This is a genomic window from Paenibacillus ottowii (assembly GCF_050516475.1).
Taxonomy (GTDB): Bacteria; Bacillota; Bacilli; order Paenibacillales; family Paenibacillaceae; genus Paenibacillus; species Paenibacillus ottowii.
This window is the reverse complement of record NZ_CP191577.1, coordinates 3,328,224-3,384,319: the sequence shown is the minus strand read 5'-3', so window position 1 is coordinate 3,384,319 and position 56,096 is coordinate 3,328,224. Positions and strand designations below refer to the sequence as shown.

General features: G+C 47.6%; 60 protein-coding genes and 2 pseudogenes (2 of these 62 cut by a window edge). 45 read left to right on the top strand and 17 right to left on the bottom strand.

Annotated elements, in window-relative coordinates; genetic code table 11:
- The 21 genes from ACQQ6X_RS15770 to ACQQ6X_RS15670 form a co-directional block, all read left to right on the top strand.
- Positions 1 to 251, top strand: the 3' portion of a protein-coding gene (locus ACQQ6X_RS15770; protein ID WP_013373896.1) for a MazG-like family protein. It extends 52 nt beyond the left edge of the window; the window shows 251 of its 303 coding nt (coding positions 53–303); its start codon lies beyond the left edge, outside the window; the stop codon is at positions 249 to 251.
- 5 nt (positions 252 to 256) lie between these two features.
- Positions 257 to 1,174, top strand: coding sequence for a DUF2232 domain-containing protein (locus tag ACQQ6X_RS15765; protein ID WP_305166107.1), 918 nt, complete (start codon positions 257 to 259; stop codon positions 1,172 to 1,174).
- 11 nt (positions 1,175 to 1,185) lie between these two features.
- On the top strand, positions 1,186 to 3,174 hold the full coding sequence (locus tag ACQQ6X_RS15760) for a DHH family phosphoesterase (RefSeq protein WP_305166106.1): 1,989 nt from the start codon (positions 1,186 to 1,188) through the stop codon (positions 3,172 to 3,174).
- Positions 3,171 to 3,614 (top strand): 50S ribosomal protein L9, encoded by a 444-nt coding sequence (gene rplI, locus ACQQ6X_RS15755; protein WP_016822463.1) that lies wholly within the window; start codon positions 3,171 to 3,173, stop codon positions 3,612 to 3,614. The genes ACQQ6X_RS15760 and rplI overlap by 4 nt, the downstream gene beginning before the upstream one ends.
- A 2-nt stretch (positions 3,615 to 3,616) precedes the next feature.
- A complete protein-coding gene (gene dnaB, locus ACQQ6X_RS15750; RefSeq protein ID WP_063211707.1) occupies positions 3,617 to 4,975 on the top strand; it encodes a replicative DNA helicase in 1,359 nt (452 codons plus the stop codon).
- Positions 4,976 to 5,352: 377 nt separating this feature from the next.
- Positions 5,353 to 6,639: an adenylosuccinate synthase gene (locus ACQQ6X_RS15745; RefSeq protein WP_305166105.1), complete on the top strand. Its 1,287-nt coding sequence runs from the start codon at positions 5,353 to 5,355 to the stop codon at positions 6,637 to 6,639.
- A 194-nt stretch (positions 6,640 to 6,833) separates the two neighbouring features.
- Entirely contained in the window at positions 6,834 to 7,658 is an 825-nt protein-coding gene (locus ACQQ6X_RS15740) for an ABC transporter permease (protein ID WP_068505271.1), read from the top strand.
- 28 nt (positions 7,659 to 7,686) lie between these two features.
- Positions 7,687 to 8,718, top strand: coding sequence for an ABC transporter ATP-binding protein (locus ACQQ6X_RS15735; RefSeq protein ID WP_305166104.1), 1,032 nt, complete (start codon positions 7,687 to 7,689; stop codon positions 8,716 to 8,718).
- A 103-nt stretch (positions 8,719 to 8,821) separates the two neighbouring features.
- Complete coding sequence (locus ACQQ6X_RS15730) at positions 8,822 to 9,991, top strand: extracellular solute-binding protein (RefSeq protein WP_305166103.1); 1,170 nt, start codon at positions 8,822 to 8,824, stop codon at positions 9,989 to 9,991.
- Between the two features lie 2 nt (positions 9,992 to 9,993).
- Complete coding sequence (locus ACQQ6X_RS15725) at positions 9,994 to 10,836, top strand: ABC transporter permease (RefSeq protein ID WP_305166102.1); 843 nt, start codon at positions 9,994 to 9,996, stop codon at positions 10,834 to 10,836.
- A gap of 31 nt (positions 10,837 to 10,867) precedes the next feature.
- Positions 10,868 to 12,355, top strand: coding sequence for a hypothetical protein (locus tag ACQQ6X_RS15720; protein WP_305166101.1), 1,488 nt, complete (start codon positions 10,868 to 10,870; stop codon positions 12,353 to 12,355).
- The gene (locus ACQQ6X_RS15715; protein ID WP_305166100.1) at positions 12,352 to 12,819 is read left to right on the top strand and encodes a hypothetical protein; all 468 of its coding nucleotides are present in this window, start codon (positions 12,352 to 12,354) and stop codon (positions 12,817 to 12,819) included. Before ACQQ6X_RS15720 ends, ACQQ6X_RS15715 begins: the two co-directional genes overlap by 4 nt.
- Positions 12,812 to 13,822: a CehA/McbA family metallohydrolase gene (locus ACQQ6X_RS15710; RefSeq protein WP_305166099.1), complete on the top strand. Its 1,011-nt coding sequence runs from the start codon at positions 12,812 to 12,814 to the stop codon at positions 13,820 to 13,822. Before ACQQ6X_RS15715 ends, ACQQ6X_RS15710 begins: the two co-directional genes overlap by 8 nt.
- A gap of 39 nt (positions 13,823 to 13,861) precedes the next feature.
- Positions 13,862 to 14,578, top strand: a complete 717-nt coding sequence (locus tag ACQQ6X_RS15705; RefSeq protein WP_305166098.1) for a GntR family transcriptional regulator — start codon at positions 13,862 to 13,864, stop codon at positions 14,576 to 14,578.
- A 145-nt stretch (positions 14,579 to 14,723) separates the two neighbouring features.
- Positions 14,724 to 15,380 (top strand): hypothetical protein, encoded by a 657-nt coding sequence (locus ACQQ6X_RS15700; RefSeq protein ID WP_305166097.1) that lies wholly within the window; start codon positions 14,724 to 14,726, stop codon positions 15,378 to 15,380.
- 309 nt (positions 15,381 to 15,689) lie between these two features.
- A complete protein-coding gene (locus ACQQ6X_RS15695; RefSeq protein WP_305166096.1) occupies positions 15,690 to 17,213 on the top strand; it encodes a M23 family metallopeptidase in 1,524 nt (507 codons plus the stop codon).
- Between the two features lie 238 nt (positions 17,214 to 17,451).
- On the top strand, positions 17,452 to 18,183 hold the full coding sequence (yycF, locus tag ACQQ6X_RS15690) for a response regulator YycF (protein ID WP_142612719.1): 732 nt from the start codon (positions 17,452 to 17,454) through the stop codon (positions 18,181 to 18,183).
- Positions 18,180 to 20,009 carry a cell wall metabolism sensor histidine kinase WalK gene (walK, locus tag ACQQ6X_RS15685; protein ID WP_305166095.1) on the top strand — a complete coding sequence of 610 codons (1,830 nt, stop codon included), beginning with the start codon at positions 18,180 to 18,182 and terminating at the stop codon, positions 20,007 to 20,009. Before yycF ends, walK begins: the two co-directional genes overlap by 4 nt.
- Complete coding sequence (locus tag ACQQ6X_RS15680; protein ID WP_305166094.1) at positions 20,006 to 21,346, top strand: YycH family regulatory protein; 1,341 nt, start codon at positions 20,006 to 20,008, stop codon at positions 21,344 to 21,346. Before walK ends, ACQQ6X_RS15680 begins: the two co-directional genes overlap by 4 nt.
- An 18-nt stretch (positions 21,347 to 21,364) precedes the next feature.
- Entirely contained in the window at positions 21,365 to 22,129 is a 765-nt protein-coding gene (gene yycI, locus ACQQ6X_RS15675) for a two-component system regulatory protein YycI (RefSeq protein ID WP_149034864.1), read from the top strand.
- Between the two features lie 6 nt (positions 22,130 to 22,135).
- Positions 22,136 to 22,942 (top strand): MBL fold metallo-hydrolase, encoded by an 807-nt coding sequence (locus tag ACQQ6X_RS15670; protein WP_063211725.1) that lies wholly within the window; start codon positions 22,136 to 22,138, stop codon positions 22,940 to 22,942.
- Here the strand turns inward: ACQQ6X_RS15670 and ACQQ6X_RS15665 are convergent.
- Complete coding sequence (locus ACQQ6X_RS15665) at positions 22,911 to 23,117, bottom strand: hypothetical protein (RefSeq protein ID WP_013373883.1); 207 nt, start codon at positions 23,115 to 23,117, stop codon at positions 22,911 to 22,913. The genes ACQQ6X_RS15670 and ACQQ6X_RS15665 overlap by 32 nt on opposite strands.
- 503 nt (positions 23,118 to 23,620) lie before the next feature.
- On the opposite strand from ACQQ6X_RS15665, the gene ACQQ6X_RS15660 reads away from it, so the two are divergent.
- Entirely contained in the window at positions 23,621 to 24,856 is a 1,236-nt protein-coding gene (locus ACQQ6X_RS15660) for a S1C family serine protease (protein WP_149034862.1), read from the top strand.
- Positions 24,857 to 24,942: 86 nt separating this feature from the next.
- Here ACQQ6X_RS15660 and ACQQ6X_RS15655 read toward each other — a convergent pair whose 3' ends face one another.
- On the bottom strand, positions 24,943 to 26,664 hold the full coding sequence (locus ACQQ6X_RS15655) for a cellulase family glycosylhydrolase (protein ID WP_305166093.1): 1,722 nt from the start codon (positions 26,662 to 26,664) through the stop codon (positions 24,943 to 24,945).
- A 281-nt stretch (positions 26,665 to 26,945) separates the two neighbouring features.
- Between ACQQ6X_RS15655 and ACQQ6X_RS15650 the strand changes: the two genes are divergently transcribed.
- The 3 genes from ACQQ6X_RS15650 to ACQQ6X_RS15640 all read left to right on the top strand — a co-directional run bounded on the left by ACQQ6X_RS15650 (position 26,946) and on the right by ACQQ6X_RS15640 (position 28,652).
- Entirely contained in the window at positions 26,946 to 27,113 is a 168-nt protein-coding gene (locus ACQQ6X_RS15650; protein WP_007433184.1) for a CxxH/CxxC protein, read from the top strand.
- 81 nt (positions 27,114 to 27,194) lie between these two features.
- Positions 27,195 to 28,136 (top strand): AraC family transcriptional regulator, encoded by a 942-nt coding sequence (locus ACQQ6X_RS15645; RefSeq protein WP_305166092.1) that lies wholly within the window; start codon positions 27,195 to 27,197, stop codon positions 28,134 to 28,136.
- Between the two features lie 27 nt (positions 28,137 to 28,163).
- The gene (locus tag ACQQ6X_RS15640; protein WP_305166091.1) at positions 28,164 to 28,652 is read left to right on the top strand and encodes a DinB family protein; all 489 of its coding nucleotides are present in this window, start codon (positions 28,164 to 28,166) and stop codon (positions 28,650 to 28,652) included.
- Between the two features lie 78 nt (positions 28,653 to 28,730).
- Here the strand turns inward: ACQQ6X_RS15640 and ACQQ6X_RS15635 are convergent, their stop codons facing one another.
- Positions 28,731 to 29,075 carry a helix-turn-helix domain-containing protein gene (locus ACQQ6X_RS15635; RefSeq protein ID WP_064797521.1) on the bottom strand — a complete coding sequence of 115 codons (345 nt, stop codon included), beginning with the start codon at positions 29,073 to 29,075 and terminating at the stop codon, positions 28,731 to 28,733.
- Between the two features lie 193 nt (positions 29,076 to 29,268).
- Here ACQQ6X_RS15635 and ACQQ6X_RS15630 point away from each other — a divergent pair, with 193 nt between their 5' ends.
- Both ACQQ6X_RS15630 and rlmH read left to right on the top strand, forming a co-directional pair.
- The gene (locus ACQQ6X_RS15630; protein WP_305166090.1) at positions 29,269 to 30,102 is read left to right on the top strand and encodes a DNA-binding protein; all 834 of its coding nucleotides are present in this window, start codon (positions 29,269 to 29,271) and stop codon (positions 30,100 to 30,102) included.
- A 177-nt stretch (positions 30,103 to 30,279) separates the two neighbouring features.
- Positions 30,280 to 30,759, top strand: a complete 480-nt coding sequence (gene rlmH / locus ACQQ6X_RS15625; RefSeq protein ID WP_305166089.1) for a 23S rRNA (pseudouridine(1915)-N(3))-methyltransferase RlmH — start codon at positions 30,280 to 30,282, stop codon at positions 30,757 to 30,759.
- Between the two features lie 291 nt (positions 30,760 to 31,050).
- On the opposite strand, the gene ACQQ6X_RS15620 is transcribed toward rlmH, so the two are convergent.
- From ACQQ6X_RS15620 to ACQQ6X_RS15605, 4 genes are all read right to left on the bottom strand, one after another.
- Positions 31,051 to 32,235, bottom strand: coding sequence for an MFS transporter (locus ACQQ6X_RS15620; protein WP_305166088.1), 1,185 nt, complete (start codon positions 32,233 to 32,235; stop codon positions 31,051 to 31,053).
- Positions 32,236 to 32,323: 88 nt separating this feature from the next.
- A complete protein-coding gene (locus ACQQ6X_RS15615) occupies positions 32,324 to 33,373 on the bottom strand; it encodes an LLM class flavin-dependent oxidoreductase (RefSeq protein WP_430493603.1) in 1,050 nt (349 codons plus the stop codon).
- A gap of 59 nt (positions 33,374 to 33,432) precedes the next feature.
- On the bottom strand, positions 33,433 to 33,714 hold the full coding sequence (locus ACQQ6X_RS15610; protein ID WP_305166086.1) for an ArsR/SmtB family transcription factor: 282 nt from the start codon (positions 33,712 to 33,714) through the stop codon (positions 33,433 to 33,435).
- A 275-nt stretch (positions 33,715 to 33,989) separates the two neighbouring features.
- The gene (locus ACQQ6X_RS15605; protein WP_305166085.1) at positions 33,990 to 34,139 is read right to left on the bottom strand and encodes a hypothetical protein; all 150 of its coding nucleotides are present in this window, start codon (positions 34,137 to 34,139) and stop codon (positions 33,990 to 33,992) included.
- Positions 34,140 to 34,203: 64 nt separating this feature from the next.
- Between ACQQ6X_RS15605 and ACQQ6X_RS15600 the strand changes: the two genes are divergently transcribed.
- The 8 genes and pseudogenes from ACQQ6X_RS15600 to csaA all read left to right on the top strand — a co-directional run bounded on the left by ACQQ6X_RS15600 (position 34,204) and on the right by csaA (position 39,781).
- Positions 34,204 to 34,590 carry a MerR family transcriptional regulator gene (locus ACQQ6X_RS15600; RefSeq protein ID WP_305166084.1) on the top strand — a complete coding sequence of 129 codons (387 nt, stop codon included), beginning with the start codon at positions 34,204 to 34,206 and terminating at the stop codon, positions 34,588 to 34,590.
- 59 nt (positions 34,591 to 34,649) lie between these two features.
- Positions 34,650 to 35,474 (top strand): NAD(P)-dependent oxidoreductase, encoded by an 825-nt coding sequence (locus ACQQ6X_RS15595; protein WP_305166083.1) that lies wholly within the window; start codon positions 34,650 to 34,652, stop codon positions 35,472 to 35,474.
- Between the two features lie 530 nt (positions 35,475 to 36,004).
- Entirely contained in the window at positions 36,005 to 36,580 is a 576-nt protein-coding gene (locus ACQQ6X_RS15590) for a TetR/AcrR family transcriptional regulator (protein ID WP_305166082.1), read from the top strand.
- Between the two features lie 336 nt (positions 36,581 to 36,916).
- Entirely contained in the window at positions 36,917 to 37,768 is an 852-nt protein-coding gene (locus ACQQ6X_RS15585) for an SDR family NAD(P)-dependent oxidoreductase (protein WP_305166081.1), read from the top strand.
- A gap of 53 nt (positions 37,769 to 37,821) precedes the next feature.
- On the top strand, positions 37,822 to 38,175 hold the full coding sequence (locus ACQQ6X_RS15580; protein WP_305166080.1) for an NAD(P)-binding protein: 354 nt from the start codon (positions 37,822 to 37,824) through the stop codon (positions 38,173 to 38,175).
- Positions 38,147 to 38,914, top strand: coding sequence for an FAD-dependent monooxygenase (locus ACQQ6X_RS15575; protein WP_305166079.1), 768 nt, complete (start codon positions 38,147 to 38,149; stop codon positions 38,912 to 38,914). The genes ACQQ6X_RS15580 and ACQQ6X_RS15575 overlap by 29 nt, the downstream gene beginning before the upstream one ends.
- A gap of 117 nt (positions 38,915 to 39,031) precedes the next feature.
- Positions 39,032 to 39,355, top strand: a complete 324-nt coding sequence (locus ACQQ6X_RS15570) for a putative quinol monooxygenase (protein WP_305166078.1) — start codon at positions 39,032 to 39,034, stop codon at positions 39,353 to 39,355.
- A gap of 94 nt (positions 39,356 to 39,449) precedes the next feature.
- A pseudogene (gene csaA / locus ACQQ6X_RS15565) lies at positions 39,450 to 39,781 on the top strand (chaperone CsaA).
- Between the two features lie 10 nt (positions 39,782 to 39,791).
- On the opposite strand, the gene ACQQ6X_RS15560 reads toward csaA, so the two are convergent.
- From ACQQ6X_RS15560 to ACQQ6X_RS15545, 4 genes are all read right to left on the bottom strand, one after another.
- Complete coding sequence (locus tag ACQQ6X_RS15560; RefSeq protein ID WP_326401391.1) at positions 39,792 to 40,103, bottom strand: hypothetical protein; 312 nt, start codon at positions 40,101 to 40,103, stop codon at positions 39,792 to 39,794.
- On the bottom strand, positions 40,100 to 40,576 hold the full coding sequence (locus tag ACQQ6X_RS15555) for a hypothetical protein (RefSeq protein ID WP_305166077.1): 477 nt from the start codon (positions 40,574 to 40,576) through the stop codon (positions 40,100 to 40,102). The genes ACQQ6X_RS15560 and ACQQ6X_RS15555 overlap by 4 nt, the downstream gene beginning before the upstream one ends.
- 207 nt (positions 40,577 to 40,783) lie before the next feature.
- Positions 40,784 to 41,092 (bottom strand): MarR family winged helix-turn-helix transcriptional regulator, encoded by a 309-nt coding sequence (locus ACQQ6X_RS15550; protein ID WP_305166076.1) that lies wholly within the window; start codon positions 41,090 to 41,092, stop codon positions 40,784 to 40,786.
- A 606-nt stretch (positions 41,093 to 41,698) separates the two neighbouring features.
- Positions 41,699 to 42,586: an NAD(P)H-binding protein gene (locus ACQQ6X_RS15545; protein ID WP_305166075.1), complete on the bottom strand. Its 888-nt coding sequence runs from the start codon at positions 42,584 to 42,586 to the stop codon at positions 41,699 to 41,701.
- 148 nt (positions 42,587 to 42,734) lie between these two features.
- Here ACQQ6X_RS15545 and ACQQ6X_RS15540 point away from each other — a divergent pair, with 148 nt between their 5' ends.
- Complete coding sequence (locus ACQQ6X_RS15540; RefSeq protein ID WP_064797525.1) at positions 42,735 to 43,280, top strand: TetR/AcrR family transcriptional regulator; 546 nt, start codon at positions 42,735 to 42,737, stop codon at positions 43,278 to 43,280.
- A 352-nt stretch (positions 43,281 to 43,632) separates the two neighbouring features.
- Here the strand turns inward: ACQQ6X_RS15540 and ACQQ6X_RS15535 are convergent, their stop codons facing one another.
- On the bottom strand, positions 43,633 to 44,235 hold the full coding sequence (locus ACQQ6X_RS15535) for an isochorismatase family protein (protein ID WP_305166074.1): 603 nt from the start codon (positions 44,233 to 44,235) through the stop codon (positions 43,633 to 43,635).
- Positions 44,236 to 44,377: 142 nt separating this feature from the next.
- Between ACQQ6X_RS15535 and ACQQ6X_RS15530 the strand changes: the two genes are divergently transcribed.
- Positions 44,378 to 45,220, top strand: a complete 843-nt coding sequence (locus ACQQ6X_RS15530) for a helix-turn-helix transcriptional regulator (RefSeq protein ID WP_025679345.1) — start codon at positions 44,378 to 44,380, stop codon at positions 45,218 to 45,220.
- A gap of 547 nt (positions 45,221 to 45,767) precedes the next feature.
- A complete protein-coding gene (locus ACQQ6X_RS15525) occupies positions 45,768 to 46,211 on the top strand; it encodes a cell wall hydrolase (RefSeq protein WP_305166073.1) in 444 nt (147 codons plus the stop codon).
- A 453-nt stretch (positions 46,212 to 46,664) separates the two neighbouring features.
- Here the strand turns inward: ACQQ6X_RS15525 and ACQQ6X_RS15520 are convergent, their stop codons facing one another.
- On the bottom strand, positions 46,665 to 47,087 hold the full coding sequence (locus ACQQ6X_RS15520; protein WP_305166072.1) for a tetratricopeptide repeat protein: 423 nt from the start codon (positions 47,085 to 47,087) through the stop codon (positions 46,665 to 46,667).
- Between the two features lie 72 nt (positions 47,088 to 47,159).
- Positions 47,160 to 47,291, bottom strand: a complete 132-nt coding sequence (locus ACQQ6X_RS15515) for a hypothetical protein (RefSeq protein WP_326401382.1) — start codon at positions 47,289 to 47,291, stop codon at positions 47,160 to 47,162.
- A gap of 137 nt (positions 47,292 to 47,428) precedes the next feature.
- On the opposite strand from ACQQ6X_RS15515, the gene ACQQ6X_RS15510 reads away from it, so the two are divergent.
- The 4 genes and pseudogenes from ACQQ6X_RS15510 to ACQQ6X_RS15495 all read left to right on the top strand — a co-directional run bounded on the left by ACQQ6X_RS15510 (position 47,429) and on the right by ACQQ6X_RS15495 (position 52,211).
- Positions 47,429 to 47,773, top strand: a complete 345-nt coding sequence (locus ACQQ6X_RS15510; RefSeq protein WP_305166071.1) for a hypothetical protein — start codon at positions 47,429 to 47,431, stop codon at positions 47,771 to 47,773.
- A gap of 155 nt (positions 47,774 to 47,928) precedes the next feature.
- Entirely contained in the window at positions 47,929 to 49,893 is a 1,965-nt protein-coding gene (locus ACQQ6X_RS15505) for an elongation factor G (protein ID WP_305166070.1), read from the top strand.
- 171 nt (positions 49,894 to 50,064) lie between these two features.
- Positions 50,065 to 51,444, top strand: a pseudogene (locus ACQQ6X_RS15500) (FAD-binding oxidoreductase).
- Between the two features lie 173 nt (positions 51,445 to 51,617).
- A complete protein-coding gene (locus ACQQ6X_RS15495) occupies positions 51,618 to 52,211 on the top strand; it encodes a uracil-DNA glycosylase (RefSeq protein ID WP_305166069.1) in 594 nt (197 codons plus the stop codon).
- 43 nt (positions 52,212 to 52,254) lie between these two features.
- On the opposite strand, the gene ACQQ6X_RS15490 is transcribed toward ACQQ6X_RS15495, so the two are convergent.
- Entirely contained in the window at positions 52,255 to 52,821 is a 567-nt protein-coding gene (locus tag ACQQ6X_RS15490; RefSeq protein ID WP_305166068.1) for a DUF4062 domain-containing protein, read from the bottom strand.
- Between the two features lie 196 nt (positions 52,822 to 53,017).
- On the opposite strand from ACQQ6X_RS15490, the gene ACQQ6X_RS15485 reads away from it, so the two are divergent.
- The 3 genes from ACQQ6X_RS15485 (at position 53,018) to ACQQ6X_RS15475 (ending at position 55,133) form a co-directional block, all read left to right on the top strand.
- Positions 53,018 to 53,449, top strand: a complete 432-nt coding sequence (locus ACQQ6X_RS15485) for a MarR family winged helix-turn-helix transcriptional regulator (protein WP_305166067.1) — start codon at positions 53,018 to 53,020, stop codon at positions 53,447 to 53,449.
- An 18-nt stretch (positions 53,450 to 53,467) separates the two neighbouring features.
- On the top strand, positions 53,468 to 54,106 hold the full coding sequence (locus ACQQ6X_RS15480; protein ID WP_305166066.1) for a peroxiredoxin-like family protein: 639 nt from the start codon (positions 53,468 to 53,470) through the stop codon (positions 54,104 to 54,106).
- 73 nt (positions 54,107 to 54,179) lie between these two features.
- On the top strand, positions 54,180 to 55,133 hold the full coding sequence (locus tag ACQQ6X_RS15475; protein WP_305166065.1) for an alpha/beta hydrolase: 954 nt from the start codon (positions 54,180 to 54,182) through the stop codon (positions 55,131 to 55,133).
- A gap of 124 nt (positions 55,134 to 55,257) precedes the next feature.
- Here ACQQ6X_RS15475 and ACQQ6X_RS15470 read toward each other — a convergent pair whose 3' ends face one another.
- Together ACQQ6X_RS15470 and ACQQ6X_RS15465 are read right to left on the bottom strand one after the other, a co-directional pair.
- A complete protein-coding gene (locus tag ACQQ6X_RS15470) occupies positions 55,258 to 55,602 on the bottom strand; it encodes a winged helix-turn-helix transcriptional regulator (RefSeq protein ID WP_305166064.1) in 345 nt (114 codons plus the stop codon).
- A 129-nt stretch (positions 55,603 to 55,731) separates the two neighbouring features.
- Positions 55,732 to 56,096, bottom strand: partial view of a YetF domain-containing protein gene (locus tag ACQQ6X_RS15465; RefSeq protein WP_305166063.1) — the 3' portion only. It continues 328 nt past the right edge of the window; only the last 365 of its 693 coding nucleotides appear in the window; its start codon lies off the right edge, out of view; the stop codon is at positions 55,732 to 55,734.

The following is a 56,096-nucleotide window of genomic DNA, read 5'->3' as shown; positions in this document are numbered from 1 at the left end:
AAACAGAGGTGCTTGACCAAGTCTCCCGTCTGTTTAAGGCGATGTGGGAAGGCAGTACAGTCCGTATTGGTGATTGTTTGGCCAGCCTGGTGATGAGCAGTTATATTCTGGGAAGGCGTCTTGGAGTGTCTTACCGTGAATTGGATGATCTACTCATCGACAAGCTAAGAAAGCACAGAAAAGAAGGACACCAGCTGGAGGATTGGTATCAGGACATATCCGCACTGGAAGAACATATGCGTAAGAGGTGAAAACGTTGAAATTCCGCTTGGCCACTGTAGCATGGAGCGTTATTTATTTGCTGCTGCTGCTGACTCTATTGACACCATTTAGAATCATTGCTGTATTTTTTCTGATTGTGCCTGGCGCTGTATTGTTTTCATCACTGCCTTTCAAAGGATTTCTAGCTCACGTCATACCGGTGCTTTTAATTATAGCGCTACTCGATGTGTATTCGCTGCTTCCTGCGATTTACTTTCTAGTTCCCTCTATATTAATGGGACGGGTATATAAAAAGGGAGGGTCTGCTTTTCAGGCGTTGATGACCGGAACGGGCGTTATTTTAGCCGAGTTGTTGTTTGTACTGTTTATCGCTACGTATTCCTTCGGGTTTGACCTGTCCCAGTCGCTTCGTGATCAGGCTGAGCTATCGGCCAGTATTGTACAGCAGATTTTGGGGGCCAATCCGATGTTTGCGAATATGAACTGGACTGCGGGAGATACGCAGAAACTCGGTACAATGCTGATTGGCAAGGTTCCATATGTGATGATCGTTAGCTCGTTCATACTGGCAGTGATCACACATGCTTTGGCACGTCCGGCTTTGAGTAGTCTCGATGTGCCGGTACGTAAAATGAAGCCTGCTCGCGAGTGGATGCTACCGCGCACGCTAATCTGGTATTATTTGCTGGCAATTGTAATTGGATGGATAGCGGATTCTTCCGATAGCAGCTGGATTCAAACGGTTTCCATTAGTATGCTGCCGCTGATCCATGCATGTTTTATTATCCAGACAATTGGTTTTGTATACTTCTGGACGCATAGCCGTAAAAAGAGCCCGGTGATTGCGTTGCTGCTGTCGCTCGTTGTTCTGGTGTTCCAGCCGCTCCGCATTATAGGTATTATTGATTTGGCCTTTCCGCTGCGCGAAGCTATTACAAGATCAAAGAAATAGGGTGAATAGTCATGCCTAAATTTCTACAAAAACGCTGGCACGGCTATCAGACGGTCTGGGCGTTTTTACTGCTGCTGGTGCTTGTCATATGTATTTCCATGTACAACTGGGAACTGGGTGTGATAGGACTGCTGCTGTCATTCTTGCTCGGCGGACTGATGCTGAAGACGGAGCTGGATTTCCGTCGGGAACTGAATCAATATATCAGTGGCCTTTCCTTCCGGATCAAGCGGGTGGAAGGGGAAGCGATTAGTACACTACCGTTCGGTATCATTTTATACAGTGAAAATCGAACGGTAGAATGGCACAATCGCTTTGCCAGTGAGATGTTCGAGGAGCAATCGTTGATTGGTGAGCCCCTTCAAGATTTGTTTCCTCAACTCGCCAATGCTCTAAGCACTAAGAAGGAAACGAAAGAGTCTGCTCGTGAACTAAAGGTGGAATTACAGCATGATGAGCGTTATTATCAGTTTCTAATCGTGCCTGATGAGCGACTGATATATTTGTATGAAGTGACAGAGCTGGCGGTACTGCGCAAGCAGTATGAGAACGAGCGCTTGGCGCTTGGCATCGTCATGCTCGATAATATGGACGAGGCTGCTCAGGGAATGGACGATCAGCAGCGCACTGCGCTCATAGCGAAGGTTTCCAGCGAGATTACGTCCTGGGCCAATCAGTACAATATTTATTTGCGCCGGTTGTCATCCGAGCGTTATCTTATTATGCTGAATCATAAAGCACTCCAAGAGCTGGAGCAGAGCCGATTTGTCATTCTGGATACGGTAAGGGAAATGACGGCGGATTTGAAAGTACCCATGACATTGAGCATTGGTTTGTCTTTCGGCGCAGAGAGTATCAAGGAGCTGGGCGAGCTGGCCCAATCCAGTCTGGATATGGCGCTTGGACGTGGGGGAGATCAGGCGGCAGTGAAGGCGGGACAGCGCCTGTCCTTTTACGGAGGCAAGTCCAATGCTGTCGAGAAGCGTACCAGGGTGCGGGCCCGAGTCATTGCACATGCGCTGCGTGATCTGATGCAGGAGAGCGACCGCGTGCTGATCATGGGACACAAAATACCGGACATGGACGCATTAGGAGCGGCTATCGGCGTGTGGAAGGCAGCGGCGCTTTACAATGTAGAAGCACATATCGTACTGGACAAATCCAATCCGTCTATTGACCGAATGATGGAGCAGGTAAACAAGGATGAGAAGCTGTCGCAAGCACTCCTGACACCAGAGCAGTCGCTTCAGATGATGACCGAGCACAGCCTGCTGGTTGTGGTGGATACGCACAAGGCCTCAATGACGATTGAGCCGCGTCTGGTGCAGACGGCCAGCCGGGTGGTGGTTGTGGATCATCATCGTCGGGGTGAAGAGTTTATTAATGACTCTGTTCTGATCTATTTGGAACCATATGCGTCATCGGCCTGCGAACTGGTGACCGAGCTGTTGCAGTATATTCATGAGAAGGTCCAGCTGACACCGCTGGAGGCAACATCACTGCTGGCCGGGATTACGGTCGATACCAAGCATTTCTCCCTGCATACAGGCTCCCGTACGTTCGAGGCCGCTGGCTTCTTAAGACGTAGCGGAGCAGATACAGTCATGATCCAGCGCATGTTAAAAGAGGACCTGGATGAATATATTGCTAAGGCGGAAATTATTAAGCATGCTAAAATGATATATGGGCATATCGCCCTAGCGGTGACCGAGCCCGGACAGAAAATACCGCAGCTCCTGATTGCTCAGGTGGCGGATTCATTGCTCAATATGACGGACGTAATGGCCTCCTTTGTGGTCAGTGAACGTCCTGACGGCCTGGTGGGGATCAGTGCTCGTTCACTCGGGCGCATGAACGTACAGGTCGTCATGGAACGGCTAGGCGGCGGAGGACATCTGACGAATGCGGCGGTTCAGCTGGATTGCTCGCTGGAGGAAGCGAGGCGCAGAGTGGTCGACGTACTGGCCGAAATTGATGGGGAAGAGGGGTTATTTGAATGAAGGTAATATTCATTAAAGATATGAAGGGCCAAGGTAAAAAGGGGCAGGTTAAGGAAGTATCCGACGGTTATGCAGCGAATTTTCTGTTGCCGCGTGGTATTGCCCGTCCAGCAACGGAAGGGAATATGAAGACGCTGGAAAACCAAAATGCTGCTGAGGAAAAACGCAAGCAAGAGGAAAAGGAAGAGGCGCAAGTACTCGGCAAAAAGCTGGAAGAGACTACAATTCAGCTCAAAGCAAAAGCTGGAGAAGGCGGACGGCTGTTCGGCGCGATTACAAGCAAGCAAATCGCAGAGGCTGTTGCTAAAACGGGTATCAAACTGGATAAACGCAAAATCGAGCTGGAAGAACCGATCCGTACGCTCGGCGTGACTCAAATGACCGTCAAGCTTCATCCTGAGGTCAAGGCTACGCTGAAAGTACAGGTGACTGAAGAATAATTATGGGCGGCGAATTTTTTGATCGGATTCCTCCGCAAAATCTGGAGGCTGAACAGGCGGTTATCGGGTCTATTTTGCTCCAGTCTGAAGCACTGATTACCGCAATGGAGCGCGTGCAGACCGAGGACTTTTACGATAAAGCTCATCAGATGATTTACGAAGCAATGATTGAGCTGGGTGAATCCGGGCAGCCGATTGACTTGGTTACGCTGACCTCGAAAATTCAAGACAAAGGTCAGTTGGAGGATATCGGCGGTGTCAGTTATCTGGCGAAGCTAGCTCATGGGGTGCCGACAGCGGCTAACGTGGATTACTATGCCCAGATTATTGAGGAAAAAGCGATGCTTCGTCGCTTGATTCGCACAGCTACACAAATTGTAAGTGAAGGCTATAGCAACGGTGAAGATGTGGCCGGTATGCTGAGCGATGCCGAGCGCAAGATCATGGAAATCTCCAATGGTCGCTCCGGCAGTGGTTTTATCGCCATCCGCGATGTCGTGATGGAAGTGTTCGACCGTGTCGAAATGCTGCATCAGAACAAGGGCAACACCACTGGGATTCCATCCGGATTCGTTGACCTGGACAAGATGACAGCAGGTTTCCAGCGCAATGACCTGATCATTGTGGCTGCCCGTCCATCTGTAGGTAAAACGGCATTCGCCCTGAATATCGCACAAAACGTTGCAGTACGGGCTAAAGAGACCGTTGCCATCTTCAGTCTGGAGATGTCGGCGGCTCAGCTCGTGCAGCGGATGATCTGTGCCGAGGCGAACCTGGACGCGAACGTTATGCGGACAGGTGAATTCAAAGGCGACGAAGATTGGGCGAAACTAACCATGGGCATTGCAGCCTTGTCGGAGGCGGAAATCTATATCGATGATACGCCCGGTGTCACCGTGGCTGATATCCGTGCCAAGTGCCGCCGTCTCAAGGCGGAAAAGGGACTGGGCATGATCGTGATCGACTACTTGCAGCTCATTCACGGACGCGGTAAAGCGGGCGAGAACCGGCAGCAGGAGGTATCCGAAATTTCGCGGACATTGAAGCAAATCGCCCGTGAGCTTGAAGTGCCTGTAATAGCCCTTTCTCAGCTGAGCCGGGGTGTAGAGCAGCGTCAAGATAAGCGGCCGATGATGAGTGACTTGCGGGAATCGGGTTCCATCGAGCAGGATGCTGACATCGTTGCGTTTCTGTACCGGGATGATTACTATAATCAGGAAACGGAAAAGAAAAATATTATTGAAATTATCATTGCCAAGCAGCGTAATGGCCCGGTCGGTACGGTAGAATTGGTATTTCTCAAAAATTATAATAAATTCGCTAATTACGAGCGTGCCCATTCGGATGCGTTCGCCGGTTAATATATTATTACAATTAGAAAAGGCTCTTTCGACGCGGATATTGCGATTTCGAGAGAGCCTTTTTTATAGGATTCATATATTTTCAAAGCTCGATTGAAAACTCTCAATTACGAACAATACTATTTTCATGTAATATAATGTTCGCTTTTTATTTGACTTTAAAAAATGGTACTGGTACACTTATAGTGCTGCTTCAACGCAGTGGGAGATCATTACGCCCGGGACTTTCCGAACTTGCGGAATGTCTGCGACGGACGTTTTTTCCTGCTGTCCGAGAACGCTCCATATCTGTCCGCTCAGGCGGTTGAAGCCAGATATGCGTTAGCGCGTCAGCTCAAAATCAGAGTGTCTGTGGGCACTCCACGGAGGAATGAAATATGTCAACTGTAGTCGTTGTGGGGACACAATGGGGAGACGAAGGCAAAGGTAAAATCACGGACTATCTGGCGGAAAGCGCTGAAGTGGTGGCCCGTTACCAAGGCGGAAACAATGCTGGTCATACGATTCTCATTGACGGTAAAAAGTATAAGCTGAGCCTGATTCCATCCGGCGTTTTTTATGAAGATAAAAAGTGTGTTATTGGCAACGGCATGGTAGTGAATCCAGCCGCTCTTATTGAAGAAATTACTTATATTCATGATAATGGTTTTTCCACAAAAAATCTGGTCATTAGTGACCGCGCACATGTCATTATGCCTTACCATATGACGCTGGACGTGTTGGAAGAAGACCGCAAAGGTCCTAACAAAATTGGTACGACTCGCAAAGGGATCGGCCCTGCTTATATGGATAAAGCAGCACGTAACGGTATCCGGATTGCTGATTTGCTGGATGCGGAGGAGTTTGAGAAAAAGCTGCGCCATCTGATGAAGGAAAAGAATCAAGTGATTGAACAAGTATACGGTGGCGAGCCGCTGGATGTTGAAGAAATATTGAAACAGTATCTGGAGTATGCTGAGTTTATCCGTCCTTATGTAGCAGATACATCTGTTGTGCTGAACGATGCAATCGACGCGAATCGTAAGGTATTGTTTGAGGGTGCACAAGGCGTTATGCTCGATATCGACCAAGGTACGTATCCATACGTTACATCCTCTAACCCGTCGGCTGGCGGCGTATGTATCGGTTCCGGTGTGGGACCATCCAAGATTCAACAAGTGATCGGTGTAGCTAAATCGTACACAACCCGTGTCGGTGATGGACCCTTCCCAACTGAGCTGCACGATGAAATCGGCGATTACATTCGTGAAACAGGTCATGAGTACGGTACAGTTACAGGCCGTCCACGCCGCGTAGGCTGGTTTGACAGCGTTGTTGTGCGCCATGCCCGCCGTGTTAGCGGATTAACTGGTCTGTCCCTGAACTCGCTGGATGTATTGACAGGCTTGAAAACAGTCAAAATCTGCACAGGCTACAAATACCGTGGCGAGATCATTACGCATTACCCAGCAAGCTTGAAAATGCTGGCAGAGTGCGAGGCGGTATATGAAGAAATGCCAGGCTGGAGCGAGGACATTACTGGCGTGAAAACATTGGAGGAGCTACCGGAGACTACTCGCCATTATGTACAACGTGTATCTGAGTTGACGGGCATCCCAATTGCTATCTTCTCGGTTGGCCGTAATCGCGATCAAACGAACCAAGTGCTTCCGATTTATTTGTAAAATAGAATTATTCATATACGTTCAAGGAGAGAGGGTCTTTAAAGCCCTCTCTCTTTTTTTATTATTGAAGTATAAACCGCATTTTCACACTTTACATAATCTTATCTTCCCTGTCGATTTGTGATAACAAACCCTCTCTATAATCCAAATTGAAAAGAGATTCGGACGTCTAGACGTCTTGAGAGGGATGAATTATGAACTGGTATCTTCGCTCACTCGGCACACGCAAAATTGTGGAATTCATCGTGCTTGTCATTTTCGTCATTTTTTTCTTGGGACCTCTGACCAATTTGCTCTTGTTGGCGGTCTCCGGTAAATGGCAGTATCCTGCACCGCTTCCCCAGAGTTTGTCACTGGAATGGTGGAAGTTTGTCCTTACCCAGGATGATGTACTCAGCTCGATTTCCCTATCCTTCCTGATTGCTATCACCGTTACAGTCTGCTCGATTATTGTATGTGTTCCTGCTGCCTATGCCTTTGCACGGATTTCCTTTCCGCTCAGTAAGTGGTTTCTATTTTCTTTCCTGCTTACACATGCCTTTCCGAAAATGGGTTTGTATGTGTCCATCGCCGTACTGTTTTATCAATTTGGGTTGATGAACACCTTTGCAGGCATCGTACTCATCCACATGGTGAACACGCTCATGTATATGACCTGGATTCCCTCCTCTGCATTCCGCAGTGTCCATCGTGCCCAGGAAGAGTCCGCCAGAGATGCTGGAGCCGGCCCCTTCCGGGTGTTCTGGAAAATCACCTTTCCTATGGCACTGCCCGGCATTGTGGTTGCTTCCATCTTTACCTTTCTGGCTTCACTGGACGAGGCACAGGGGACGCTGCTGGTTGGCACACCAGATTATAAAACGATGCCAGTCATCATGTATTCCATCATTGCCGATTATCCGAGCACGACAGGTGCAGTATTCTCGGTCATTCTTACGCTGCCAACGATTATTCTGCTTTTGGCCGCCAAGCGGTTTGTAAGTGCAGATGTACTGGCAGGCGGATTCCAGGTGAAATAATGCAATTGGTCAAAAGGAGCCTAAGCTAATGTCCATTCAACTATCCATTCAAGAGCTAACCAAACGTTTTAAGACAGGAGACGGAGTCAAAGGCATTTCACTTGACGTGATGAAGGGAGAGCTGGTGACCCTGCTCGGGCCATCTGGCTGCGGCAAAACAACCGTGCTTCGCTCGATTGGCGGTTTTCTGGACCCGGATGGCGGCGATATTCGCATTCAAGACAAAAGCGTACTGAAGCTGCCTCCCGAAAAGCGCCCGACAGCTATGGTGTTCCAAAGCTATAATCTGTGGCCGCATATGACGGTGTATGACAATCTGGCCTTCGGTTTGAAAATCCGCAAGGTGAAAAGGGCAGAGATCGACCGCCAGGTCAAGGAAGCGTTGGCACTTGTGCGACTGGAGACGGCGGAACGAAAAACACCCGGCCAGCTCTCAGGCGGCCAACAGCAGCGAGTAGCGCTCGCCCGAGCCTTGCTGCTAAAGCCGGATGTATTGCTGCTCGACGAGCCGTTCTCCGCCCTTGATGCCAAACTGCGGATGGAGATGCGGGAGGAGCTACGCGACATCCAGATGCGGACGGGGATGACCATGGTGTTTGTCACCCACGATCAGGAAGAGGCGCTGTCGATTTCCGACCGGATTGTGGTCATGAATGCAGGTCGGATTGAGCAGCTTTCGACGCCACAGGAGATTTATGACAATCCGCAATCGCTGTTTGTAGCCGGATTTATTGGGCGTATCAACTTATTAAGGGGGGTGAGCAAAGATCGCAGTGTTTCCGTGAATGGAGTATCTTTTCCGCAAGAGCATGAATATACAGGTGAATCCATGGTAGGCGTAAGACCGGAGGATATTGTTCTGACGAATGAAGATGTCTCTTCTCTTTCTGGAACAATCCGACAGGTGATGGTACTTGGGCATTATGCCGAGGTGTCGCTGGACAGCGGGACGGATCATTTGAAAATGTTTGTGCCGCGTGACCGGGCTGCAGAGCTGCGTAGTGGAGAGCAAATTAGATTCAGCTTCAATAAAGTTGTTACTTTTCCAGCAGCACAGTGAATGTGTACCTTCAACCTTCTACATCGTTTCAATGTCAATCCATCATGAACACATCATCTAGCGGTATTGCGAACTTGGGCAAACATCTAAAGGAGGAAACAACGTGTTTGGGAAAAAGAAGATGAGTCTGATTTTGGCTGGGGTACTCAGTTTGTCGTTATTGGCCGGATGTGGGAACAGCGGCAAGGCTGCAACCACGACAGAAGAGGCCAAGGGCACGAAAGCAGAGGCAGCTGCGGGCACGACGGAGATCTCTTTGTACACTGGCGGATCTTTGAACGTCAAAGAATTGTGGGAAACGTTAATTCAAGATTTTGAAGCTAAAAATGATCACATCAAGGTCAAACTGGTATATTTGCCAGCTGGAACGGGGGGAGCATCTACGCTGGATCGTCTGATTGCAGCCAAAAAGAGCGGTCAAACCGATGTAGATATCGATCTGTATGAGGGCAGTCTGGATGACATCACCAGAGGCGTAGGTGAACAACTATGGGACACGATGGACGCCAAGAAGGTTCCGAACCTAGCCAATGTGGATGAAACCTATCTAAAGCAGGTAAATAACCAGGCTATTCCATACCGGGCATCCTCGGTAGTGCTCGCCTACAATAGCGCAAAGGTGGCTACGCCTCCAAAAACAGCGGATGAGCTGTATACGTGGATTCGTCAGCATCCCGGCAAATTTGCTTATAATGATCCGTCCACGGGTGGGTCAGGTAGTTCATTTGTAAATACCGTCATCTATAACTTTCTACCGCCAGAGGCCATGAACAGCAATGACCCGGCTAACATGAAAAAATGGGATCAAGGTTTCTCACTACTCAAGGAACTAGGACCGTCGATGTATCAGAAGGGTGTGTACCCAAAGAAGAATCAGGGCACGCTTGATATTCTGGCAAGCGGAGAGGTGGATATGATTCCAGCTTGGTCCGACATGGCTTTGGAGCAATTGGCGAAAGGACTGCTGCCTGACACGATCAAGTTGACACAAATTGATCCTGCTTTTACAGGCGGCCCGTCCTATCTGATGGTTCCTTCTCTTTCCTCCAAGAAGGAAGCGACACAAGAGTTCCTGAATTATGTGCTGACACCGGAGGCGCAGAAGGTTGTTATCAATAAAATGTATGGCTATCCGGGGATCAAGTGGAGTCTGATGCCAAAAGAACTGCAAGAGAAATTCAATAGCGTGTCTTCAGGCTACCGCAGCTTCAATAGCGGAGAGCTCCAGCAGGAGATCTATAAACGCTGGCAAAGTGAAGTCGCAGGCGGTTAATCATGAGTTCATCTACTAGAAGAGGGATGTTGGGGCTTGCCCTAGTCATCCCGTCTTTTCTCATTTTGCTGGTGGTCGTCATTATTCCTATTCTCTATGCCGTGAAGGAGAGCTTGATTGATCAGCGTGGAACCGGCTACGGCCTGGCGAACTATATTCGGCTGTTTACGGAGCCTGCCATGCGCAAAAATATCATATATACGATCAATGTGACGCTAGTCTCGACCGCCCTTACACTGGTTATCAGCTATGCTTTGGCGATTTACTTGAGATTTGGCAAAGGGGTCGTTGTGAAATGGATAGGTCGATTGTATTTTATTCCAATGTTTGTTCCGGGCGTAATTGCAACGTATGCGATTATTACAATGTATGGCAATCACGGCTGGGCTGCACGTCTTTTGCTGCCGTTCGGCATTGAAACAATTCCAAGAATTATTTATGACTACAAAGGGCTGGTGCTGGCTAATTTGTGGTTTAATATCCCGTTTGCAACCATGCTGCTCAGTTCGGCACTTGCCAGCATTCCGAACGCTGTGATTGAAAGTGCCAAAGATGCAGGAGCCAGCTTGCTGCAGCTGTTTGGGCGCTTTATTTTACCCCTTTCCTACAAAACGATGTGGGTTGCGGTGACCTTTATCTTTATGGGGATCATGGGTAGCTTCACAGCTCCGTTCCTGATCGGTGCCAACTCGCCACAGGTATTGGGTGTAGCGATGCAGCAGGTATTTTCTAGCTTTCAGGAAACACATACGGCGAGCGCGATGGCGGTGTTTATGTTCTTACTGTGTTCTTTCATGGGCTACTTTTATATTCGAACCATGGTAAAAGATGCGGATGTGGGCTAGGGTGCCGCTATATACTAAGGAGGTTACAAGGATGAACAGCCAAGCAGAAGTGCAGATGACCGGGTTCCGCGGGGAATTACAGGGAAAAGATCTGCTGGATTGCGGATATCGGATTGCCTTACACAAGGCTGAGGTCGAGCTTAGCACGGGAAACGGGTTCCGATTTACGTTTTCCATGCCGGAGGACGGATTCGCAGAGCTTGAATTGCTGGCACGATCGGAGAGCGACTGGGCTGCGACCGATCGGGAATCAGCCTTCGTGCGCCTCTATTTGAACGATGCCTATAACCAGGACATTATTTTGTATTATGGCAGTAGCCTGGGTGTATACACTCGTTTGTTGGGGTATCTGAAGGAAGGCGATTATGAGGTGTATGCAGAATTCCGCGAGCTGGAGTCTGCTCCGCTGGTGTCCAGAGCATGGATCGATGGGGTTGAGCTGCGCTGTGTGGCTGATTCATCGGAGAGATCGCTTATCTATCGCCACACCCCTCTTTTGTATGGTCGCAATCTGTCCCATCCTTATGAAAATCGTTTCACGGATACGCCGCTGGTGTTGTTTTATTCGGTGGCAGAGGAGAAGGAACGGACAATCATCGAATATCAGATGATGTTCAGCCATGAAGATGAAGGAACACCGGCACCCCTGTTAATGAGCAAGTGGGGAAGGACAACGGATATTGAATGGATGTATCGCGTTGAGTTGGATGCAGACGGAAGTGTGTTGAGTGCTGCTTTCCAAGGCCCTCATCATATAACGACTGCCTTTCAGGGAGGGTATGATCTGGGTGGGCATCCCGTTCTTCAATCGGCGACGACCAATGGAAACTTTACCGATCACATTACGTCAGGCTACCGTTTTATGCTGACACCAGCCTTCCAATGGAAGCCAGAGGAAGAGCCGCGTGAGGCGGTCATGAGCCGTTTCCCTTTTGCCTATCAGGTCACACAGTGGGAGATGGAACGCCAACAGGAGCTGGAAATGCCAGCGCTTGCGTCTTCCATAGCGCTTGCTCCTCAGCGGAGCTATGTTTTTGTCCAGACTTCCAAGTACCCTGTGCTTGGTACCGAAGGCGCACACACTTTGGCATCCAGACCTGGCTTTAATCGACGTGAAGAGGATGCTTGTATCGATATTCAGCTTCGCCTGCGTAGCTCCGATCAATGGTATTCATCATGCCATTATGATCGGAGATTCGGGGATTTCAGAGCCGCCTATGAGGGGGCAGAATCACACTTTTCCACAACGATCAAGCTATCGGGAGAGCCTGCACTGGATGATATAGCAGAAATTAGAGCAGTGCTGCTGGAAGGTGGTGCTGATCGTATGAAGGTGGCAGGATTGTATGCTTTTATGTTGAACGAGAATTATTTGCCGCAACATCCGGGGATTCGTACAGATCGGGTGCTTGAGTTAACGAGAGATACCCCAACAGGTATTCTATGGGTGGCAGCAGATGAGGCGGAATCTGTAGCTTATGCTGATGATTCCCAGGCGGGCAAGGATGAACAGATATGAGCAAGCTGCTGCATGTGGAAGGAACGGTTGATCGTTCCTGTACCCAGAGCCATATTACGTATTCCTTTCATATTTCACAGCCGCCAGAGATTATTCGCATTCAGTTTTCGTACACCCCCAAGCTGCTGGAGGATCAGGAGCTGGCTCGAACAATAATTGAGGAAAGCATGAGCCGATACGGATACGATGAACCGGGACATACAGAGAACGCGTGGAGGAAGTATACACCATTGCAAAATTTATTAACGTTGTCGGTCGATGATCCTGTTCGCCATCGGGGTAATGCGCATCGTCCCGAGATGCAACAGGAGCATCGATTGGGTTGTTCTGCGGCTTCACCGGGATTTGTCGCCGGAGACAACCCCGCAGGAATGTGGAAGATAACCGTCAGTCTGCATGCGGTTGTAACAGAGGCGCTGGCATACAGCATTCAGGTATGGGGGGAGGATGCTGTATATGGTTAAATGGATTCCGGCGGAGCTTCATACTCATACGTTTCACAGTGACGGCAAGCAGACACTGGAGGAGCTGGCCCAAAGCGCAGCCAATCTCGGGCTTGAATGCATCGCCATGACCGATCACAATACCCAGTCTGCACTTGTAGACCAGGAGCGGGTGCAACAGCAGTTTGGCGTCCCGATCATTCCAGGGATGGAGTGGACAACCTTTTATGGACATATGCTGACGCTCGGGGTAGACCGTTTTATCGACTGGCGTGTTTTGGGACCGGATGATATTCACGAGGGGATTCGAAAGGTGCATGAGCAGGGAGGAATTGCAGGAATTGCCCATCCGTTCAGGATTGGAAGTCCGATCTGTACAGGATGTTATTGGGAATACACCATTCAGGACTGGCATGAGATTGATTATATTGAGGTATGGTCAACACTCATGCCGTCGATTAAGCGTGACAGCCAGCGGGCATTTGCGATGTGGACCGATCTACTGAACCAGGGATATCGCATCACGGCGGTAAGTGGTCGTGACTGGCACGTATCCAAACCAGACGATGTTCTGCCAGCTGTCACCTATCTGGGTGTGCAGGAGGAAGCAGACGAGCTAGATACCTTGGCAATTCGGGCTGTTGAGGCTATCCGCAGCGGCTCTGTATCGGTTACATTGGGACCGTTACTGACTATACAGGCACAGGTGAAAGGGAAAGACAGACGCTATAAGATTGGAGAAGCTATAGAGTCGATGGTGGAAGAAGATTCATTGTCGGTGACGATACAGCTGGATGTACAGACCAGAGCAGCCTACTACCGTCTGGAGTCGCAGAGCCTTCGATTGTTGCTGACCAGCCATCAGGGCACATGCTCTGAAATCCACATTCCTGCTCAATCAGAGGAATATACCATAACGCTACAAGGCCTGGCAGAACAGGGTTGGATACGAGCCGAGTTGTATGGCTGCATGGAAGACTGCGTGACCATGATTGCTTTTACGAATCCGATATATATTGTTTGAACTTTTAGGTCATTATGATAGAAAGGCTGGGCTTGGACGGTGTCAACCAAACAAGAGAGCGTAAAGTTGCTCATAGAAGAATATATTCAGGTTAACCAGATTGGTCCTGGCGACAAGCTGCCTTCGGAAGCTGCGCTTTCTCAATCGTTCCGAGTGTCGCGCACGACGCTGCGTGGAGCTATCCGCCAGTTGGAATCGGAAGGAAAGCTGCTGGTGAAGCACGGGAGCGGTACGTTCGCCACCCGTCCGCTTCCTAGCATCCCTAGTTCACTGGATCGCTTATACAGCATTGGGGATATGATTCGTTCAGCAGGGCTTCGGGAGGATGAGCAGTTAAAATCCATCCAAAGAATCTCGGCGTGCCCATCGGATATTGCGGAGCGAATGGAGCTTTCCGAGCATGAGCCGATGATTGTGCTAGAGCGTACGCGTACCGCAGACGGAGAGGCGGTGGCACACTCTATTAACTGGATGCCGGAGAGATTAGCGAGTCCTATTTTGGAGGAAGGGTCCTTTTCGGGTTCCTTATTTCAGAGTCTGGAGCTTCAGGCCGGGGTACGAATTGTAGGAGCATACTCAGAGCTGACCGTTCCAAACGCTCATGATGCTCACGCCATACGTCTGCTTCAGCAATCACAGGCTACAGTGTTACTGCTCAAGCAGCTTCATTATGATGAGCTGAACCGACAGGTGCTCTATTCACTGGATTATGTCCGCAATGACATTTTTCGTTTTTGGGTACGCCGTACTCGCTGATCCATTACCAGAATACATCTACTATTCAATCGTGCTAGTTTTACATATTCCAAGGGTTAAAAATCGTCATATCTCGTCAATACTGGTCTATATGCACTTCATGAGATACAACATGGCAAGATGCGTATTAAGGAGGTAACGGGATATGAGGTGGCTTGGATGGCTGCTCAAAAAAGGGATGACCGTGGTGCTGGTCAGCGCGCTGACACTGGCAGTGACCGGTGTAGTCGTGAATGCTTATGTTCAATCGCTGTTGCGGCAATTCAACATTCAGCTGGATCAACAGCCGATATGGGGACTTGGTTGGCTAAAAGGTAGCACTGGTACTGATCAAAGTACAGGTACAGGGAAGAGCAAGACGACAGGGAGCGACTCTGGAAGTGTAACGCCGCCTGATAATGCTTTGCCTGTCATGGGACAGGGCTTAGAAGAAAGCGGAAGTGAGACAGGTAGCGCATCCCATGACAAGGGCTCTCAGAAGGGGGCCGCGTCGGGGGGAACACCAAGCGGCGAGTCGCGTCAGCAGGCAGAAGGAACAGCTACACCTGAAACGAGTATCGAGGGTCATGATTTGGTCATTACGCCCGACCATCTGATGGAGAAGAAGAACAATTTGCCGGCGGACCAGAAGCAGGAGATTTTTACAATTCTCATGAATAAACTGCCACCGGAAGAGATGCAAAAAATATCAGCCGCGATGGAAGGCGGTCTCACCGAGCAGGAGCTGCAAGATATTCAGCAGGTGCTTGCGAAGTATTTGACCAAAGAGGAATATAACAAGCTGATGGGTATGCTTAAATAATGCATGAATAAAACACAAGAATGTATGGGCAGTGTTAATGCTCAAAACAGGACTGTAGAATCCGCGCCAGGCGCGGATTTTTTTGCGTTCAAGGAAGTAATTGGGGTGTAGTTGAATTCTTTGTAAAAGCTATGTTAAAGTAAACTGTGTTGTGAAAAGGTTAAATTTTTGAAACCTTTTACGTAACTATGCAATGTTAGATAGCGACTATTATCATAGATAAGCCTGCAAAATGGCTGCTTATATCGTGTAAACCGACAAAAATGAACGCATTTTATAGAGATAGGATATGCTGAGAAGGAGAGAACCATGGAGGTTTCTAAGGGAAAGTTATCACCAGATCACAGGAATGAAAATCCAAGTGTTGAAAGCAATTCTGCTGGCAAAGCAGGCAAAATAGCAACATGGTGGAACGGACGGAAAAGATGGTTGAATTGGACGGCAGGCGGCATTGTAATTGTTGGCGGTCTTATTTTTGCTAGTAATCAGTATGTTGGTGCCAATACAGTTCCTTATTATAAAGTGTATGTTAAAGGCGTTGAGGTCGGCAGTATCCTGAATGAACAGCAGCTTAAGCAGTTATATACAACGAAGAGCAAACAGTATAAAGACAAGTATCCTGGCGTGGAAATGGTGCTCAATACGAGTGCGGTAACGACGAGCACGGAAAAAGCATATAAGGCGGATGTCGACAGCGCAGCCACGCTGAAGAAGCTGGATGGTATGCTGACTGCTTATGCCAAAGGAGTAGAAGTGAAGGTCAACGGACAGACGGTTGGCATTGTAAAGGATAAAGCGACTGCACAAGCTGCTTTAAAGAAGGTGCAGAAGAAATACATACCTGCGGGTGAAGGTACGGCTACAGGCATCAAGGGGCTGGTTCGCAAAACATCCGTGGGTAGTAGTCATGCTAGCGCAAGTACTAAGGCGCCTAAGGCATGGCTGGAGTCTGCCAGTATCCGTGAAAAAATTGCGTATGAGCCAGTAAAAGCAGATCCCAACAAGGTGCTGACGGAGGAAGAAGCGGTTAAGGTACTGACCGAAGGGCGTGAAGCCCCTACAACCTATACGGTGCAGGAAGGCGATTCATTGTCGTCGATTGCTACCAAGTTTGATACGACGGCTTGGGAGATTAAGCAGAACAATCCCGGTCTGCGTGAGTTGTATTTGCAAATTGGGGACGAGTTAAAGGTTACGGCTCCGAAGGTACCTGTCACGGTACGAACGGTAGAAAAGGTCGTCGAGCAGATTGCCATCGAGCCTGAGGTGGAGATTCGCCAGAGCGATGAATTGAAGGCAGGGGTTACAAAAGTCGTTAGACCGGGACAAGCAGGTCTTAAAGAGATGGACTATCGTTTGACCAAAGAGAACGGTGAAGTTATACAAGAGGAATGGCTCGGTCATAAGGTGTTACAACCGTCTGTTACCGAGGTGGTTCTGAGAGGAACGAAAGTTGAGGGAGAAGGCTCGGGTCAGTTTGCCTGGCCAGTGTCCGGTGCTACAATGTCGAGCAGCTTTGGCGCACGTTGGGGACGTATGCACGAAGGGGTCGACTTGGTCGGCAGTCCTGACATTCACGCATCTGATGAAGGTGTGGTGTCATTTGCAGGGCAGCAGAATGGATACGGCAATGTCATTATGATCGATCATGGCAACGGCTACCAGACGGTGTACGGGCATTTGAGCAGCATTGGCGTTCATGTAGGTCAGGTCGTTCAACAGGGCGAGTCAATCGGGGTCATGGGGAGTACAGGACGCTCGACAGGAACGCATCTGCATTTTGAAATTCGCAAGGATAATACAGCACGCAACCCAATGACGTATTTAAGATAGATTTGATGCTTATATCGTTCATTACACAGGATTGGCGAAGACCAAGGAGAAAGACCATGTTTTCTGCATGCTTAACAGCCAGGTGCAGACATGGTTTTTTCTGCGTAAAGAAAAGAAAAGGGTCTGGAAAAGTAATGGAATAGCGTACGGGTATGATAGAATAGAATAAGCATCTTACGTGCGCTAACAAACGAAAGTTAATGATAGATGATGATCCGTGAGAAGAGGTGAACGCTGTATGCAGGGGACGATTCTAGTAGTGGATGATGAACAGCCTATCGCTGATATTTTGAAATTTAATTTGGAAAAAGAGGGCTACCAGGTGATTTGTGCCTTCGATGGAATCAGCGCGGTGGATATCGCGGTTAAGCAACAGCCAGACCTGATTTTGCTGGACCTGATGTTGCCGGGGATGGACGGTATGGACGTATGCCGAGAGGTGCGAGGACATCAGCTTCAGACGCCAATTATTATGCTGACTGCCAAGGACGGGGAAATCGATAAAGTGCTAGGGCTGGAGCTGGGGGCAGACGATTACGTAACGAAGCCATTCAGCACACGTGAATTGCTGGCACGGGTGAAGGCACAAATGCGTAGACAGCAACGTGGTGTGACAGGCACACCAGAAAGCCGCCCACAGGAGGATAAGCAGGGGCTACGCGTAGGCGATCTCTTTTTTGATACGGATATGTATACAGCTTATAAAAACGGAACACCACTTGATCTGACGCACCGCGAGTATGAGCTTCTATATTATATGGCGAAAAATGCAGGCAAGGTCATGACACGCGAGCATTTGCTTCAAGCGGTATGGGGGTTTGAATACTACGGGGATGTGCGGACGGTAGACGTGACGATCCGGCGGTTGCGCGAGAAGATTGAGGAAAATCCGAGCAAGCCGGAGACCATCCTGACACGACGTGGCCTCGGGTATATCGTGAGCGGGGGCAAAGGTGGCCTGCGGGCATGAGATGGCTGTCCTTTTTTCGCACCATTCATGCCAAGCTGATTATTATCTATGTGTTACTGATTTTGGTGGCTATGCAATTGATTGGAGTCTATTTTGTCAGCTCGATGAAGAACTCTTTGACGAGTAATTTTACGCAGGATTTGCAAGCACGGGCAGAGATGCTGTCCGTGCTTGCGGAGCAGGATCTGAGCGGTAGTGACGGTAAAATGGAAGAAGACAGCGTTGAAAGTCTACGTGCACGCGTAAATAATTTGTTTGATTTCAGCGGCGCGGAAATTCAGGTACTGGATGCCAGTGGCAAAGTACTAATTACTTCTCAAGGCTCTCATGCTGACTATGTCGGACGTAAAAATACGCAGACCGTGGTTAGTCGCGCACTCCAAGGAATCCGCGATAACGAGGAATATATGGTGGACGAGGATAACGTCCGCAAGAAAGTCGTCGCCAAGCCTGTCATCAGCCAAGGCAAAATCGTCGGCGCAGTGTACATCGCTGCTTCCATGGCTGAGCTGTACGATACGATGAAACGCATTAACAATGTGTTTCTCTCGGGTATGCTGATTGCACTCGCGCTGACGGCTGTGCTGGGCGTGGTACTGGCCCACACGATTACGCATCCGATCAAAGTGATGACACGGCATGCAACGGAGGTCGCAGAGGGCAAATTTGACCAGCAGATGCCAGTGTTTGGCGAAGATGAGATCGGCAGGCTGAGCGTGGCCTTTAACTATATGACAGGACGCCTGCGGGAGGCACTGTCGCAGAATGAGGAGGAGAAGGAGAAGCTCTCCTCCATCTTGACCAATATGAGCGACGGTGTGGTCGCTACCGACGATCATGGCCGGGTCATTCTGGTCAATCGCCGGGCCAGCGCTATGCTGGGCGTGAACGAGAATGAAATGACCGGTAGACATATCGCGGTGCTGCTAGGGATCGATCCCGAGGAAACCGAGGCTCTGTACAGCGGCTCGTCGGCTTCTACACTCTTGCAGCTGGAGCCGGCTGGTCAGGATGAACCCATCGTCATCCGCGTGACCTTTACGCCGATTCATCGGCGCGAATTTGGCATTACGGGCACGATTGCCGTGCTCCAGGACGTGACAGAGCAGGAAGAGATGGAGACGACGCGGCGTGAATTTGTCGCTAATGTATCCCATGAGCTGCGCACACCGCTGACGACGATCCGCAGCTATGCGGAAGCGCTGGATGAAGGCGCGATGACTGAGCCGCAGCTTGCAGAGCGCTTTGTGGGTGTGATCCGCAACGAGACGGAGCGTATGATCCGGCTGGTTACGGATTTGCTGCATCTGTCGCGGCTCGATTCCAATGAAGCACCTTTGCGGATGCAGCCTGCCGATGTGATGGAGATGCTGGACGAGGTTGCGGATCGGTTTTCTTTTCAAATGAAAGAAAAGCACATTCGCTCAGGCATGTTCGTAGAGCGGGGGATTGGCAAGGTCGTGATCGACCGCGATCAGATTGATCAGGTGCTGGACAATCTGATGTCCAATGCATTGAAATATACACCAGAAGGTGGAAGTATTCGGATTGAAGCTCGCCGCAACAATGAGGGCATGCTGGCTATTTCGGTACAGGATACCGGAATTGGCATTCCGAAAAAAGATCTGGACCGGATTTTTGAACGGTTTTATCGTGTAGACAAGGCGAGATCGCGCAATATGGGTGGCACGGGGCTGGGCCTGTCGATTGCCCGGGAAATTGTAAAGGCCCATGGAGGTCAGATTTTCCTGGAATCGGAATATGGCCAGGGAACGTGTACGACCTTTACGCTGCCTATGCCGGGTGAAGGGAGGGAAGCACAGTGAAGGAACGTTTGAAGTCCTGGACGCTTGTTTTGCTGGTAGCTTCCAGCCTGGTTCAGACTTATTTTCTGATCTATCGTCTTCCGGGCAGTGATTCTGTACTCACTTCAGAAACGAACTATGTTAAAACTGAAAGCATGGGGCAGGAGAAAAAGATTGAAAACCTTGTATTCCCTGATAGGATGCTAATTCATCAAGGTGAGAAGAAACATACCGTTTTTTATCCGGGGGTTACTTTTTACGATTTAATCTATAGACGGCTGGAAAGCCGGAGTTTTAACAATTTCCAACGTCGGAGTATCCAGTCAGCGGACTGGACACGGATTCGCAGCGAGAATGAGGGGATTGAACTATCATTTTCAGGCGGGGTTCCGGTTTCGTTATTGGAACGGGTCATGCGTCTGACGCCGGATTCGGTATTTCAGGGAGAGACCATTAACCGCATCTGGATCTATATCGACGAAAAAAATGCCAAGCCGCATGCGCTCTTTTTCAGTGCCAGGGGCGATGTGGTGTATGAGGCGAACCAGTTCGATATGACGGTAGAAGACATTCGGCAGCACGTGAATTTTGGGGAAAATGCTCCGTTGTACAAGCTGGTGAATAATCAGTACTATATTCCCGTGAATGACCTGGAGACTGTACAGCCTGTGGTATATGCCGGATTGTTTACGACAGAACAGATGCAGCGGAATTTATTTTTTGATCCAGGCATTACGCGTAATATTCAGGAAAAAGACGGTTCCCAGATTTATACAGATAGCAAGCGCAGCCTACAGATCAAGCAGGATCAACGTTGGATGAGCTATACCGATCCCAGTGCACCGGGTGCGGATGGAAGCAGTCCGATTAGGGACGTGCTGGCCGCAGTGGATTTTGTGAATCAGCATGGCGGCTGGGATGCTTCATATCAGATGAAATTGAGAAGCAGCGATGAAAATCGCACGAGTGTGATGTTCCAGCAGTATTATGGTGCTTATCCGGTGCTGGACACGCCATCGTTCCGGTTTGGTACGATTTCATTGCAAATCCAGCAGGAAACGGCATCTGTCTATGATCGTTCGCTGCTGTACCTCAAGGGCGGAGAGCAATCGTCGAAGAAGGTATTGCTACCTGGTGGTGAGGCCTTGGAGAAGCAACTGCAAACGGTGGGCAAAGGCAAGACGATTAGAGATCTGGCTCCTGTATATCAACCGGAGCTGATTAATGACGGGTTGAAGCTTGTCCCTGAGTGGCGTGTTGCGTTCAGCGATGGTTCTGTAGCAGAGATTCATGCTGTTCCTGTAACGACAGCATCCAATACAACATCAACGAAGTCAGACCAAGAGACAAAGAGGTGACAGGAAGGGGGAACGGGAATGGATTGGAGCCGCGCTAAAAACGTACTGATCTGTACATTTTTGCTGCTCAATGTGGTATTGGGTTATCAACTGTGGCATGATGCGCAGGAAACGGCCGGACCGAATCTGGATTTTACCTCACTGGATGAAAACACGCAGCGTTTAATGGAAGAGAAAAGCATTCAGGTGCTGGCTCCGATTCCCGGAGATACCCCGCAGCTGCCCAAGCTTTCTTACACCTACGTCCATAGTGGAGAGAAAGACGGACTTGTGCAGCTGCTGAGACCGGTGGACAGTAAGCTGGTATTCACGCATGATGCACTAGTGGAGGCACTGGAGCTGCAAATCAAGGATATCGATAACTATCAGTATGATCCGCTGGATGTTCAGGAGGAGCTGGTGCCTGGACAGGCGGATGCTTTTGTACTGCATCCGTTGGTACAGGGCAAATGGCCGCTCTTTAATGTGAAGCTGGCCCTGTTTTACAGCAATCAGAAAATTACAGGATATCGCAAAATTGAGGTGGAGCTTCAGCCTTCGGATGAAGCAAAGAAAATGCTGCCTGCGTCCAAAGCCTTGGCCAGGCTGATCGACGGCTATTTGCCGCGTGACTCTGTAGTGAAGGATATTCGGCTTGGATATTACGGACAAACCTTTAACTCTGATAGTCAGGTGGCTGCTCCGGTGTGGCGGTTTATGCTGGACAATGGAAAAGGTGTGTATTATGTGCAGATGAACGGAGATGTCATCAGTCCAAAGACAGAACATACAGAAGGGTCTTGAACAGATATGGGGATTTCTTTTACCGTGCTGTCGAGCGGTTCGACCGGCAACGCTACCGTTGTGCGGAACGAAGACACGACATTGCTCATCGACGCAGGTCTCAGCGCAAAGCGTATTGACGAGTTGCTGAAAGAACGCGATCTGAGCGGAGAAGAATTGGATGGTATTTTGGTAACGCATGAGCATTCCGATCATGTTAAAGGACTAGGCGCCATGGCGCGTAAATATAATTTACCTATATATGCTAACGAGAAGACATGGTCTGCCATCAGCAATGCTGTTGGACAAATTGCGGATGATAACCGCAGAATATTGGAGACAGGTGCCACACGGGAATTCGAGTCATTGCGTGTAGAGTCATTTGGCATCTCCCATGATGCGGCTGAGCCTGTAGGATACAGCTTTTATGATGGGTCAGAGAAACTTAGCGTAGCGACTGATCTCGGCTATGTCAGCGATAAGGTAAAACAGGCGATATCAGACGCAGATGTATTGGTGCTGGAGGCTAATCATGATGTAGAAATGCTGCGGATGGGCAGGTATCCTTGGAACATCAAACGTCGTATTCTCAGCGATATCGGTCACTTATCCAATGAGATGGCAGGTGCAATTCTTAGCGAGCTGTTGACCGGACGGACAAAGCGAACGTACCTGGCGCATTTGAGCCGCGACCACAATATGATGGAACTTGCGAAGATGACCGTACGTGGTGCGATGGAAGACCGCGGCTGTTTTTACAAGGATAGTGAGTTTCGATTGTGTGATACGTATTATGATCGTCCTACACCTTGGGATAAGGTAAGTGAGCCATAAAGCTGTCCAGTTCGGCGGCCTTGCGCTCAACCTCTTCACGGGTCACTATGCCTTTATCCACCAGTAGTTCAATCAAGGTACTTAGCGCCAGTGTATTACGGTAGTGCTCGTCTTTCAAATCCGCAAGCTTGGCTGCCATGCGCACTTCATCCATAGCGGAACGATGGGAATTCATCATATATTCCTCCTGTAAAAATATTTTTAAAATGGCCTGCAATAAGCTTGGTTCTGTCTGTGGTTTTGCCGGGTGCTGTGATACAATAAAGCTAACAACAGAAAGCTTTCTGTAGGAAGGCTCTCATCGAAAGTATAGGCTGCTTTAAGCGGACGGGAACAAGCCAGAACGTCTCTATGAGACGGTCATTTTGTAATAGAATAGAAGACTTGTTACTATTGTAGTCCATTGGTTTGGAAATCATTCCTCTTTTTCCCTCTATTCGGGGTCAAATTCGGCGTGTATGCTAATTTATGAGATTTGGTTGCTTAGGAAAGTGCCATTTGTGGTGATTAATAAGTAGGCCGAAACGATGAGTAGCTGGATTCCGATGGTAGGGGATATTCAATCCATTTGTGATGTTCAACGGAGCAGGTTCTCTGTAGCATAGGTTGGCGCAAGCCCGAATAGCCCTAATTTTTTAGTGAGTGTCGGTGCATGACAACGAAGGGGAGAGGATTAGCATGGGCTTGTTTGAAGATGATTTTTATTCAACGAAGGTCTCCACGCGTGCGGCTAAAAAAACAGCATTTAAAGCACGTCGCGGAGGACGGGGACGTTGGCCGCACAGGAATCGCCGGGTAAGCCCGGTGCAGGCTGCTGTCATTAGCGGTGCGGTTAGTGCAGTGGTTGCCGTGCTGCTATTCAGCTTTATTACAGGTCTGCCCTCCACTACAGCAGTAACCGGAGCAAGTCATTATCCCTTGCGACAAGCAGCGGGCGATCCGTATGACCGGATTGTGCAAGCGGCAGCCAAGGTACGCCCAGCTGTCGTCAGCATCGTAAACCTGAAAGGGGAAGACGGTCACAGTACGGAACAATCAGCGCTTGGATCGGGCGTCATTTTCCGGGTGAGCTCAGGCAAAGCCTTTATTATGACGAACAACCATGTCATCGAAGGATCGGATGATCTGGATATTGTAACCGTAGACGGTGTCAGAAAAGAGGCGAAGCTGGTCGGAAAGGATCGCATTAGTGATATCGCCGTACTGGCCGTTGATGATAAAGGCATTAGCACAGTAGCAGATATCGGGGACTCCAGCAAGCTTCGTCTGGGCGAGACGGTCATTGCGATTGGCAACCCGCTCGGATTGGGAGACACGCTGACCTCCGGCATTGTGAGCTATACGAATCGGATCATTCCGATTTCCATCAATCAGGACGGCGTATATGACTGGGAGCAGCATGTGATTCAAACCGATGCGGCGATTAATGAAGGAAACAGCGGCGGCGCGCTGGTCGATCTGGACGGACGTGTGATTGGCATCAATACGATGAAAATCGCCGATACAGGTGTGGAAGGATTGGGCTTCGCCATTCCTGCCAATGAGGTAATGAAGACGGTGAATGAACTGGTTGAGGACGGCAAGATCACCCGCCCTTATCTAGGGGTGTACACGGTGGACCTCAATAATGAATATGCACCGCTGGATGAAACTCAGCGCAAGGAACTCAAGCTGCCTGACAGTGTAAAAAATGGCGCCGTTGTTCTGGAGGCTCATGGTCCTGCCAAGGAGAGCGGCTTGAAGCTGAACGATGTGATTACAGCGTTTGACGGTGAACCGATTAACTCTACGCTTGATTTGCGTCGCTATCTGTACGATAACAAGAAGATTGGCGATGAGTTGAAAGTGACCTTTTACCGGGCCGGCAAGGAAGAGTCGGTGACGTTAAAATTAACAGATAAGCCGGAAGGCTAAAGTTGAATGGTATACTTAACTATAAAGAAGGCGCTCTCCGGCTTATTTCCGGGAACGCCTTTTTTTGATTTCTGCTATGTCTTAGATCAAGATGCTGTTCCCGTCACACGGGTTCCGCTCTTGGTAATCTTGTATGTCACTACATCTCCGCTCCAGAAGTGGAACTTCAACGTGACCTCACCATCCTTTACACTGTTGAAGAATTCAGGCAGCAGCTTGATGCCATGGGTATCATAGGCGGGGGCAAACGTATTACCAAACTCTTTATAAGGTGTCCAATCCTGTGGACCAGCATTGCCACCATTCGTATACACGGCTTCCATCGTCGCAAGCTGGCTACCACGGAAGTCTGTTGGAATGGTAAAGGTTTGCGTAGTCCCTTCGACAGCACTTAACTTTGGTGTATCATACACGACGACTCTAAAATTCCAATCTGCCCCCTTATTAAACTTGGCGGTCATTACAGCATTCTCGCCATATTTACTAGAGGTAATTAGGCTGGTGAGCAAGCTGGCTTTGAAGGTTAAAGTGTCTCCATTCAGCGTGTAGTCGGTGTCCTGTTTCAGTTGCTTACTGCTAGTATGAATTGATTTCAACTGATTGCCGTTCAGGTTTAAAGTAACTTTGGTATCCTGAACAGGAGAGCCTTTCTTCAAGTGAATGAGATCACTAGCTGCATTGGAGGAACGTCCTTTCAGGCTGGCCTTAATGACATTAAAGAGTTCAGGATCAGACCACTGGTACGTGCTCCGGTTTAAGTGCTGGCCGTTATCCCAGAGCATACCTGTTACTTTCTTCTCTTTCATGTAATGGGTTAAAAACTCGAAGAATTTCATCTTTTCGCCCTGTTCAATAACACCTGTATGTTTATCGAAACCGAGCAGGCCATATTCACCGACAATAACCGGGATTCCCTTGGCTACAAAGGTGTTATAGACATTATCAAAGGTTTGAATAATATCGTCTCGGGCAGCTTTATCAAAGGTTGTATTCCCGGCAATGTTCACACTGAAAGGCCAGAAGCCATAATAGTGAACGGTCGCAATCAGATTGGGATCGTTCAGCCCAGTGATTGTGTTGTAAAGCTGGCTGATCTTGGCTTGGGCAGGTGCAGCATCCAGACCGGATAGGACAAGGGGACGAGTGGCATTTTTACCACCGGAGGCGCGAACGATTTTGTGGAAGGATACATTTAGCTCATGAAGCATCTGATTCATTTTCGCTTCATCCGTGGTTCCCCCTTCAGAAAAGCGGGGCTCGTTAATACTTTCAAACATCAGCTTGTTGGGCTGGTTTTTAAAGCGGTCAGCAATTTGTGTCCATAATGCGTTATAGCGGGCTAACACTTCATCATGTTTGGGCTCCATACTGCTTACCCACGTCCATGAATCATGATGGACATTAATCATGACATACAGATTGGCATCCAGTGCCCAGCGAACGACCTCTTCTACACGATTCATGTAGGCAGGCTCAACGGTATAATTGGGTGCGGCTCCAATGTGCTTATCCCAGGTGACGGGAATTCGAATACTTTTGTACCCTTGGGCAGCAATTTGCTGGATCAAAGCTTGGGTAATGCGCGGATTGCCCCAGGCTGTCTCATCTGCCCCGACAGCATCCAGCGAATTTCCTAAATTCCATCCGGGCTGCATGGCTTCTACATATGACTGCATATTGCTTGTGGCAGCAGCTGGTTGTGCTTGTTCGTCCGTTTCAGCAGCAGTGGCCACGGATGCGAACGAGATTAACAATAGGGTGATGGCAAGCGTCAATGACAGCAATGAAATGGGTCTTCGTTTAATCATAACAGGCCCCTTTACAAAGTTATTTTATCTGAAAGCGCTTTCTGATAAAACACTATCATACTATTTTAATATGGAATACCTGTATAATTGATGTAAAAATCATGTGTGAATTAGATATTTTCGTGAAGATTTGAACGTCAGTAATTTTCTCATTTTTAAGCCCAACGTCAGGGATAGCGGGCAAGCCCTTTCCTTTCTGCGTCAAGTGTGGTAGAACAAAAGAAGGCAGTTTTGACACACCTACAACAGGAAGAGCTTCAAACGGAAAGGGATGCAACGGAATGTACGTGGTATGTAAAGAGCATGTGGAACTGGCAATTGATATGTTCGTCGATGAATACGAGGATGCACCGGATGTCGTCGATCTCAAAGAAACGAAATTTTCGGATTGGGACCCTCCAGTGAAGTGTAAGGAATGTGAGAATAAAGCAGAATTTTTGGTCGTCTAAACAACAAGCACGGGCGTTTCGAGGAGAAACGTCCTTTTTGTATCTATTCCCACCACGTACTGAGACAGGAGTGAGCGATGGATGGACCCTTTACTGCATTCACTGTTTCGTCCCCTTCAAGTCAATGGAAGTGACCCCTCTACATATTATATCGAACATAACCCGTCTGCTGCGCTAAAAGCTTACGTAGCCTGTTATTGGGAGTCTGGCCCGGCTACTAGAGAAGTCCCTGAAGGGAATATGACAGTATCGGGTAGAGACACAGCTTCATTTGGCTGGCTGGAGGAAGTAGAGGCAGTGGACCGGGTATTACCTGATGGTTGTACGGATATTCTATTAGAATACGACCCGGTGAGTAAGCGTCACGAACTCTCATACTGCGGGACGTTTACACATCCGTTCGTGTCTACCAGACAAGCAGGGTCCGAGACACGTATTTTTGCAGTGCGATTTTTCCCCGGTGGAGCACATTATTTTCATGGGATGCCGACTCATTTGTTTACAGGTGGTAATTATCGCTTGGAAGAGATATGGCCTAAAAATGTTGAGATCATAGGTGAGCGTATTTTGGAGGCACGAGACTTTAATGAACGGGTGCGCATAATGGATCAGTATCTCAACCAGCTTCTACTGAGTCGTCGGACAAGCGATTGTGACCTGATGAAAAACCTGCTGCATCGCATCTTTGTGAGCGGCGGAAGTGTGGGGGTTAAGGAGCTTGCCGAGCGTGAGGCGATCAGTGAAAGACAGCTCAACCGCAAATTTGGGCAATGGATCGGGATCAGCCCCAAGAAGTTCAGTGAAGTCGTCCGCTTTCAGAGCGTTCTGCACAGTATTCAGAGTGGCAGTTCCGTCGATTCGATGGAGCTGGCATTGAAGCACAGCTTTTTTGACCAAGCGCATCTGATCCGTGATTTTCGCAGATTTTATGGAGCTTCCCCGCTTACAGCAGCTAAGGACTTTCGGAGATTGTCCGATTTTTACAATACACGTTCGGAGCCCACGGCTATACTCAAAATATGAGGAAATAGGCAAAGGAGAGATAAGAATATGAGTGGAACACTGCAAGTTCGCGATCATCTGCTGAATGAGCTGGAAACTGGGGTACGGACGGGGGAAGCCTTAATTCGTAAAATACGTCCAGAGGATTGGGGCTTTCGCCCACAGGACAATTTCCGCTCGTTGCTGGAGTTAGTGCACCATTTTGTGCTTATTCCGGCTTCGGATCTTGTGATTATGCAGGAAAAGTCCGAGGCAGAAGTGGGGAGCATTGAAAATAGCCTGTCCGGGGTGGAAGATCCTGAGCGCTTGGCTGAGACTTTCAGGCAGAATTTTGAGGCTTATAAGGCTTACATTCTTTCGCTAAGCGAAGACGATTATCTGAATCGTTCGACGAAGGCCTTTTATATGGAGCATGGGCATCTACAGGTTCAATGGCAGATTGAGACCGTGACCCATGTGTTCCATCACCGCTCGCAGATCTATAATTATCTGAAGCAACTGGGGCATGAAGTGAGCTTTTTTATGTTGTATGCGTGAGTTTTTATATAAAAGGTTTGGAGGGCACCTGTTGGGTGCTCTTTTTGGTTTTATTTAAGATTTTTCAGGGTGGATGACTTAGTCGAACGCGCGTGAAACTTCTTTACTAACACGTCTAAGAATCCCGATTTGCTCTTCATTCAATCTGCTGGTCAACGCAACAAACTCATCTATGGCCTCTTGCCGAATCATTTCGTCTGTAGTCATATGTTCTTCAGAAAACATCAACTCACTGATAGACACGTTTAAGGCGGTTAACACCTTCTCCAAGGTATCAATCGAAAAGTTTCTTTCGCCACGCTCTAGTGATCCGATATATGCATCATCTAATCCTGAAAGCTCCGCAAGTTGTTGCTGTGTTAATCCCTTAGCCTTCCGAATTGCTCTAATTCTTTCCCCAACTGAATTCCGTAATTTTGTCATATTAACCACCTCTCCTAAAGGTTAGGAGAGTATCGATGTAATTAGCAGAGACTTAAAGGCGGTAAAATGTATTGAAAAAGCTGCTATTAAGTACTATATTTAATTTATTGTACTACTTATTTGGAGTTTCAAAAAGAAATATATTAAGAGTGAGTGTTTTTTTACTTTAATCATTTTAAAGGAGGAACCCTCTTTGCGAACGTCCATCCTGAAATCACTCAAACCGGACATCATTGTTGAAATGTTGGAGATGGCTGTGGCTTTTGAAAGTTGGAATAAGGTGATGGAGACGGCGGATATCTTGTATCAATGTGTCCAGCGTATCTACGAAGAACGGCAGTATCATAAAGCAATGAAATTACCCATCCCGCATGTCAATTTAGAACGTCCGTTGGTATATTATTTTGGGCTCAGTCACCTGATGTGCGGAATGGCTCACCAGCACCAGGGTGCGTATGAGCAGGCAAGGGAGTACATTTATAAGTATGCTGAGCTAGGGTGGATGGAGGATTTAGAGGAAGAAGACAATCAGGTTGTCGAGGAGTTCAGGTTTTTAGCCAAAACTAATTTATATGCAGTGGATATTTTGTCTGGAAATATAGAGCTAATTGAGGAATACGTAGACTTTTTACAAGATAATCTAGAGGAAATATTACCGGGGCTCAATACCATATTACAGGCAGCGCTTAGGTATCATTTGGATGTGGCAGATATTTTACATACGTTTGCAGAGCAAATTAATGAATTTGAGAGTTATGAAGACGCAGAGAACATATCTTACTATTATAGGTACTGCTATCATTTGGCTTTGTACTATCGGAAGTGTGGCAGATTACAGGATGCAGTGGGACTTACTGTACGGGCGATGCAACTAGCTGATCAGTCGGGTAATGATCGTAATCTCAAGAAATGTACAGCATTGTTCGAATCATTACGGGAATCAGCGACAGCGGAGCAAATTAGCGAGTATCGACAGATGCTAATACAGTGTCTTGAGGAATACGGAACTGAGAGCATTCCATTGTAAAGAGTGTAAATGAATGATCCGCTATAACCTGAACGGGGGATAGGCTCGTAACGGAGAGGAAATAGATAGGTAAGAGACGTTTCAGGTGCTAAAATAACTATGTTACAGGTATGTTTTTTAGTTCGGATCGTAAATACGATTTTACATTATCATTCGACATAGATAGGGGTATGGAATTTGTTTATTCAACTTATAAGTGTGGGGAAATTAAAAGAGAAGTATTTGGTCATGGGTATTCAGGAATACGCTAAACGGCTGGGACCATACATCAAGTTTCAAATGATCGAGGTAGCGGACGAAAAGGCTCCTGACACACTGAGCGAGGCGGAGGTTCGGCAGGTCAAGGAGCGAGAGGGCGAGCGTATTTTAGCCCATGTGAAAAGTGAAGCACACGTGATTGTACTTGCCATTGACGGCAAACTGTGGAGTTCGGAAGAACTCGCGGAGGAATTGGACAAGCTCGGCACCTACGGTACAAGCCATGTTGTCTTCGTCATTGGCGGCAGCCATGGTCTCTCTGACGAAGTCCTCCGTCGAGCCCAGCAAAAGCTGAGCTTCGGAAGAATGACTTTGCCTCATCAGCTGATGCGACTGGTACTGGTGGAACAGATTTATCGGGCAGTGAAGATTAATCGAGGGGAACCGTATCATAAGTAGGGCGAAGTTCAGGTGCATTTTGAGATCGGAGCAGAACATAAGGCTAGAGTCGATGTTATTCGTACTCTTGTATAACCGGTCTGCCTGGTTGCGGTTATAAGTGACATTCGGCTCTCAATTCAATACGCTCAAGCGAACCGCTATAAAGCTATGCAATTTGGTTTTCGCAACAGACGGGAAGTCGTTTGCTCTACAAAGCGTCCATTGGATGGAGGAAGTGGAAATGGGAAATAGAAAACAAGAACAAGCAGCGACATACCGCTGCTTGTTCTTGTAATCTTACGCATGGTTTCATTCTTTGCTTGTGACGGATTGTATGCTATTCGCAGACTGACTTCGCATCGAGAACGATAATATAGCCGGAAGGAGTGCGATTGCAACACCAATTGCGCCAGCCACGCCGATTGACTGTAAGGAGAAGCTTTCCACCACAATACCGCCAATGGCAGCTCCGACAGCAATTCCCAACTGGATGAAGGATGTATTCAAGCTCAGAAGGATTCCCGCTGCGCTTGGTGCCAAGCTAATCATATAAACTTGTTGAATGGGACCCGTAGACCAAGCAAAAAACGACCATAACAGCAGCAACGGAAAGACAGCTATTGATGTATGGGCAAAGAGGGACATAAGGATCAAAATAGCAGCGTGGATCATTAAGCTTCCATTCAGCGTACGCGGAATACCTAATTTATCCGCACCATAACCTCCAGCCTGGGCGCCCAGCAAACTTGCTATACCGAATGAAAATAGCGCGATGCTCACCATCCCATTGCTCATACCCGTAATGTTCATCAGAAATGGTGTAATAAACGTGTAAATGATCGTATAACCGACCATCCAAAAGAAGCTAATCGACAAGGTTAATAATAGCTGCGGCCTTTTCAACAGGGCGAGTTGTTCTTTAAGAGGCACATTTGCCTCTCCTTGCGACTTTGGCAACGCCATTAAAATGACCAGCATCGCGATAAAACTAAGAAGGCCGATTCCATAAAAAATCATTTTCCAGTCGTAGGTGCTGGCAATGACTCTTCCCACAGGAACGCCTAAAATAAGCGATAGATTAAATCCCATCATGATAGTTGCTATGGCGGTGCCTTGTTTTCCAGGTCCGGCAATTTGAGCAGAAACAGTTAAGGCAACCACGGTAAAGACACCTGTACTAAGAGCTAAGATCACTCTCGCACCAACAAGCATTGGATAGCCCGTCGAGACCACCGTAATTAAATTCCCTATAAAAAAGAGCGCCAAAGCAGCCAGCATAAGTGTTCTCCGGCTTAGCTTAGAGGTAGCCGCAATGAGAATCGGAGTACCCACCGCGTAAGATATGGAATAAACCGAAATGAGTTGGCCAGCAGCAGCAATGGTTACGCCTACATCTTTGGAAACTAGATCCAGTATCCCGGCAATTACAAATTCCGAAGTTCCCACTAAAAAACTTATAATCGCTAAAATATAAACTTTCCACGATTTAATCATTTGATTATTCTCCTTTATAATTCTATATATCTAAAAATATAGAAATGATAACAATGAAGGATTGCAATTTCTTAACATCTTACTTTCTTTAATGCCTAGCTAGCTCCTTGCGGACAAGGGGGGCGACATCCGTTCCAAATCGTTCGATCGTTCTTAACAAATCACGATGTGGAAGCGTACTAAAGTCAACGTACAAAAGAAAACGAGTCAAGCCCAGTTGTTTGATTACACGTACGATCTTTTCTGCTACATATTCTGAATCTCCAACATAAAGAGCGCCGCGAGGGCTCAGTGCTTCCTCATATACACTTCGTGTATAAGTCGTCCAACCGCGTTCCCTTCCAATTTGATTCATTTGTTCGGCCATAATGGGATAATACTTTTCTTTGGCTGCTGCAAACGAGTTGGCAATAAAACCATGCGAATGACAGGCGATTTGCAATTGATTAGGATCGTGCCCTGCTTGTTGGGCTGCTTTAAGATATAACTGCACTAAGGGAGCGAAACGCTCCGGCATACCGCCTATAATGGAGAAAATGACAGGAAGACCAAGCTGACCGGCACGAATGGCCGACCCCGGACTGCCGCCAGTAGCAATCCATACTGGAAGCGGGATTTGTTGCGCTCGCGGGTACACGCCCATATTGTGCAGCGGTGCGCGGTGCTTGCCGCTCCATGTTACGTTCTCTGAAGATCGTATTTTGAGTAAAAGCTCCAATTTCTCATCGAATAATTCCTCATAATTTTGCAGGTTATATCCGAAGAGCGGAAAAGATTCGACAAAAGAACCGCGTCCGGCCATGATCTCGGCCCGCCCATTTGTTAAATTATCCAGAGTGGCGAAATCCTGATAAACACGGACTGGATCCGACGAAGATAATACCGTAACGGCACTGGACAGCCGAATATGGTTTGTAGTAGCTGCAGCCGAAGCTAAAATAATTGCCGGCGATGAGCTTGTGTAGTCCATGCGATGATGTTCACCGATCGCATAGACATCAAGACCGACCTGATCAGCCAGCTGAATTTCTTCCATCGCTTGTCGCAGTCGTTCGCCTGGCAGAACGCCCCCTCTTTTGGGGTTGGTGTGAAGAAATGTAGAGATTCCAAGTTCCAATGGCACGCGATTTTCCAAAATGGTTTCCCTCCCTTATCTCTTCTATAATTCTAAAGATATAGAAATGATGCTTAAAAAATTTACGCCAGTAAATATGGCGCAAACTTCATTGCCACTTCTTGATCAACGCTGTAGTGAATAAACGAACCGTTCTTTTGCGACTGGATTAAACCCGATTCCGTCAGCTGCTTGAGATGATGGGATAACGTTGAACCGGCTACGTGTCCAAGCTGTTCACCGATCGCGGTAACGCATTGATTCTTTTGCTTTATTAGCATTAAGGCAATTTTTAGTCGTGTAGGCTCACCTAGAGCCTTGTATACTTTGACAGCTTGCATTAGATCGTGATCGACATCAGCCATTAAATTCTCCTTTCAACCATCATTTCTATATTTATGGAACTATAGAAATGATGTTACCACCTAATGACTGCGGTGTAAAGTGAAAATTTGCTGTTTGTCAATCGTCTGTGAAACCTTAACTCGTCCGAGAATATGCCACTTTCAAATTTTGCCCGAAGCGCTCACCAAAGCGACGAGGTCAGAGGGATTTTACAGCTAAATATGGACCTGACCGTGGCCAACCAGATTATGGCTTAACCATCAAGCAATAAGCTTAAGAAGACTTAAAGTACACTTTACACCGGTATTAATTGAATGAGTCTGCCAAAGTGAGTAGGCATAGCGAAGTCTGGCTCCACAGGGCCGCCATTGTTTTCGCCGATAGACCCGTTAAGGTGAACCGTATCATAAGTAGGGCGAAGTTCAGGTGTATTTACATTTTCCATTTCAAATGCTATCATGCAAACATGACGTTAACGTCATATTATATCTTGAAAGGAGTGATACATCATGAACCGCATGCGCATTGGAGATTTGACAGAACGAGCAGGGGTAACCCAGCGCACGGTTCGCTATTACGAGAGCATCGGATTGCTTCCTTCAGGCGAGCGCGAAGGCAATGGTCATCATTACTATACGGAAGAAACGGTTGCTCGTCTGCGTAAGATCGATCAGTTGAAGAAGATTGGCCTAAGTTTGGAGGAAATTCGGGACGTAATTGAGCTTTACTTTACGGATACGAGCGGGGTGCTACCGAAGCGGAAAGTCCTCGGCATACTGCGCCAACATCTGGACGACACGGATCAAAGGCTTGAAGCGCTCGGGCAGTTCCGCAGCGATTTGCAGTCACATATAGAACGTTTCGAGCGATGGCTCGAGGCCAATGATAGCGATTAATTTTTTTGCTCTAAACATGACGTTAACGTCATGTTTAGCATCCTAAGGAGGTTAAATTCATGAGAGAAAACATTGGATTTATCGGACTCGGACTGCTCGGTGTTCCAGTCGCTTCCAATCTGCTCCAAGCAGGATATGCATTGACCGTATACAACCGCACCCCAGAAAAAGCGGAGCCGCTCGTGGCCCAAGGTGCGCTGCAGGCGGTTCGTCCAGCTGACACCGTGACAACCGGTGGCATCGTCGTCACCTTGGTTTGGGACGATGAAGCATTGGAAGACGTCGTCAAAAGCGAAGATTTCCTAGAACGCCTGGGCATAGGCGGTATTCATGTATCAATGAGTACAGTGTCGCCGGATACGGGTAAGAAGCTGGCGGATCTGCACGCGCGGCACGGTTCCGTCTATGTTGAGGCGCCTATCTTTGGACGGCCGGAGGCAGCCGCTGCCAGGCAATTGTGGATTCCAATAGCGGGTCGGCAGGAAGCAAAGGAGCGGGTGTGGCCGCTGCTGGAAGCGATGGGAGCTAAAGGGATTTTTGACTTTGGCGAGGAAGCCGGTTCGGCTGTACTCGTCAAACTGATCGGTAACTTCCTAATCGTCTCCGCCGCACGCTCACTGGAAGAAGCACTAGGAATAGCTGAGCGCGGCGGGGTTGATCCCACTGCGGCGGTTAATATGCTTACGAGCACACTGTTTACCGCCCCAATCTATCAAAGCTACGGCAAAATGATTGCCGAAAAGTCAGCATCCGTATCCGAAAGCAAAATTCCGCAGAAGGATGTCGGTCTCTTTCTGTCGGCGGCGCAAAGCGCACAATTCCCGGCTCCGCTTGCCAGCCTGCTGCTTGATATGCTAGAGAACGGAGATCGGAGCAGACTCTAAGGCTGCTGTCGATGTTATTCGTACTCTTGTATAACCGGCCTGCTCTCAATCTATGACGCTGAAAGTAGTATTCAAAAAGCAAATGAAAAAGGTTCACTAAGCGGGCTCCAATTACTGAGGGGGCCCGCTTAAGTTTTGGACGATTTTAGTCGAGGCTTGGGCTACGTTTATAGGGAGGATAAGGTACAGATGGCCTTGATGCGCCGTTGTTTATCTGCATTGATTTAAGTCAAGAGTCGAGAGATACAAAAAAAGTATCCTCTCAGGTGTCTTTTTTAAATAACTTGCTGTTATGGACAGCGCGGTGAACCGTACCACAAATAGGGCGAATCATATTATTGCGATTACACTACTGGGTTTGGATCTGCCAAACCTAAAATATCCACAACAGTAGCTCCATCTCTTCTGTACAATGAGGAAGTTAATCTGAAAGAAAAATGCTCAGTACCTGTTTTGGCTACAGGGATAATGGTCACAGACGTACGACCTTCGCCATGGACATACGCATATAGCACTGCTATAATGGACGTATGAACACATATGACAAAATATTGGCAGCTGCTCTTAAGGTACTCGAAGAGGAGGGGGGAGCCCAATTTTCGACGCGAGCCGTAACTGCGATCGCCCAGGTTACGGCTCCTACACTCTACCACCATTTTGGAAATGCCGATGGACTCCTAAGTGCAGCTATAGTGGAAGCGTTCAAACAGTTACTTGAAAGTAAGATTGCCGCAGTGGAGTCCACCATTCCAGAGATGGCTCTTCGTCAAGGATGGGATGACTATGTCCGCTTCGCGGCAGCCCGTCCTCGGATTTATGCGGTGATGATGGGGCGGTTGCTCGAGGGCGCCCATATCGAAGCGGCAGATCATTCGTATCAAGCACTAGTGCAAAATATTCAGAGAGTCGCCGCTGAAGGCAAACTGGCTGTATCAGCCCAGGCTGCGGCAGATCTGGTCTGGGCTTCCGCCAATACGGCCTCTTGGCTCTATGTGACGGCCCAAATTCGTAACGCACCCCCCCCCCAACCCGACGTAGTTGATCTCATTCGGGAAAGCGTAATGCAGATCATTTTGATCCAAAGGCCGGACGCCGATTCAAAATGAGGGATTCAATGACAGAGCCTGGAGACTCCAGGCAAAGCCCCAATTTAGAAGACGCATAAGAAAGATCGCCTATCCTACCTGGACCTCCAGAGGATGGCGATCTTTTTATGTTTGGAGGAGCGAGCATTAGTTCTCTTGGATTTGTGTTGTGTGATAAGTGAAATGTGGTAAGCCGAGAGCATCACGCAACACCCGCTAAAACGATGTTCAGACCGCAGGGCAACATTTTAGAAAATATATAGCACCGCTATATACAATTTTGTATAGCGGTGCTATAATACCGATATAGCGGTGCTATATCGTGATCCAAATCTTATCAAACCTGGGAGGGATACTATGTCATTCAAAACTCAAGAACTGGTCGTCGTCACAGGTACGTCCAGCGGTATCGGCAGGGCTACCGCGGAACAGCTTGCCGCTGAAGGATTTCACGTTTTGGCGGGGGTTCGTCGTCAGGAAGACGCCAACAAAATCAAACGCAAAAATATCGAGCCGGTGATCGTCGATGTTACCAATATCGACACATTAAAGGCGCTGGCCGAACGGGTGGAGCAAGATCCGCTTGGTCGACCTTTGCGGGCAGTGGTCAACAATGCTGGCATCGCCGTTAATGCACCTCTTGAGATGGTTCCGCTCGATGAATTTCGCCGCCAGATCGAAGTCAGCGTGATCGGACAGGTCGCGGTTATTCAGGCGCTCACACCGGCCTTGCTGAACAGCGGCGGACGCGTGGTCAATATCGGCTCCGTTGGCGGCAAGGTCTCCATGCCCGGATTCGGAATTTACTCGGCTGCGAAGTATGCGATGGAAGCAATCAATGACAGTCTTCGCAGGGAGATGTCCTCGTTTGGCCTCAAGGTAATCATGATCACTCCGGGTGGCGTCAGCACGGGCCTGTCTGAGCAAGGGATTACGACAGCGGAGCGGCTGGCCAAATTGATGACGCCGGACCAACACCGACGCCATGATCGTCTTTTTGATGCCGTGAAGGCTCAGGCTGAAACGTGGGCAACGGACGGTATCCGCCCCGAGAAAGTGGCAGCAGTGGTTTCACGAGCAATCCACGTAAGTAAGCCGCGCACCCGCTATACGGTCGGTCGCGATTCCGCGCTGCTGACCCGACTGGTCCGTATTCTCCCGGACAAACTCCTCGATCGGATGCTCCGCAGCCAGATGAAGCTGCAGTAACGGGCAGATTCACGAATCCTCTTGGACAGAAAGCTAAAATGGGGGAATGAAATATGCCACAAAACAAGTTTGAAAATGCCATTATTGTAGGTGGATCTTTAGGTGGTCTAATGATGGGGCTTGCGTTATCTCGTTCTGGTTATACAGTTACCATTCTTGAACGTGCAGATTCATCATTAAGAAATGGTGCTTTTATTCGTTTGCAAACAAAGCCTTATAGTAATAGTGAAATTGAACGAGAATTAAGACACTTGGCATCCAATGGTAACAACAATGTTGAAGCCTGGTCAGCCATTCAAGAACGTTTGCGCAATGCGGTTGCTAAAGAACCTGGTATTACCCTTCAGCACAATACACGAATTGTTAGTGTTGGGCAAAATGAATCATCTGCTTGGGCTACCAGTTGAAGAGGAGCAGACTTTTAAAGGTGACTTTTTGATTGGCGCAGATGGATATCGCAGTATGGTCCGCCGCTATTTAAACCCTGACAAACCATTTGCAGATTATGCTGGCTATCTGGTTTGGGTAGGGAAGGTGGACGAAGAATTGCTGCCAAAGAAAGACTGGAAAAAACGGCAACTTTCGAGTGCTTATTTCAACAATAGTGCTGCCGGTACATTGACAACTGCGGTGATGCCAGGTTTAAAAGGGGGAATCAATCCTGGCCAGCGATGGATTGGCTTTTGCTGGTTTGATAATTCGCGTAATCATTTGCTGTCTGAATTAGGTGTATTAAAGGGCGGGATTGCCCAGAATTCCTTATACGGTGAAGCTATTCCGGATTCGCTACTAGAAGAACTATCACAAACCAGCCAAGCAAATTGGAATAAAGAAGATGATGCAATTTTGCAAATCGCGATTAAGGACCGCAGTTTAATCGGGGCACCTGTTAATGAATACATCCCTAATATATTGTCAAAAGGAAGAATAGCCATGATCGGCGATGCAGCTCATACCATGTCACCAATGACTGGCGCAGGCTTTAATGACTCACTTGATGATACGGTTGCCATTATGGGCTCCATTAAACAGTATCCGAATTCGATAACAAAAGCTTTGGGTGAATACCAATCACGTCGTTTATATGTGGTTCGTCAAGATGTTCTTGGGGGCCAAGGCTTTAATCGTTCTTTTGGACGATTATAACAGCATTTAACTATGCCATTGATACACTGGAATTTCAAGCATACACGGGGAATTCCCCCATCTGAGAAAACGGTAAAGCAAAAAATACGAAGTATTTATAAATTAGGAGGAATTAGTATGAACGATACAAAGAACCCTTACGTTACTGTACTCTGGGAGGCGAGAGCTAAGGCAGGGAGAGAAGCCGAGATGAAGGCATTCATGACTGCTGCTGTCACCCCCTCGCGCAACGACCCGGGCAACATTGACTACGAGGCTCACGAGGTAGAAGGTCAGCCTGGCACATTCATCATCTACGAGCGCTGGGAAAACCGGGATGCCCTTGATCGGCACCTGAGCGCCCCCCGGATGCAGGAACTGGTGCCCCAGCTCTTAGAAATGATGGAGGGATCCATTGAGGAAGGGATTCGACTCCTGCAGCCGTTCCGCCCAGCGCAGTAAAACGCAACACCGAGCGGAACTCATTAAGTTCTGCCGGAAAGCGTGAGAGATATTTTCGTGAGCGGTTAAAGGCTTTAGTGGAGGAGGCAAAACGTTGGCAACGATCGATGATTTCGCAGCACTAGATATTCGTGTCGGAACGATTAAGGAAGCGGAGTTTTTTGAAAAAGCAAAGATCCCTGCGATAAAGCTTAAGATTGATTTGGACCGGAGATCGGGATGAAATCCTCAAGTGCACAAATAACTAAGCGTTACAAGGTTGAGGAAATTGTAGGGAAGCAAATTATAGGAATCGTCAATTTCTCTCCTCGGCGCATTGCGGGATTCAAATCGGAGGTATTAGTTTTGGGAGGAGTCCCGGAAAAAGGAGATGTTATTCTATTGAAGCCGGACACTGAAATACCTAATGGTACTCCTATTGCGTAAAAATAAGGCTCTAAAAGCGGCTCAACCTTAAAATCAGTGCTTGGCGAGTAGAGCAACAGGCGGGCCGATTGCATTTCCAGAAGAATGCCGTTTTTGTAGCGGTTACGATTGTAGCCAACAAGGTGCCCAGACGTTTTCTGCTCTCACCATTTAGTGCATCCGCTGGAGGATTTAGCAAAAGATGTTGCGATTTCAAACGAGCTTTCGCCCATGATGATAACGTATGATGAACGTTTTTCGCACTGCCTGCAGGCATTCGATCACATACCCGTTGCCCTTTCTTGATGGCGAAGTCATCTACTCCGAGCACCGGCTCGGTCACGGCTTTGGCCTTTCCCCAGCTTTTGTTTGGACTTGTTCGCTCATCTCCAGCATAGGATTTCCTTTCAAAGGCAGGGAGATGGCGTACGGTTCACATCCGATTTCCTTTGCGATTAACGTGCGCAGCGGATGGGCAAATCGGGGAACTTTGCCGATAAGCGACCGGAATGGCTGCTGTATTCTCTTTATTTGTGAAAAAGTCGAATGAGTGCCGAGATTTCTTCCAAGGGTTATCATTATAGTGGAAAAACTCCCGAAGCGTAAAAACCGGGGATGTAGGGCAACGTTATAGGGAAAACATTTTTGAAGCCAACCGTTACGAATTTTATAGTCAAGCGGAATGACTGCAGCATAAACGATACGAACGAGCACTTCGTTCGCTTGCGGTTGAGGGCGTTCAACGATGGCTCCCTTCAAAACGTTTGGGCCACCATATTCGTTGACGAGAACAGCTTGCATCAATTTTTTGGACATACTTATCTCTCCTCCAATATCACTCATGATTTGTTTGTTATACTTCCATTTACTTTTCTAGTGTAGCGGCTATTTTTTTGGCTAAGGCTACAAACTGTACTTTTTCTTCATCATTAAGATGTTCCGTTGTAATCTCTTCCAGCTTGCTCCAGGCCTGATTGACTCTGGATTCAATTTCACGCCCTGTTTGGGTGAGTGATACGAGGGTTACTCGTTTATCTTCCTCAAGCGGCTGCAGGTAACAAGCCCCGCATCATCCAAACGACGAACAGATTTCGCTATGGTCGAGTGATCCAGGCGCAGCGATTTTGAGAGACTATTCTGAGATTGGCTATCCCGGTGCCATAGCTGCATTAATACGAGTTCCTGCCCGGGGTATAAGCCCGCTTCCCGAAGCAGTTGTCCCGCAATTCGATGATGAGAACGGGCAAGACTGAAGATCGAGAAGCTTAGGGGAAATTGGGTGACCGCTTTGATCTCATTTTCAATGACTTCGCTGTTGTCGCTGTTCTTCAATGCTATCATCCTCTCTCTATTTATATGGTCGTCAACATAAATTAAAAATCTCGGTAGAAGTTCAATACTAAACGGCGTTTCTCTGTGTACTCTCTCGGCTTAAAACCCCAAATTCCCGATATTTCGGAAATCGGCATAATCCCATGGCTCCGTAACGATCGCCAATGAATTCAATATCGACCGGAATATAACGATGGGAGCTTCTACTGTAATCAGGAAATGAGTAGAGAACAGGATTTTTCGCTGATCACCTTGTTAAACTGAACCGTACCACAAATAGAGGCATGTACCCCATGAGTCGCCTCTAGGTTCGCATAGCAGGCAAACTCCTTGCCACGTAACTATCCCATTTTTCTCTGTAGACATAGAGTGAGTCATATTCCTTATATGGAAGCACGGTTAGAAGAGGGGGAGCCATGCGAGTGATTCATCTAATCTACTTGATTTGTTGCCGAAGCAACCAATGAGGTGAACCGTACCCTAAATAAGGGCAAGTTTTTGTGGAGGTATTAAGAACGGTTTGTAATCCAAAAAAAAAATTAGCTGTTAACGAAAGAAAAAACGCGCTATGGCGCGTTTCCTTACTTAAACAGTCTCCAAAATGGTCTAAACTGATTTTTTATATACATCTGCAAAAACCTTTGCAAAGTCTCCAATCTTGACTTTGCCGAGGTGGTAGTCGGTGGCACGGAGGCTGGCGTAGAATTCGTCGGCGTTTTCACCCGCGCGGTACAATTGGGCGAAGCCGTTGGCGGTATTTTCATGGAAGCCGATTTTCTTCATATTTTCAGCGAGAGCTTCGACGGGAATTTGTTGGAATTTGGCTTCGACATCATTTTCAGCAAGAGCATTTAGCCAGTCGTTGCTTGTGGCCCAATCGCTTACTACGAATTTCGTGCTTTTTCCCGCTGGGGTGTGAGAAATGAGAGCGTAAGCGACGTCCGCGATATCAACTGGGCTGACCCACCCTTGCGGGATGTCGGCTGAAATTGGACTGAAGAGGATTCGCTGGGCTTTGAGGCTTTGCATGTCGGCAAAAAGATTGCTGTAAAAGCCGACAGGGCGGATATGAACAACGTTCACGCCTTCGAGCGAGTTGAGTGCGTCTTCTGCAAAATGATAGCTGTAAAGGATGCCGGCGTTGGGGTTGTCAGCGCCGACTGAGCTGAGGTTGATGACGTTTTTCACGCCTGAGTTTAGAACGGCAGTCTTGTAATCTTCAGAAAGCTCGATGGCGGTCTGCCACATATCCGTGCCAGTGGCAAAATTGATGCCAGAAATCATGAGGTAAACGACGTCGCTGCCTGTGAAAGCCTTGGTGAGGAAGTCGACGTCACGGTTTGAGCCGACAGCAGCCTTGGCGCCGAGCGCTTCGATGCCGGCGATCCGATCTTTGGAGCTTGTGATGACGGTGACATCGTGACCGTCTGCGATGAGGCGTGGAAGGTAGACACGATTGATATTGCCGAGTGAGCCGAGAACTGTGATTTTCATTGTGTTCTCTCCTTCTTTTTGATAAAGTGATGTCAGTGACTGACATTCGAGATCATTATGCGCTTGCTGGATACTGTTGTCAAGAAAAAATGTCAGTCACTGACCTTTTTGATAAATTGTAAAAAACTACAAAAATAGGAATGGTAAAATGAATAGTAAAGAGAAACTGCAGGCGGCGGCCACGAAATTATTTATGGAAAAAGGCTATGAAAATACGACGGTGCAAGAGATTGCAAGCCTTGTAGGTGTGACGGAGAGAACCTTTTTCCGGCAATTCAAGGACAAGTCTGACGTGCTTTTTGACACAAGAAATGAGATGGGGCAGCAAGTCGCGGCTTTTATCACGGACCATTTTGACGTCGAGCAAAAGCCGCTGAAGCTTGCGGTTGATGGCTTTGCCTCGGTTTTTAGTTTTTTTGATGGCGAGCGGGAGAGGGTGCTGGCGCGGAATCAAATTATTCAAAGTAACCCTGATTTGCAGGAGCGTGAGCTGCTAAAAAGCCAGGCGCTGATTGAGTCTGTCACAAACGTCTTGTCTGTCAAATATGATAGCGAGCTGTCAGAGCTTGCCGCACGATTTGCGGTTGAAATTTTTCACATGGCTTTTATCAAATGGATTGAAAGTGCCGAGAAAGGCTTTGTGGAGCAGGTGCTCGCAGTTTATGAGGTGTATCAAAAACTCTGTCAGTACTGACAGAGTTTTTGATTATTGCGGTGCCGAAAGTCAGGTGACAAGAACATTGCCCAAATGAAGTCCTCATATCGAAGGCTTTTTTAATTGTCAGATCAAATTCTTGTCATGTCCGCCGTGCAGCTCGATAACCCCGAGGAATAAGAGAGACAAAAAAACTTGCCGTTACAGAAAGTGCGGAGAACCTTATCACAAATGATGCAATTTCGCTTCACACTCGACCTCATACTGTGACGGAGTAGGTTGGTGTGAACTTGGTGAATAAATGGCAGAAAATATGGCTAGCCACAGCCAACCATATTTTTAAAAGCATTTTTTGATTTTAGACACAATCAGGTTTCCCTTTAAAGCGAACCTAAATCCCTTCTAGGATCTCTTCCGTTGTGCGAATCCGGCCAATCCTCGGAAAAATAACGTCCCGTACATGCTCATGTTCGGCCTTGGTGAACCCGGTCATGGCGTCAATTGCAAAAATAAGTTGATAGCCGTGCTGAAATGCCTCTCTTGCGGTTGTATCGACTCCGATACCTGAGGATATACCGCATAAAACGATCGTATCAATATTTCGGCGGCGTAGCTGCAGATCAAGGTCTGTTCCATGGAAAGCCCCCCATTGTTTTTTGGAGATGATATGGTCTGTCTCGGTCACTCCGAGCTCGGGAACAAATTCATCCCAGCCCTCTATCAGGTTCAGTCTAGGTGCCGTGATATCGAGCTTGGGAGAAGGTATATCCTTGAAGTCTTTACTGGATACGTGTACAAGATTCACAAAAGCTCCCTTGTTACGAAAAAGATTGGCCAGCTTAGCTGAATTTGCAATGACCATCTCGGCAGAATAAGGAGCATACTGACTGCTAATCCAGTTTTGAAGGTCAATGACGACCAGAGAAGTCTTGTTCCAATCCAATAACGGTGCTCGTTCCCCACCCTTCAAATGATTGCCACTTAGTTGATTCATATAGAACCTCCTCCTAACCTTATCTTGTAATAAAATGATGACTACATCAGTATATAATCGATGATATAGAACAACGAGAGAGGGAATTAACCTAGGAGCGTTACTCCCAGAATACAAAGAAATACTGGAGGGATGAGATGAAATGCAGGAGGAACGCGAAAAGACCGGAGAACTAGCTGAATTTCTCCGTACCCGACGGGCCCGTCTGACTCCGGAGCAGGTAGGTTTACCTTCCGGTGAAAGACGGCGGACACCTGGTCTTAGAAGGGCAGAGGTTGCCATACTCGCTGGTATCAGTGTGGATTGGTATACATGGCTGGAGCAGGGTAGAGACATTCAGGTATCCATCCAGGTGCTTGATAGCTTGTCCCGTGCGCTGCGAATGAACGACATTGAGCGAAAACATCTCTTCTTGCTCGCTGCAGGACACTTACCCCCGAGTAACCAAGCGCCACAGAACAAGGTAAGCCGGCTACTGCAGGATTTTTTGGACAGACAGGGGGAAAGCCCTGCCTTTGTGGTAAATTCAAGGTGGGATGTCGTAGCCTGGAACCAGGCCGCGATTCTTGTTTTTGGAGATTACGAAGCAATGTCGGCAAGAGACAGAAATTCGATATGGCGCCTATTCACTACGAATAATGCGAAGCGGATGCTGGGTGACAGTTGGGAAGCGAACGCCAAACATCGGTTAGCCCAGTTTCGGGCCAACTATGCAAATACAGTCGGGGATCCTTGGTGGGGAGAGTTTATTGAGGACCTCCACCAGCAAAGTAAGGAGTTTCGGGAATGGTGGCCGTTGCATCAAGTTATAAATGTGCCGGAAGGTGAAAAGCTGCTTAATCATCCTGTTGTCGGTTCCCTTCGTTTTGGTCATCTTTCCTTCCAGGCTATGGACTCCGTTGACCTCCAGGTTACAGTTAATATTCCTTTGGATACCCCAACAATTGAAAGAATGAGAAAACTTCTTTCTGCGGTTAATCGATAATTCAGCATTTGCCATGTCCGTTGAAGTTATTCCATTTTGGCAGGTGACCTTTCTTTAGCGGGATGGAATAATGAATGAACATCGTGATGTTAGTATGATTCCAATTTGTAAAAAAATGCAAGTGGGTGAGTTGGGGATATGGCTAAAATCGTCAGCGCATGGACCTAGCCAAACGTAACGGGTCGTCTCATCGTTCGGATTAATGACTCACAGGATTGCTCTAAAGCGGTTGTTTAAGCGAGACACTGTAAAGAGACCCTTTTTATTTGCCATTAGACCCGATACGGTGAACCGTATCATAGGTAGCGGCAAGTTTCTTTGGGCTTCGATAAAGGCTTTTATATTTGAGAATTTACAAACTTGCCGTTTACAGCAAAGCTGAGAACCATATCACATATTTCGGGGGAAATTTTACCACTGGCACTCAACTAATGGGCTGAGGTTCAGTGAAATGGCTGTTTAATATCGTTTTCTATTTATTTAGCCAGAGTAACACATCCGCTTAACCTAAAATATGATGAGTCTAGAAATCAAATGAGGTGAGCAAATGGCAGTCGTAAAATCCAGGAAACAGGATATCGATATGTTGGCAAGGTTGCTTCGAGCTGAGGCTGAGGCCGAAGGCGAAATGGGTATGCTCCTTGTTGGAGCTGTTGGCATTAACCGAATAAGAGCGAATTGTTCCGATTTTAAAGGAATCCGGACAATTCCCCAAATGATTAACCAGCCGCATGCGTTCGAAGCGCTACAACATGGTATGTACTATCAAAGAGCAAGAGATAGAGAACGCCGTCTGGCACAACGGGTTGTGAATGGGGAACGGAATTGGCCAGCCAAATACTCGCTATGGTATTTCCGCCCAGGATCGTATGAAAACCCCGGACCATGTCCACCAACTTGGTATAATCAGCCGTTTGTAGGTCGATGGAAGAAACATTGTTTTTATGAACCGACTGCGATTGAATGCGAAAATGTATATAGTACGTTTTAAAATCTGCATGATTGCATCAGATCAAGTTTTATTTCGGCGGGACTCGTGCATGACTTTGTAGGTAAGAAATACCTAAATCACAACGCATTTTTGCCGATGATCCCATTACGCTGAACCGTATCACAAATAATGCGAAACTTGGGACCTAGTCTTCGGACAGGGGGGCGACTCCCCACGCCTCTGCCAACCTTACTAAAAACGAACATAACATACTTAGTTGGTGGATTTTCAGTAACAGTTTGGTTTAGTTAGAAAAAAGACAGTTAGGGCACATTGAGTAGCCTTAACTGTCACTTTTATTCATGACTCCAAACAGATTGCAGAAATCGTTAGAAATGACGCCAGTCGCTGTTGACAGCGCCTTGCAAAGAGCTTCGAAAATAATGTTATGCAATGGTTTGAAGGTAAAAAAATATAAAAATACCGTAATCAGCTCTTGCGTAGCCTGAAATTTCAAATCTCAATGTTTGTCTCCAAAAACTCAAGATATTTTGGGTCGTCTTCCATAAAAATATCAATACCGGCGCCCATGTAAGCCCGGGTTAACTCGTCAGCCGCCTTTTCAAAGTTTTCCTGTTCATAATATAACTGCCCCAGCCGAAGGTGAATATACGGATTACCCAACCCCTTCGGACACTGTACGGCATTAAAAAAGCACTTGAAGGCCTTATCGTAATTCTTCATACGATAGTGGACATCCCCAATAGCTACATATATCCAGGTAGCGGCCTCCCATTCTTGATGATTTTCAGGCAATAAACGGAGGGCGGCAATATAATTTTGCTTGGCGGCATCAAGATCGTCTGCCTTCACTAAGTCATCGCCTTGTTTACATAGAGCCCTAATTGTGGAATAAGTGGAATCTGAGAGCTGCAAAGCGATCTCTCCTGTTCTATTCGATTGGATTAGATTAAGGAATTTTAGCCAATGATCGTTTGTTGGTTTTCATCAAAAATAGTGGCGTCTGGTATTGCCGATTAAATAGCCTATCGCCCAAATGATATGATCTGTAAATTCATCTCCATGATCAGACGGGAATATGAAGCGAATGCGCTCGGCACTGTCTTTGACTTCAGGCATTCATATGAAGAGTCTACCAAATTTTTAAGCCTATTCATAGATTGAAAGCGCGTTCTAGTTTATGTGAGTACTATTTTTAAAGGGGCCATGCGTGGCATGTAGTATTTTAAATGGCTTGATATGGTTTAGGAGAAAGGATGATAGAAATGCCAAATGATAATCAACAGCTTCACAAGGAATCGATTAAGTACCTAACGACTGCCTCTCTTCGCGAAAATGATCCTAAGTTTATCTGTGCAATAAGTGATGTAGCCTATGAGTTTTTAAGATCTGCCTTTGGATTGCCTCTACTAATTAAAAAATACGGATATCCCTGTTTTGAAAAAACACTTCAACAAGTCGAGAAACAGTATCAGGATATGCCAGAAGCATTTAGGAGGCATTTTACCCTTGATGAAAATGGAAAGGCAGTTCAATTGAGAACTCCAAGCGAAACGAAACAAATGATTGAACGCTTTTTCGCATCACAGAACGGTTACTAGTAGCCAGACAAAGAGGTAATTCGGTATCACTCATCACAGTCAGATAAGCCCCCAATCTTCTCCGATTTTAATTGGAGTGTTCCTACCCACTCTTCCGATTTCTATGCTTTAATAAAATGAGCAGTATCAACAAGAAGCGTTGAAAGTGGGATTCTATGAAGCGACTAACGATTGGCCTGTTCGCCCATGTGGATGCAGGTAAAACAACTTTTGCGGAACAGCTGCTGTACCATACGAACAGTATCCGGTCCCGGGGGCGGGTGGATCATCAGGATGCGTTTCTGGACAGCCACGACATCGAGCGGGCAAGAGGTATTACGGTGTTCGCAGATCAGGCGGTAATAGAATATAAAGGAGACCGTCATTATTTAATAGACACGCCCGGACACGTCGATTTCTCTCCGGAGATGGAGCGGGCGATTCAGGTCATTGATTATGCCATCCTGATTGTAAGCGCAGTCGAAGGTGTCCAGGGTCATACGGAGACGGTCTGGCAGCTGCTGCGCAAGCATCGGATTCCGACGTTCTTCTTTATCAACAAGACGGATCGGATCGGTGCAGATACAGACAGAACCGAGGCAGATATCCGTCAGCAGTTGACGGGGGAAGTATGCTGCATTACACAGAGCTTTGCTGACGGCATAGTCGGTGAGCCACTGCGGGAGGCCATGGCGGAGCGAGACGAAGCCTTGCTGGAAGCATTCCTGGAGGGGAGAGAGGACGCCGGCTTCTGGCTGGAGGCCTTGCAGAGGATGATAGCGGCGGGTCTTCTCTTCCCTTATGCTTACGGCTCTGCGCTTCAGGATACGGGCGTCATTGAATTTCTGGATCAGCTGCATCTGCTGACGACATCCACTTATGACGAGAATGCTTCGTTCCAGGGGCGGGTTTATAAAATTCGGCATGATGCAGATGGAGCGAGACTCACGTTCATTAAGGCGCTCGGTGGTCGGCTAAAGGTGAGAGAACAGCTTAGTTACGAGAGTGGCGGCGTTCAATACGACGAAAAAGTTACGCGGCTTTTCATGTTTAACGGTCTTAAATCGCAGCCGGTGGAACAAGTGGAAGCCGGGGATTTGTTTGCCGTTGCCGGCTTGTCCGCCGCCGAGGCTGGACAAGGCCTGGGGGCAATATCAGACAAGTTAGCTTACGATTCGGAGCCGACGTTACAATCGAAAGTATTATTCGACAATGCGATACATGTACAGAAGGTGCTCAGTGCTTTTCGCACGCTGGAGGCGGAGGAGCCTTCTCTGAACGTCGTTTGGGATGAGAAATTGCAGGAAATTTCTATCCGCGTCATGGGATTGATTCAGCTGGAAGTGCTGGAGCAGCTTGTTAGAGACCGGTTTGGCTTTGCTATCTCTTTTGGACAACCGGAAATCTTGTATAAGGAAACAATTCAATCGGCTGTAAAAGGGTACGGCCACTTTGAACCGCTCAGGCATTATGCGGAAGTGCATTTGCTGATTGAACCGGGAGAAAGGGGTAGCGGCATCATGTTCGATAGCAGATGTCATGCCGATGAACTGAATGTCAGCTATCAGAATCTGATTCGGAACCATCTCTATGAACGGGAGCATCACGGATTGCTGACCGGCATGTCGGTCACCGACGTGAACATTACGCTGCTGAGGGGCCGCGCGCATAAAGAACATACCCATGGCGGTGATTTTCGTGAGGCTGCCTTTCGAGCACTACGGCAGGGTCTGGAGAAGGCGGACAACGTGCTGCTGGAGCCCTATTACGATTTCAAAATCAAGGTCGCTATCGATGAAATGGGCAGAGTACTGTCCGATATTCAGCGTGCTTCAGGTATTTTTAATCCGCCGCAGACAATCGGAACGCAAGCGGTGGTTACTGGCAGGGTGCCGGTATCGACCTTCATGAACTACAGTGCCGAATTCGCATCCTTTACGCATGGACGAGGCAGTATTCGCTGCGTGTTCAGTGGCTACGACCGCTGCCATAATACGGAGGAAGTCATAGAACGGATGGGCTACCGCAAAGAGGCAGACCCACTGTATACCTCCTCCTCCATCTTTTGCGCCAAGGGGGCGGGTTACTCGGTGCCATGGGCTGAGGCGGAAGCCAAGATGCACCTTGAATTAGAACCTTGAATGATCTATTAGGTAACTAAGCAGCTAAGAAATTATCGTGAGTAGTAAGCCTAATAATGTGCTGCTTTTACGATTTAAACTGGGCAGTTGCCGTTACTAGGACAGGTGTCCCTACATAGAAATAAGCTGATGAGAAAGGCTTATGTCATGAGCGGGGATGGTGTAAAGTAGATGGCGCAAAAGTTGCAAGAGAAAAGTACACGATTAACCGGAAGGATCGTACTTCCGGGCAATCCGTCATACAATACGGCCAGAATGGAGTTCAATAGGCGCTTTTCCAAATTTCCAAGGGTCATTGTTTTTTGCCAACGAACTCAGGATGTGATCAACGCAGTCAAATGGGCTCGTGAGCGGGGCATAAGGCTGCGAGTGCGCAGTGGACGGCATAGCTATGAAGGCTTCTCAACTGTAAATGGTGGCATTATTATCGATGTGAGCGAGATGAATAAGGTTACAGTTGATCGAAAAAATGGAGTGGCCATTGTCCAAACAGGAAATCCCCTTGCCCGTGTGTACAAAAAGCTGTGGGATAAGCGTGTGGCAATCCCGGCGGGGACTGCGCCCGACGTAGGCGTAGCTGGGCTTACCCTGGGAGGCGGCATTGGATTACTTTCCCGCAAATATGGACTTACGTGCGATAACTTGAAACAAGTGAAGATGGTCGTAGCTTCGGGGCGGTATGGGGCAAAGACGATTGTGGCAAACAGCAAAAAACATTCCGATCTGTTGTGGGCATCACGAGGCGGAGGGGGAGGGAACTTTGGTGTTGCAACCGAATATACATTTCGGGTTAGACCGATTTCATCGGTTTCTATATACAGTATTACGTGGAAATGGAGTGACCTTGAGAAGGTGTTGCCGGCTTGGCAACGCTGGGCCCCATCTGTCACGAACCGCTTAACCTCAACCATCGAGGTCGCTGCCAAGCAGGTGGGAACCATTGTATCTACCGGACAATTGCTTGGCGGTGCAGAGGAGCTGCGGCGATTGATTAGACCGCTCTTGCGAGCAGGCACTCCGGTGAAGATGATGGTGAAGACAGTACCTTTTATTGAAGCAACCCATTTTTTTGCCGAATCGGACCTGAATTTAGAACCAAAGTTTAAAATAACCGGGGCCTACGGATTCCAACCTTTGCCGCCTGAAGGAGTACGAATTATACGCGACTTTTTAGCCAAAGCACCCAACAAGCATTCTAGCGTGTGGAGTCAGAGCTTAGGTGGTACAGGAAGCGCGGTAAGGCGGGTATCGCCTACTGCAACGGCCTATCCTCATCGGAAGGCGGAGACAATTTACGAACTATCAGCCCGCTGGAGAAACAACGGGGAGCAGGAGCGGAATATTTAGTGGGTGGAAAGGTTCCGAAGAGCGTTGCGTCCCTTTGTTAAAGGGGATTATGTGAATTTTCCCGATCTGCAGATTAAGAACTGGCCCAAGGCGTATTATGGCGAGAACTTTGGTAGATTGAAGCAGGTGAAACGAAAGTACGATCCTCATAATGTGTTTCGTTTTGCTCAGAGTATTCCAGTAGGTAAACAGGTCGGAAAATGACAATACACACACCATATCAAAATTAAAACAGGGAGCTGCCGGCGGCAGCTCCTTTGCAATTCCGCTGATAGCGACGATAAGTTGAACCGTATCATAAGTAAGGACAAGTTTTTGCTTGAGGTGGGCATAATAGATTCATTGTGTGTAAAAGGAAGGAGCTACACGACAAGGAAATGGATCATCCCTATGTAATTTTACCTGAAGAACAAGCGCCCAATGGTATAGAGCATTGTGAAATTTGCGAGCTATCCAAGCAGCGGAATCGTGTCATCTGGGGTGAAGGAAATCCGAAAGCTCCACTTATGATGATTCTGGATAATCCCGGAGCCCGGGAGGATCGGGAAGGAAATTCGTTTTTATGCGGTACCCGAGAAACACTCCAATACGGCATGAGAGAGGCCGGGATAGATGTAGATGATGTTTATGTCACCTATTTGCTAAAATGCCGACCGATGCGTGCCTATAATAAACCCGAAGCTAGAGCGGCTTGTCTCCCTCATCTACAGATGCAGCTTTTTCAGAAGCTGCCGCTTGTATTATTTGGATTTGGCAATGTCGTAGCAGAAGCCATATTCACAAATAAGGAAGGTGCCAGTGTCAAGGAGTTACGAGGCAACTGGTATGAGTTACAGGGTACGCCCATCAGCTTCACCTATCACCCGCTTGCAGTAAGAAGACGACCCAATTTACTTAGGTTCTTCGTAGAAGATTTGAAAGCTTTGAAGGATAAGTGGAAGGAGATTCAACTCAAGCAGGATATAGATTGACGAGAATATTATAGGAAAGGGGCTGGTTGTGCCAGCCCCTCTTTCATTCCTTTTTCTCCAGCTCTGCCTTTAATCTTGCATTCTCTTCCAACAGCTTTTGAACATCCGGGACATCCTTGCCGGAAACCCAGCCATACAAATCTTCTCTTGCTGCATACTCCGGCAATTGATCACGAAGTACCATTTTAATGTGCCGTACATCTTCAACATAATAGATAGGGATTTGTTCCATGACTGATTGCTTAAACTCTTGAAACTTCTGATAGTATTCAATTGCTGCGAAGTCGTATGGCTTTTGTCTTAATGCTTCATCTGTGACAACAAAAGCAAATCTAGGTTTGCCCGCTTCTCCGGCATACTCATACTCCCAATGGATATAGCTCTTGGATTCATCAGGAAGTGTTAAACCATAGAATCCTCCGAGAATCAGGACATATATATCGGACTCGTCGATCCATCTCTTTCTAATTTTCATTGGACTTTCCTTGAAAAATTGCTCGATTCCCGCAGGGATATGACCGGCTTGAAGTACGGCTTCAACAGCGGTATGTCTTTCCTCAATAAGATCATAGTAAGTAGACGATATGTAAATCTGTAATTTTCTCCTCATAGGCCCACCCAAATTAAAGAATTAGTTTAAAAAGAATCTACCACTCTCTCACTTTATTTGTCAAAATTGATTGGGGTCCTCAACAGCCCAAGTTGAATGCTGAATAGATCCCTCAGATCAAAAATAAGTGGTTGACAGTTTAAAAACATTTTGTATAATTAAATTGTGCACAATATTAATTAGGGGTTGACCTCACATGCTGCAACTTAACGAACACCTTTGCTTTTCCTTATATGCTTGCTCCCGAGCCATTTCTCGGTTGTATCGACCGCTATTGGAACAGATGGGAATTACTTATCCTCAGTATCTTGTGTTGCTATCCCTCTGGGAAAGTGACGGGCGGACGGTCAAAGAACTAGGAGAACAGTTAGACCTTGATTCAGGCACCTTGACGCCGCTGCTGAAACGGCTGGAAGCGAACGAACTGATCCGGAGAGTACGATCGACGGAAGATGAGAGGGTCGTCTTGGTCTTGCTCACAGAGAAAGGGTTGGCCCTTAAGGGAGAAGCCGATTGTATTCCATCCGCGCTCTTATCAGCCAGTGGCATGTCCACCCAGGAAGTGTCGGAACTAAACAAATCCATCAAAGTATTAGCGGACAAAGTCATTCAGACCAGCGGCAAATAATTCATTGGAGGTGTGACCATGCCAACAACGACCTTAACTTCAGCGTTAGAGAAGGTCACTGCAGCAAACCCGTTTGAAGTGCAGGCTATACACCAACGTGTCATCCAGCAACTTCAAGAGGAAGGCAAGGCGACAGGACTACCAGTCGGGGCAAAAGCCAAGGACTTTGAATTGCCAGATTCACTTGGAAACCAAATCAATTTGGCCGACGAATTGGCGAAAGGTCCTGTTGTCCTTACCTTTTACAGAGGAGGCTGGTGCCCTTACTGCAATCGACAACTAAGAGCTTACCAGGAGATTCTCCCCGAAATTCAGGCGCTAGGCGCTCAGCTTATCGCAGTCAGTCCGCAATTGCCGGATTATACGCTGTCTGATCAAGAGAAAGCAGAACTGTCCTTTAAGGTTCTTAGCGACCCTAAGGGAATCGTTGCCACCAAATATAACGTGTTGTATGAAGTGCCCGACTATCTGAAGAGCATGTATTTAAGCCATAGTATTGATCTTCACGAGTACAATGGGACGGATCATTGGCTGCTTCCGGTGACGGGAACGTTCATGATTGACGAATACTCCTTTATCCGCTCTACATACGTGAATCCTGACTTTACAAAGAGGATGGAGCCAGAGGATATTCTCTGGGAGCTGCGCAAATTGTAATTTTTTTACCCAAAATGGTTTTGCAAAATTTAATTTTATAAAATATATATAACGATAGAGGAGAATGATACACATGACTAAAAAGATTATTCTTGAGCCTGCTGCACAACAATTCGTTGAGGATACTGCGAATCCGCCCTACTTATTCCATCTTGGGCCAGAGAAGGGAAGAGTTACGGTAGACGAAGTCCAATCGGGAGATGTCAAGAAACCGGATGTAGATATAGAGGAGCTCAACATCCCAGGCGGACCAAGCGGTCAAGTGTCCGTTCGGATCCTGCGTCCGAAGAACACGGCCGGACAATTGCTTAAAACGGTTTTGTACATTCACGGCGCGGGATGGGTGTTCGGTAATGCCCATACCCACGACCGGTTGATTCGCGAGCTAGCGGTCAGAAGCGGATCCGCCATCGTATTTCCCAATTATAGCTTGTCTCCCGAAGCCAAATATCCGACAGCCCTTGAAGAGATCTATGCTGCACTGCAATGGATCGCTTCCTCCGGCAAGGATTATGGCCTGAATTCAGATCACATCTCCATCGGGGGTGATAGCGTCGGAGGCAATATGACAGCGGCCATTACGTTGATCGCTAAGGAAAGAAAAGGCCCCGAGATCCAACGACAGCTGCTGTTCTACCCGGTTACAGATGCCGGGATGGATACGGACTCGTATCATGAATTCGCTGAAGGATACTTCCTGCGCCGTGACGGGATGGCTTGGTTCTGGGAACAGTATATCAACAAACCGGAAGAGCTGAATGAAATCTATACCTCTCCTCTGAAAGCCTCCAACGACCAGCTTCGCGATCTCCCTCCAGCACTCATCATCACGGCTGAAGCCGATGTTCTTCGAGATGAAGGCGAGGCCTATGGGAATAAGCTTCGGGAGGCTGGTGTGGACGTCACGACGGTGCGTTATCAAGGAATCATTCATGATTTCGTCATGCTGAATGCTTTGGCGGATACGTTAGCTGCCCGCGGTGCAATTGCATTAGCCAGCACTTGGCTGATGGACGGATTTCAATAATAGTAGGGGAAAAACAACCCATACGTACACTTCTCTGATGTCTCCCAACACTGAGCAAAGATGCAAATCCTCACTATGGGCGTGACTCGGTGCAAAATGAAACGGACTAGCGTAATGTCGAACGCTAGTCCGTTTCTGTTTGTTCATTTTCCTTCTTTATGAGCTGCTTTCGCTCAATATGGGCCACTCCCCATTGATGTAAGGTTTCTAAAATCGGAGACAGGCTTATGCCGTATTCCGTGATGAAGTATTCGACTTTCGGCGGGATTTGCGGATAGACTCGTTTAATGATCTCTTCCTCCTCCAATTCACGCAGATGGAGTGTGAGCATCCGTTGAGTGATATCGGGCAGCAATCTTCTAAGCTCATTGAACCGCAATGGTTTACCTTGAAGCAGATGATAAAGGTTGGCACTGTTCTCGAACTCCCAAAATAGTAATGCTTCGAAGCTGATTTTACGAGATAACATGCATGTGGTACCTAGAGAAGGGGTTTATGGTTGCAGTGTAAAAGCCCCTCCTTTTTTTGATTGGATGGGGACACCTTTAAGGTTGTTGAAGGTTGGGTTGAACTCAGGTAGTTGATACCGGATATCCTTTTATGGGGTCGAATCCTGGTATTTGTCGATATACAGCGTCCCGTCCAATTGGAGCTCTGCGTAGAATACTTGGTCTAAAGAATGAATGCTGGCTTTCTTTAATTGTTGGTTAAGCCAGGCGACGGAGACATCCATTTTTATAAGATTTTTTTCTACGATTTTTCCATCAACAATAAGCTCCGTCGGGATTCTTTGCATAGGCGTAAGGGTTGCTTTTATATCTTTTTTCGTTGCAGGCAGTAGTTCTTCTTTTCTTAACACACTGAGTTTGCCGTCAGGTTCCAGAATTGCAAATTCCACTTCTTCGGGTGAAAAGATATCCTTGTTCCGAAGTAACATGCTTAAATCATCGATGTTGAGGTGCT

Excerpts from the sequence above, each read along its gene's own strand:
- dnaB (WP_063211707.1), top strand. The coding sequence starts at position 3,617 with ATGGGCGGCGAATTTTTTGATCGGATTCCTCCGCAAAATCTGGAGGCT.
- ACQQ6X_RS15505 (WP_305166070.1), top strand. The coding sequence starts at position 47,929 with ATGAAGCGACTAACGATTGGCCTGTTCGCCCATGTGGATGCAGGTAAA.
- ACQQ6X_RS15570 (WP_305166078.1), top strand. The coding sequence starts at position 39,032 with ATGAACGATACAAAGAACCCTTACGTTACTGTACTCTGGGAGGCGAGA.
- ACQQ6X_RS15725 (WP_305166102.1), top strand. The coding sequence starts at position 9,994 with ATGAGTTCATCTACTAGAAGAGGGATGTTGGGGCTTGCCCTAGTCATC.
- ACQQ6X_RS15555 (WP_305166077.1), bottom strand. The coding sequence starts at position 40,576 with ATGTCCAAAAAATTGATGCAAGCTGTTCTCGTCAACGAATATGGTGGC.
- ACQQ6X_RS15635 (WP_064797521.1), bottom strand. The coding sequence starts at position 29,075 with ATGACAAAATTACGGAATTCAGTTGGGGAAAGAATTAGAGCAATTCGG.
- ACQQ6X_RS15710 (WP_305166099.1), top strand. The coding sequence starts at position 12,812 with ATGGTTAAATGGATTCCGGCGGAGCTTCATACTCATACGTTTCACAGT.
- ACQQ6X_RS15525 (WP_305166073.1), top strand. The coding sequence starts at position 45,768 with ATGGCAGTCGTAAAATCCAGGAAACAGGATATCGATATGTTGGCAAGG.
- ACQQ6X_RS15645 (WP_305166092.1), top strand. The coding sequence starts at position 27,195 with ATGGACCCTTTACTGCATTCACTGTTTCGTCCCCTTCAAGTCAATGGA.
- ACQQ6X_RS15515 (WP_326401382.1), bottom strand. The coding sequence starts at position 47,291 with ATGCCTGAAGTCAAAGACAGTGCCGAGCGCATTCGCTTCATATTCCCG.
- ACQQ6X_RS15470 (WP_305166064.1), bottom strand. The coding sequence starts at position 55,602 with ATGTTATCTCGTAAAATCAGCTTCGAAGCATTACTATTTTGGGAGTTC.
- walK (WP_305166095.1), top strand. The coding sequence starts at position 18,180 with ATGAGATGGCTGTCCTTTTTTCGCACCATTCATGCCAAGCTGATTATT.
- ACQQ6X_RS15760 (WP_305166106.1), top strand. The coding sequence starts at position 1,186 with ATGCCTAAATTTCTACAAAAACGCTGGCACGGCTATCAGACGGTCTGG.
- ACQQ6X_RS15650 (WP_007433184.1), top strand. The coding sequence starts at position 26,946 with ATGTACGTGGTATGTAAAGAGCATGTGGAACTGGCAATTGATATGTTC.
- yycF (WP_142612719.1), top strand. The coding sequence starts at position 17,452 with ATGCAGGGGACGATTCTAGTAGTGGATGATGAACAGCCTATCGCTGAT.
- ACQQ6X_RS15510 (WP_305166071.1), top strand. The coding sequence starts at position 47,429 with ATGATAGAAATGCCAAATGATAATCAACAGCTTCACAAGGAATCGATT.
- ACQQ6X_RS15720 (WP_305166101.1), top strand. The coding sequence starts at position 10,868 with ATGAACAGCCAAGCAGAAGTGCAGATGACCGGGTTCCGCGGGGAATTA.
- ACQQ6X_RS15745 (WP_305166105.1), top strand. The coding sequence starts at position 5,353 with ATGTCAACTGTAGTCGTTGTGGGGACACAATGGGGAGACGAAGGCAAA.
- ACQQ6X_RS15590 (WP_305166082.1), top strand. The coding sequence starts at position 36,005 with ATGAACACATATGACAAAATATTGGCAGCTGCTCTTAAGGTACTCGAA.
- ACQQ6X_RS15490 (WP_305166068.1), bottom strand. The coding sequence starts at position 52,821 with ATGAGGAGAAAATTACAGATTTACATATCGTCTACTTACTATGATCTT.
- ACQQ6X_RS15660 (WP_149034862.1), top strand. The coding sequence starts at position 23,621 with ATGGGCTTGTTTGAAGATGATTTTTATTCAACGAAGGTCTCCACGCGT.
- ACQQ6X_RS15485 (WP_305166067.1), top strand. The coding sequence starts at position 53,018 with ATGCTGCAACTTAACGAACACCTTTGCTTTTCCTTATATGCTTGCTCC.
- ACQQ6X_RS15735 (WP_305166104.1), top strand. The coding sequence starts at position 7,687 with ATGTCCATTCAACTATCCATTCAAGAGCTAACCAAACGTTTTAAGACA.
- ACQQ6X_RS15715 (WP_305166100.1), top strand. The coding sequence starts at position 12,352 with ATGAGCAAGCTGCTGCATGTGGAAGGAACGGTTGATCGTTCCTGTACC.
- ACQQ6X_RS15695 (WP_305166096.1), top strand. The coding sequence starts at position 15,690 with ATGGAGGTTTCTAAGGGAAAGTTATCACCAGATCACAGGAATGAAAAT.
- ACQQ6X_RS15540 (WP_064797525.1), top strand. The coding sequence starts at position 42,735 with ATGAATAGTAAAGAGAAACTGCAGGCGGCGGCCACGAAATTATTTATG.
- ACQQ6X_RS15665 (WP_013373883.1), bottom strand. The coding sequence starts at position 23,117 with ATGAATTCCCATCGTTCCGCTATGGATGAAGTGCGCATGGCAGCCAAG.
- ACQQ6X_RS15620 (WP_305166088.1), bottom strand. The coding sequence starts at position 32,235 with ATGATTAAATCGTGGAAAGTTTATATTTTAGCGATTATAAGTTTTTTA.
- ACQQ6X_RS15640 (WP_305166091.1), top strand. The coding sequence starts at position 28,164 with ATGAGTGGAACACTGCAAGTTCGCGATCATCTGCTGAATGAGCTGGAA.
- ACQQ6X_RS15585 (WP_305166081.1), top strand. The coding sequence starts at position 36,917 with ATGTCATTCAAAACTCAAGAACTGGTCGTCGTCACAGGTACGTCCAGC.
- ACQQ6X_RS15595 (WP_305166083.1), top strand. The coding sequence starts at position 34,650 with ATGAGAGAAAACATTGGATTTATCGGACTCGGACTGCTCGGTGTTCCA.
- ACQQ6X_RS15475 (WP_305166065.1), top strand. The coding sequence starts at position 54,180 with ATGACTAAAAAGATTATTCTTGAGCCTGCTGCACAACAATTCGTTGAG.
- ACQQ6X_RS15535 (WP_305166074.1), bottom strand. The coding sequence starts at position 44,235 with ATGAATCAACTAAGTGGCAATCATTTGAAGGGTGGGGAACGAGCACCG.
- ACQQ6X_RS15600 (WP_305166084.1), top strand. The coding sequence starts at position 34,204 with ATGAACCGCATGCGCATTGGAGATTTGACAGAACGAGCAGGGGTAACC.
- ACQQ6X_RS15580 (WP_305166080.1), top strand. The coding sequence starts at position 37,822 with ATGCCACAAAACAAGTTTGAAAATGCCATTATTGTAGGTGGATCTTTA.
- ACQQ6X_RS15610 (WP_305166086.1), bottom strand. The coding sequence starts at position 33,714 with ATGGCTGATGTCGATCACGATCTAATGCAAGCTGTCAAAGTATACAAG.
- ACQQ6X_RS15480 (WP_305166066.1), top strand. The coding sequence starts at position 53,468 with ATGCCAACAACGACCTTAACTTCAGCGTTAGAGAAGGTCACTGCAGCA.
- rplI (WP_016822463.1), top strand. The coding sequence starts at position 3,171 with ATGAAGGTAATATTCATTAAAGATATGAAGGGCCAAGGTAAAAAGGGG.
- ACQQ6X_RS15605 (WP_305166085.1), bottom strand. The coding sequence starts at position 34,139 with ATGGAAAATGTAAATACACCTGAACTTCGCCCTACTTATGATACGGTT.
- ACQQ6X_RS15530 (WP_025679345.1), top strand. The coding sequence starts at position 44,378 with ATGCAGGAGGAACGCGAAAAGACCGGAGAACTAGCTGAATTTCTCCGT.
- ACQQ6X_RS15740 (WP_068505271.1), top strand. The coding sequence starts at position 6,834 with ATGAACTGGTATCTTCGCTCACTCGGCACACGCAAAATTGTGGAATTC.
- ACQQ6X_RS15495 (WP_305166069.1), top strand. The coding sequence starts at position 51,618 with ATGGATCATCCCTATGTAATTTTACCTGAAGAACAAGCGCCCAATGGT.
- ACQQ6X_RS15700 (WP_305166097.1), top strand. The coding sequence starts at position 14,724 with ATGAGGTGGCTTGGATGGCTGCTCAAAAAAGGGATGACCGTGGTGCTG.
- ACQQ6X_RS15655 (WP_305166093.1), bottom strand. The coding sequence starts at position 26,664 with ATGATTAAACGAAGACCCATTTCATTGCTGTCATTGACGCTTGCCATC.
- ACQQ6X_RS15575 (WP_305166079.1), top strand. The coding sequence starts at position 38,147 with ATGAATCATCTGCTTGGGCTACCAGTTGAAGAGGAGCAGACTTTTAAA.
- ACQQ6X_RS15670 (WP_063211725.1), top strand. The coding sequence starts at position 22,136 with ATGGGGATTTCTTTTACCGTGCTGTCGAGCGGTTCGACCGGCAACGCT.
- yycI (WP_149034864.1), top strand. The coding sequence starts at position 21,365 with ATGGATTGGAGCCGCGCTAAAAACGTACTGATCTGTACATTTTTGCTG.
- ACQQ6X_RS15545 (WP_305166075.1), bottom strand. The coding sequence starts at position 42,586 with ATGAAAATCACAGTTCTCGGCTCACTCGGCAATATCAATCGTGTCTAC.